This is a genomic window from Acetobacter sp. DsW_063 (assembly GCF_002153745.1).
Lineage (GTDB): Bacteria > Pseudomonadota > Alphaproteobacteria > Acetobacterales > Acetobacteraceae > Acetobacter.
On record NZ_JOPL01000091.1, the window covers coordinates 1 to 57671 of the forward strand.

50 protein-coding genes and 1 other RNA gene (1 of these 51 running past the window's edge) are annotated in these 57671 nt (G+C 60.0%); 31 read left to right on the plus strand and 20 right to left on the minus strand.

Translation table 11 applies throughout. The features are described from left to right. From ggt to folB, 7 genes are all read left to right on the plus strand, one after another. Positions 1–1543: gamma-glutamyltransferase (ggt, locus tag HK28_RS11425; protein ID WP_143217413.1), on the plus strand; the 1543-nt coding region annotated here is incomplete at its 5' end. Positions 1544–1594: 51 nt separating this feature from the next. Then, positions 1595–1692, plus strand: an RNA gene (gene ffs, locus HK28_RS11430) — signal recognition particle sRNA small type. Between the two features lie 91 nt (positions 1693–1783). Then, positions 1784–3916: a DNA polymerase III subunit gamma/tau gene (locus HK28_RS11435; RefSeq protein WP_086644693.1), complete on the plus strand. Its 2133-nt coding sequence runs from the start codon at positions 1784–1786 to the stop codon at positions 3914–3916. A gap of 49 nt (positions 3917–3965) precedes the next feature. Further along, positions 3966–4289 (plus strand): YbaB/EbfC family nucleoid-associated protein, encoded by a 324-nt coding sequence (locus HK28_RS11440; protein WP_026399346.1) that lies wholly within the window; start codon positions 3966–3968, stop codon positions 4287–4289. Between the two features lie 18 nt (positions 4290–4307). Further along, complete coding sequence (gene recR / locus HK28_RS11445) at positions 4308–4919, plus strand: recombination mediator RecR (protein ID WP_198945869.1); 612 nt, start codon at positions 4308–4310, stop codon at positions 4917–4919. 36 nt (positions 4920–4955) lie between these two features. Beyond that, entirely contained in the window at positions 4956–5774 is an 819-nt protein-coding gene (locus tag HK28_RS11450; RefSeq protein ID WP_233140505.1) for an SDR family oxidoreductase, read from the plus strand. A gap of 10 nt (positions 5775–5784) precedes the next feature. Continuing rightward, a complete protein-coding gene (gene folB, locus HK28_RS11455; RefSeq protein ID WP_086644694.1) occupies positions 5785–6192 on the plus strand; it encodes a dihydroneopterin aldolase in 408 nt (135 codons plus the stop codon). Positions 6193–6197: 5 nt separating this feature from the next. Here the strand turns inward: folB and HK28_RS11460 are convergent, their stop codons facing one another. Together HK28_RS11460 and HK28_RS11465 are read right to left on the minus strand one after the other, a co-directional pair. Continuing rightward, positions 6198–7961 (minus strand): bifunctional diguanylate cyclase/phosphodiesterase, encoded by a 1764-nt coding sequence (locus HK28_RS11460; protein ID WP_158093459.1) that lies wholly within the window; start codon positions 7959–7961, stop codon positions 6198–6200. Positions 7962–8609: 648 nt separating this feature from the next. Beyond that, a complete protein-coding gene (locus tag HK28_RS11465; RefSeq protein WP_026399350.1) occupies positions 8610–8942 on the minus strand; it encodes a TIGR02300 family protein in 333 nt (110 codons plus the stop codon). Between the two features lie 312 nt (positions 8943–9254). On the opposite strand from HK28_RS11465, the gene cmk reads away from it, so the two are divergent. Then, a complete protein-coding gene (gene cmk / locus HK28_RS11470; protein ID WP_086644696.1) occupies positions 9255–9908 on the plus strand; it encodes a (d)CMP kinase in 654 nt (217 codons plus the stop codon). Positions 9909–9917: 9 nt separating this feature from the next. Here the strand turns inward: cmk and HK28_RS11475 are convergent, their stop codons facing one another. Next, on the minus strand, positions 9918–10724 hold the full coding sequence (locus tag HK28_RS11475; RefSeq protein WP_026399352.1) for a transglutaminase family protein: 807 nt from the start codon (positions 10722–10724) through the stop codon (positions 9918–9920). Positions 10725–10897: 173 nt separating this feature from the next. Between HK28_RS11475 and HK28_RS11480 the strand changes: the two genes are divergently transcribed. The 5 genes from HK28_RS11480 (at position 10898) to HK28_RS11500 (ending at position 14691) form a co-directional block, all read left to right on the plus strand. Continuing rightward, positions 10898–11749: an N-formylglutamate amidohydrolase gene (locus tag HK28_RS11480; RefSeq protein ID WP_086644697.1), complete on the plus strand. Its 852-nt coding sequence runs from the start codon at positions 10898–10900 to the stop codon at positions 11747–11749. Further along, positions 11749–12642, plus strand: a complete 894-nt coding sequence (locus HK28_RS11485; protein WP_233140509.1) for a shikimate dehydrogenase — start codon at positions 11749–11751, stop codon at positions 12640–12642. Before HK28_RS11480 ends, HK28_RS11485 begins: the two co-directional genes overlap by 1 nt. A gap of 36 nt (positions 12643–12678) precedes the next feature. Then, entirely contained in the window at positions 12679–13287 is a 609-nt protein-coding gene (gene coaE, locus HK28_RS11490) for a dephospho-CoA kinase (protein ID WP_086644699.1), read from the plus strand. Beyond that, on the plus strand, positions 13284–13958 hold the full coding sequence (gene dnaQ / locus HK28_RS11495; RefSeq protein WP_086644700.1) for a DNA polymerase III subunit epsilon: 675 nt from the start codon (positions 13284–13286) through the stop codon (positions 13956–13958). Before coaE ends, dnaQ begins: the two co-directional genes overlap by 4 nt. A gap of 157 nt (positions 13959–14115) precedes the next feature. Beyond that, entirely contained in the window at positions 14116–14691 is a 576-nt protein-coding gene (locus HK28_RS11500) for a chalcone isomerase family protein (protein WP_158093460.1), read from the plus strand. Between the two features lie 77 nt (positions 14692–14768). Here HK28_RS11500 and HK28_RS11505 read toward each other — a convergent pair whose 3' ends face one another. Together HK28_RS11505 and HK28_RS11510 are read right to left on the minus strand one after the other, a co-directional pair. Next, positions 14769–16364: a cell wall metabolism sensor histidine kinase WalK gene (locus HK28_RS11505; RefSeq protein WP_086644736.1), complete on the minus strand. Its 1596-nt coding sequence runs from the start codon at positions 16362–16364 to the stop codon at positions 14769–14771. 88 nt (positions 16365–16452) lie between these two features. Next, positions 16453–17169 (minus strand): response regulator, encoded by a 717-nt coding sequence (locus tag HK28_RS11510; RefSeq protein WP_026399359.1) that lies wholly within the window; start codon positions 17167–17169, stop codon positions 16453–16455. Positions 17170–17389: 220 nt separating this feature from the next. On the opposite strand from HK28_RS11510, the gene HK28_RS11515 reads away from it, so the two are divergent. From HK28_RS11515 to HK28_RS11525, 3 genes are all read left to right on the plus strand, one after another. Then, positions 17390–18457: a PRC-barrel domain-containing protein gene (locus tag HK28_RS11515; RefSeq protein WP_158093461.1), complete on the plus strand. Its 1068-nt coding sequence runs from the start codon at positions 17390–17392 to the stop codon at positions 18455–18457. Positions 18458–18544: 87 nt separating this feature from the next. After that, entirely contained in the window at positions 18545–19840 is a 1296-nt protein-coding gene (locus tag HK28_RS11520; RefSeq protein WP_233140506.1) for an MFS transporter, read from the plus strand. Between the two features lie 384 nt (positions 19841–20224). After that, on the plus strand, positions 20225–20380 hold the full coding sequence (locus HK28_RS11525; protein WP_084440765.1) for a DUF3309 family protein: 156 nt from the start codon (positions 20225–20227) through the stop codon (positions 20378–20380). Positions 20381–20470: 90 nt separating this feature from the next. Here HK28_RS11525 and HK28_RS11530 read toward each other — a convergent pair whose 3' ends face one another. Further along, entirely contained in the window at positions 20471–21511 is a 1041-nt protein-coding gene (locus HK28_RS11530) for a cysteine synthase A (protein ID WP_086644703.1), read from the minus strand. A gap of 217 nt (positions 21512–21728) precedes the next feature. Here HK28_RS11530 and HK28_RS11535 point away from each other — a divergent pair, with 217 nt between their 5' ends. Further along, positions 21729–22136, plus strand: coding sequence for a rhodanese-like domain-containing protein (locus tag HK28_RS11535; RefSeq protein WP_086644704.1), 408 nt, complete (start codon positions 21729–21731; stop codon positions 22134–22136). Positions 22137–22666: 530 nt separating this feature from the next. Here HK28_RS11535 and HK28_RS11540 read toward each other — a convergent pair. The 3 genes from HK28_RS11540 to HK28_RS11555 form a co-directional block, all read right to left on the minus strand. Then, positions 22667–23566, minus strand: coding sequence for a DUF2272 domain-containing protein (locus tag HK28_RS11540; RefSeq protein ID WP_086644705.1), 900 nt, complete (start codon positions 23564–23566; stop codon positions 22667–22669). Positions 23567–23764: 198 nt separating this feature from the next. Then, on the minus strand, positions 23765–24868 hold the full coding sequence (mtnA, locus tag HK28_RS11545; RefSeq protein ID WP_086644706.1) for an S-methyl-5-thioribose-1-phosphate isomerase: 1104 nt from the start codon (positions 24866–24868) through the stop codon (positions 23765–23767). A gap of 1917 nt (positions 24869–26785) precedes the next feature. Further along, on the minus strand, positions 26786–27982 hold the full coding sequence (locus HK28_RS11555; RefSeq protein WP_233140507.1) for an MFS transporter: 1197 nt from the start codon (positions 27980–27982) through the stop codon (positions 26786–26788). 86 nt (positions 27983–28068) lie between these two features. Between HK28_RS11555 and HK28_RS11560 the strand changes: the two genes are divergently transcribed. Further along, positions 28069–28671: a TetR/AcrR family transcriptional regulator gene (locus HK28_RS11560; RefSeq protein ID WP_086644708.1), complete on the plus strand. Its 603-nt coding sequence runs from the start codon at positions 28069–28071 to the stop codon at positions 28669–28671. Positions 28672–28987: 316 nt separating this feature from the next. Here the strand turns inward: HK28_RS11560 and HK28_RS11565 are convergent, their stop codons facing one another. The 5 genes from HK28_RS11565 to HK28_RS11585 all read right to left on the minus strand — a co-directional run bounded on the left by HK28_RS11565 (position 28988) and on the right by HK28_RS11585 (position 34291). Next, complete coding sequence (locus tag HK28_RS11565) at positions 28988–29632, minus strand: cupin domain-containing protein (protein WP_086644709.1); 645 nt, start codon at positions 29630–29632, stop codon at positions 28988–28990. A gap of 52 nt (positions 29633–29684) precedes the next feature. Beyond that, a complete protein-coding gene (locus HK28_RS11570) occupies positions 29685–30263 on the minus strand; it encodes a YqaA family protein (protein WP_086644710.1) in 579 nt (192 codons plus the stop codon). Positions 30264–30383: 120 nt separating this feature from the next. After that, entirely contained in the window at positions 30384–31040 is a 657-nt protein-coding gene (locus HK28_RS11575) for a YitT family protein (protein ID WP_086644711.1), read from the minus strand. Positions 31041–31156: 116 nt separating this feature from the next. Further along, positions 31157–32857 carry a long-chain fatty acid--CoA ligase gene (locus HK28_RS11580; protein WP_198945871.1) on the minus strand — a complete coding sequence of 567 codons (1701 nt, stop codon included), beginning with the start codon at positions 32855–32857 and terminating at the stop codon, positions 31157–31159. Between the two features lie 138 nt (positions 32858–32995). Beyond that, the gene (locus HK28_RS11585) at positions 32996–34291 is read right to left on the minus strand and encodes an OmpP1/FadL family transporter (protein WP_158093462.1); all 1296 of its coding nucleotides are present in this window, start codon (positions 34289–34291) and stop codon (positions 32996–32998) included. A 338-nt stretch (positions 34292–34629) separates the two neighbouring features. Here HK28_RS11585 and HK28_RS11590 point away from each other — a divergent pair, with 338 nt between their 5' ends. The 6 genes from HK28_RS11590 to HK28_RS11615 all read left to right on the plus strand — a co-directional run bounded on the left by HK28_RS11590 (position 34630) and on the right by HK28_RS11615 (position 41948). Then, positions 34630–35766, plus strand: coding sequence for a thiolase family protein (locus HK28_RS11590; RefSeq protein ID WP_086644714.1), 1137 nt, complete (start codon positions 34630–34632; stop codon positions 35764–35766). Continuing rightward, positions 35766–38126, plus strand: coding sequence for a 3-hydroxyacyl-CoA dehydrogenase/enoyl-CoA hydratase family protein (locus tag HK28_RS11595; RefSeq protein WP_086644715.1), 2361 nt, complete (start codon positions 35766–35768; stop codon positions 38124–38126). Before HK28_RS11590 ends, HK28_RS11595 begins: the two co-directional genes overlap by 1 nt. A 19-nt stretch (positions 38127–38145) precedes the next feature. Continuing rightward, positions 38146–39939: an acyl-CoA dehydrogenase C-terminal domain-containing protein gene (locus HK28_RS11600; RefSeq protein WP_086644716.1), complete on the plus strand. Its 1794-nt coding sequence runs from the start codon at positions 38146–38148 to the stop codon at positions 39937–39939. Positions 39940–40021: 82 nt separating this feature from the next. Next, entirely contained in the window at positions 40022–40528 is a 507-nt protein-coding gene (locus HK28_RS11605; protein ID WP_086644717.1) for a PaaI family thioesterase, read from the plus strand. Between the two features lie 187 nt (positions 40529–40715). Beyond that, positions 40716–41123 (plus strand): MerR family DNA-binding transcriptional regulator, encoded by a 408-nt coding sequence (locus tag HK28_RS11610; protein WP_086644718.1) that lies wholly within the window; start codon positions 40716–40718, stop codon positions 41121–41123. A gap of 363 nt (positions 41124–41486) precedes the next feature. Beyond that, complete coding sequence (locus HK28_RS11615; protein ID WP_086644719.1) at positions 41487–41948, plus strand: MaoC family dehydratase; 462 nt, start codon at positions 41487–41489, stop codon at positions 41946–41948. 11 nt (positions 41949–41959) lie between these two features. Here HK28_RS11615 and HK28_RS11620 read toward each other — a convergent pair whose 3' ends face one another. Further along, on the minus strand, positions 41960–42748 hold the full coding sequence (locus HK28_RS11620) for an inositol monophosphatase family protein (RefSeq protein ID WP_086644720.1): 789 nt from the start codon (positions 42746–42748) through the stop codon (positions 41960–41962). A 388-nt stretch (positions 42749–43136) separates the two neighbouring features. On the opposite strand from HK28_RS11620, the gene sucC reads away from it, so the two are divergent. Continuing rightward, complete coding sequence (sucC, locus tag HK28_RS11625) at positions 43137–44336, plus strand: ADP-forming succinate--CoA ligase subunit beta (protein ID WP_086644721.1); 1200 nt, start codon at positions 43137–43139, stop codon at positions 44334–44336. Next, positions 44336–45211, plus strand: coding sequence for a succinate--CoA ligase subunit alpha (gene sucD / locus HK28_RS11630; RefSeq protein ID WP_086644722.1), 876 nt, complete (start codon positions 44336–44338; stop codon positions 45209–45211). The genes sucC and sucD overlap by 1 nt, the downstream gene beginning before the upstream one ends. Positions 45212–45349: 138 nt before the next feature. Here sucD and HK28_RS11635 read toward each other — a convergent pair whose 3' ends face one another. The 4 genes from HK28_RS11635 to pepT form a co-directional block, all read right to left on the minus strand. Further along, a complete protein-coding gene (locus HK28_RS11635) occupies positions 45350–46678 on the minus strand; it encodes an NtaA/DmoA family FMN-dependent monooxygenase (RefSeq protein WP_086644723.1) in 1329 nt (442 codons plus the stop codon). A gap of 12 nt (positions 46679–46690) precedes the next feature. Then, the gene (locus tag HK28_RS11640; protein WP_086644724.1) at positions 46691–47674 is read right to left on the minus strand and encodes an ABC transporter substrate-binding protein; all 984 of its coding nucleotides are present in this window, start codon (positions 47672–47674) and stop codon (positions 46691–46693) included. Continuing rightward, positions 47674–49932 carry a TonB-dependent siderophore receptor gene (locus HK28_RS11645; protein ID WP_086644739.1) on the minus strand — a complete coding sequence of 753 codons (2259 nt, stop codon included), beginning with the start codon at positions 49930–49932 and terminating at the stop codon, positions 47674–47676. The genes HK28_RS11640 and HK28_RS11645 overlap by 1 nt, the downstream gene beginning before the upstream one ends. 408 nt (positions 49933–50340) lie before the next feature. Continuing rightward, on the minus strand, positions 50341–51576 hold the full coding sequence (gene pepT, locus HK28_RS11650; RefSeq protein WP_086644725.1) for a peptidase T: 1236 nt from the start codon (positions 51574–51576) through the stop codon (positions 50341–50343). A gap of 131 nt (positions 51577–51707) precedes the next feature. Between pepT and HK28_RS11655 the strand changes: the two genes are divergently transcribed. From HK28_RS11655 to HK28_RS11670, 4 genes are all read left to right on the plus strand, one after another. Continuing rightward, the gene (locus HK28_RS11655; protein WP_233140508.1) at positions 51708–52511 is read left to right on the plus strand and encodes an MOSC domain-containing protein; all 804 of its coding nucleotides are present in this window, start codon (positions 51708–51710) and stop codon (positions 52509–52511) included. Between the two features lie 261 nt (positions 52512–52772). Then, positions 52773–54257, plus strand: coding sequence for a carbohydrate porin (locus HK28_RS11660; protein ID WP_086644727.1), 1485 nt, complete (start codon positions 52773–52775; stop codon positions 54255–54257). Positions 54258–54358: 101 nt separating this feature from the next. Then, positions 54359–55276, plus strand: coding sequence for a polyphosphate kinase 2 (gene ppk2 / locus HK28_RS11665; RefSeq protein WP_086644728.1), 918 nt, complete (start codon positions 54359–54361; stop codon positions 55274–55276). A 266-nt stretch (positions 55277–55542) separates the two neighbouring features. Then, on the plus strand, positions 55543–56088 hold the full coding sequence (locus HK28_RS11670; RefSeq protein WP_086644729.1) for a GNAT family N-acetyltransferase: 546 nt from the start codon (positions 55543–55545) through the stop codon (positions 56086–56088). Positions 56089–56112: 24 nt separating this feature from the next. Here HK28_RS11670 and HK28_RS11675 read toward each other — a convergent pair whose 3' ends face one another. After that, positions 56113–56655 (minus strand): TlpA disulfide reductase family protein, encoded by a 543-nt coding sequence (locus HK28_RS11675; RefSeq protein WP_086644730.1) that lies wholly within the window; start codon positions 56653–56655, stop codon positions 56113–56115. 66 nt (positions 56656–56721) lie between these two features. Here HK28_RS11675 and argH point away from each other — a divergent pair, with 66 nt between their 5' ends. Continuing rightward, on the plus strand, positions 56722–57671 hold the 5' portion of the coding sequence (gene argH / locus HK28_RS11680; RefSeq protein ID WP_086644731.1) for an argininosuccinate lyase. The gene runs 493 nt beyond the window's last position; 950 of the gene's 1443 nt are visible here — the first part of the coding sequence; its start codon is at positions 56722–56724; the stop codon falls past the right edge of the window.

The following is a 57671-nucleotide window of genomic DNA, read 5'->3' on the forward strand; positions in this document are numbered from 1 at the left end:
TGTCTATCCGGCTGCGGGCAATATTGGCGGCGGCGGTTTTATGGTGCTGCACCCCGCGACGGGCGCCGCCGTATTCATAGATTTTCGTGAGCACGCGCCGCTGAAGGCGACGCCGACAATGTATCAGGACGCAAATGGAACTGTCGTGCCGGGTTTATCCGTGCGCGGCTGGAAGTCCATAGGCGTTCCCGGAACGGTCGCGGGGCTTGAACTGGTGCGCCAGCGTTGGGGGCACATGTCGCGTGAGAAGTTGATGGCCCCGGCGATCAAACTGGCGCGTCTCGGGTTTGTTCTCGCCGACGGCGATGTGCAGCTTCTGCATACCAGCACCGACGTGTTCCGCGACGATCTCGCCGCCCGGAATATTTTCCTGCGCCCGGACGGTTCCCCGATGCAGGTGGGCGACCGGCTGGTCCAGATCGAACTGGCCGATACGCTGGACGCCATCGCGAAGGGGGGCACGGACGCCTTCTACAAAGGCTCGATTGCCCGGAAGGTCGTCGACGCGAGCAACGACAATGGCGGCATTTTGCAAATGGACGATTTTGCGAAATATGCGCCGCGAGTGATGCCGCCGCTGACCTGTAGCTACCGCGGTTATGTGATCGAGACGACGCCGCCTCCCAGCGGCGGGGGCGTAGCGCTGTGTGAGATGCTGAACATTCTGTCGGGGTACGACATGCACGCGCTCGGGCTGCATACCGCGCCTTCGGTTCAGCACGAGATCGAGGCGATGCGGCATACCTATTCTGACAGGCGCGACCTTGGCGACCCGGCGTTCGTGCAGAATCCGGTGTCTCACCTTATCGACCCTGCGTACGCAGTCGCGGTGCGGCAAGCAATACCGACAGATGTTGCGATCGATTCCAATACCTTGATCGGCGGTCAGGCCGCTCCGGGTTCAAATGTGGTTCCGACCGCAGAGGGGGCTACGGAGAAGCACGAGACGACGCAGTTCTCCGTGATGGATTCGTCCGGCTTCGCCGTGTCCACGACCTACACGCTGAATGGCTGGTTCGGTTCAGGCGTGATCGCGGGAAACACCGGGTTTTTCCTGAACGACGAAATGGATGATTTCACGGCAAAGCCGGGTTCGCCTAATATGTTTGGCATTGTCGGCGGCGTCGCGAATCAGGTGGAGCCAGGCAAGACGCCTCTGTCTTCGATGGCGCCGACGATCCTCACGCGCGACGGCAAGCCCGTGATGGTGATTGGAAGCCCTGGTGGTTCGCGTATTCCGACCATCATCCTTTCCGTGATTCTAGGCGCTGTCGATTATGGTCTCGACATCCAGCAGGCCATCGACCTGCCGCGCATCCATGAGCAATGGTTGCCGCAGGCGGTGGAGATCGAAAAAGGCGCGCTGTCCGATTCTGTGAAAGAGACGCTCTCCAGAGAAGGTTACGTGTTTCACGAACACGCCGCATGGGGCGTGCCGGAAGGGATTATCGCGGGCGGCCCGACCCTGTCTGGACCCCGCAAGCCCGGTTTCTTCGGCGCGCCCGATCGCCGTCATCCCGGTGGCGCGGCAGTCGGCGAATAGGGTGTAATTAGGGGTGGTCGAGGCTGAAGCCGCGTGATAGAGACCGTCCCCGGAAGGTCGGCGGCGGACGGGTGCCTTGCCAACCCGGTCAGGTCCGGAAGGAAGCAGCCGCAGTGAGTTTCGCCCGGGTCGTCGTTCGGCCTTCCACCGCATCTTCCTCGACATGCTGGCCTGATCCGACGATGTGTCGCCCCGTCGGGGCGTTATCGTGGTCTCCTACGGTTTTCAGGGCCTAACGCCATGTCAGACACCGAAAACGAAGACGACGGCCTGCCGCTTCCCGTGGAAGACGGCTCGGGTTTGTTCGGTGAGCCGGCTCCCGCCGCCCCGGTTTTGGCTGCCGAGCAGCCTGCATCTACGCCCGTCGCTGGCGCAAGTCAGCGCACGGTTCAGGCCGAGCCCTCTCGCTCGGGCGTGTCCTATCGCGTTCTCGCCCGGAAATACCGCCCGACCACGTTCGATGATCTGATCGGGCAGGAAGCGATGGTGCGCACTTTGCGCAACGCTTTCGCTGTTGGGCGCGTCGCCCATGCCTTCATGTTCAACGGCGTGCGCGGCGTAGGCAAGACGACGACGGCGCGAATCGTCGCGCGCGCGCTGAATTGCGTCGGGCCGGATGGTAAGGGCGGTCCGACGGCTGATCCCTGCGGCGTCTGCCCGAACTGCATCGCAATCCTTGGCGACAGGCACCCCGACGTTCTCGAGATGGATGCTGCGTCCCGCACCGGCGTTGATGACGTGCGCGAGATTATCGAAGCGACGCGCTTTCGCCCGATTCAGGGGCGGATGAAGGTCTTCATCATCGACGAGGTTCACATGCTCTCGCGCAACGCGTTCAACGCGTTGCTGAAGACGCTTGAGGAACCGCCGTCGCAGGTGACGTTCATATTCGCGACGACAGAGTTGAGGAAAGTGCCGGTGACGGTGCTTTCACGCTGCCAGCGTTTCGATCTGCGTCGCGTATCGCACGCGGCGTTGACTGAGTTTTTCGGAACCGTCGCCACCCGGGAAGGCGTGCGGATCGAACCGGAGGCGCTGGCCTTGATCGCGCGCGCGGCGGACGGTTCGGTGCGAGACGGGCTGTCTCTGTTGGATCAGGCGATCGCTCAGGGTGCGATCTACGAGGGGGACGCCGACGCGCCGATACCGGCCACTCTGGTCAGCGACATGTTGGGGTTGGCGGACCGGGGGCTTGTCTTCGATCTGTTTGAGGCGGTGATGAAGGGCCGCATCGAGGCTGTGCTTGCGCTGGCGGACGCTGCGTACAGCCGGGGCGGCGATCTCGGCGCACTACTCGGGGATCTTGCTGAACTCACGCACATGGTGACACGCCTAAAAACCGCGCCCGCGTTGCGCGATTCGGGGGAGTTGCCGGAGGCGGAGCGGGTGCGGGGTGCCGTGTTCGCCGATTCGCTGTCGATGGGCGACCTGTCGCGCGCCTGGCAGATTCTGCTCAAGGGGCTGGGTGAGGTCGAGACCGCGTCCCTGCGCCGGGAGGCGGCGGAGATGGTTCTGGTCCGCCTGTGTTACGCGGCGAGCGCGCCTTTGCCGGGCGATTTACTGAAGCGTCTTGAAGCGGCTGCCGGTCCGGCGGGGCAGGGGCGCCAACCCGAAGGGAGCTCTTCCGGCGGAGGCGGGTCTTCTGGGGGGGCGCAGGCTTTTGGCTCGGCGATAGCCGTTGGGCAGCAGTTTGACCCGGCGTCCGCGCCGACGGCTCTGGCGTCGTCAGGCGCCGTTGAGCGAAGCGTCGTTCGTCTGGTGACCAGCGAAGGAATGCTTCAGCCTGCCGAAGAGACACCCGCCGTCGCAGAACCTGAAGTCGCGGAGAGGCCTGCTCCGCGGACATGGCGTGAGTTGGTCGCCTATGTGCGTGATGACGCGACGGAGGCCGTGCTGCATGGCCATCTGTTGCATTCGGCGCATCTGGTGAATTTTGCGCCGCCGTTGGTCGAATTCCGCGTCGATCATCGCGGCCCCCGGGATCTGACGCAGCAGGTCCAGAAATTTCTGCGTGCCCGGCTTGGATCGCATTGGATGGTGCGCCGTTCGGAGGCGGAGGGCGAACCGACGCTGGAAGAGCAGAGTGCGCGCATCATTCAGTTCCAGCGAAAGGACGCCAAGGCGCACCCGCTCGTGCGCGCGATTCTCGACGCGTTTCCGGACGCTGAACTCGGGGAGTTGAAAGATTCCTCGCTCGACGAGTATTACGGCCTGCCTCCCGAGGACGATATTCCCGACGTGGGTTTGCTGGGCGGCGACCAGTTGGAATATCCTTGGGAAGCTGGTTATTCGGGCGACGCGGCCGAAAACTGGATTGATGCAGTCGCCGACGCCGGGCTGGACATGACGCTTGGCGCTTCCGACGACCGCTAGTGAATCTGGCGACGTGCGCCGCCGCCATGACGTGTAAGGATCGATTGACGTGAAAAATCTCGCCAGCCTCATGAAACAGGCCTCCGAAATGCAGGCGAAGATGGAAGCCATGCAGGCGACCCTCGAGAAAACGGTCATCGAAGGCAGCGCGGGCGCGGGCATGGTGTCCGTCACGCTCAGTGGCAAGGGCGACATGCGCGCCATCCGTATTGATCCGAAGCTCGCCGATCCGAACGAAATGGAAATGCTGCAGGATCTGATCCTTGCGGCCTGCGCGGACGCACGGGTGAAACTGGACGCCAAGGCTTCCGAGGAAATGCAGAAGGCGACCGGCGGACTGAACCTGCCGCCGGGGCTGAAGCTGCCGTTCTAAGCCGATAAGGCGTTCCGCATGGCCGGGGGCGTATTGGCGAATGGGGAGATCGGGCGTCTGATCGGGTTGGTGTCGCGCCTGCCCGGCCTGGGGCCGCGTTCCGCGCGACGGATCGTGCTGGCCCTGTTGCGCGACCCCAAAGGACGAATGGTCCCTCTGGCCCGCGCCATGCAGGAAGCCGCGACGTCAGTGCGGACATGCAGTCGCTGCGGAAACCTTGACGGTAAAGATCCCTGTCACATCTGTATGGACCCGTCGCGGCATCAGGACGTCGTCTGCGTGGTCGAGAGTGTGGCCGATCTGTGGGCGCTAGAGCGCGCGGGGACATATCACGGCGTTTATATGGTTCTGGGCGGGGTGTTGTCGGCTCTTTCCGGCGTCGGCCCGGAGGATCTCAATCTGCAGCCGCTGTTGGCGCGTCTCGATGAGGGAACCGTTCGGGAGGTTATTCTCGCCCTGAGCGCGACGGTCGATGGCGCTACGACCATGCACTGGCTGCAGGAACGGTTGAGCGGGTATAGCGTCAGCATCACGCGCGTCGCGCAGGGGGTGCCGGTCGGTGGCGCGCTGGAGGTGCTGGATGACGGCACTTTGGCGGCGGCGTTGAGCGCACGACGCCCAGTCGTCTGATCCGCGCTTCGTTCAATAAATCAAGGAAGCGGCCCAATGAGCGGCACTATGAGCGGTGGCCCCATAGGGGCGCTGATTTCCGAGACTATTCCACGTGCAGCTCTGGTGACGGGCGGGTCGCGACGCCTTGGCCGCGCCATCGCGCTTGCTCTTGCTGAGGCGGGTTTTTCCGTAGCGATCCATCATCGCGGCGATCAGACCGACGCAGCGAAGACCTTGCACGATGTTGAGGCGTTCGGCGTCAGGGGATGCCTGTTGCAGGCCGATCTTGCTTGCGAAGATGAGGTGACGTCGTTGACGTCGCGCGCTGCAGAGGAATTGGGGCCGCTGGGCGTGCTGGTGAACAACGCCTCGACGTTCGACCGGGATGAGTGGGACACCGCAACCCGGGCGAGTTGGGACGCACATATAGAGCCAAATCTGCGTGCGCCCTTCGTGCTTACGCAGGCGTTCGCCGCTGCGATGCCTGCGGATATGTCGGGCATGGTTCTGAACATGCTGGACGAACGAGTCTGGTCTCTGACCCCGCATTTCGTCACTTACACCGTGTCAAAGTCCGCGCTGTGGACGTTGACGCAGACGCTGGCTCTGGCGCTGGCGTCGAAGAACATTCGGGTGAATGCTATAGGTCCGGGGCCTGCGTTGCCGAGCCCACGGCAGACCGAGGCCGAATTCCGGCGACAATGCGCGTCTACGCCGCTGCGGTGCGGGACGTCGCCTGCGGAAGTCGCGCGCGCGGCACTGGCGCTGCTGGCCCTGCCATCCGTTACTGGGCAGATGCTGGCCCTTGATGGAGGTCAACACATGCAGTGGCATCCGGCGCCCACCAACCCTGCGGACGCCGTGACGGAATAGGACGCGCGACATGACGACGACCCTCGCTCCGTGGCCTGCGAATCTCGGGCTGCGGCGCTTGTTTCTCAAGGATATGATTGTCGATGCGCATATCGGCGTTTTTCCCCATGAAGAAGGGGTGTCGCAGAAGGTGCGCATCAACGTGTCGTTCGGTGTGGACGACCGACGCGACCTGGTGGAAGGAGCCGATGACCTGAGCCGTACGGTCTCTTACGAGCATGTTGTGTTGCTGGTGCGACGCATCGTGGCGGAGGGGCATATCCGTCTTGTTGAGACACTCGCCGAACGGATTGCAGCCGGCGTGATGCAGGAAAAACGTGTTCGGGTCGTACGGGTTATGATCGAGAAACTGGAGGTGTTTGCCGAACTGGATTCGGTTGGCGTCGAGATCGAACGCTGGTCTGAAGCGACGGCCTGAGCCGTTCAGCAGGGAGGAATGCGAAGCGCGGTTGCGGCGGGTTCCGGGGGAGAAAAATAGTAGCCTTGGCCTATCCTGCACCCCATGGCGGTGAGCATGTCGCTCTGCTCCTTGGTCTCTATGCCTTCGGCGACTATGGTCAGCGATAGACGTTCTCCAAGAGAAACGATCGTGTCGACGATGGCGTGGCTTGATGCGTCCAGCGTTATGTTTTTTACGAAGGCATGATCTATCTTCAGGCCGTCGAAAGGGTATTCCAGAAGTCTTGAAAAGGATGAGTATCCTTTACCGAAATCGTCCAAGGTGATCGAGATGCCTCGGTCTTTCAGCAGCCTGAGCGCACGCAAAGCGTAAGTCGGGCCTGGTTCGATCAGGCCTTGTTCGGTGACTTCCACGGCGATCGAGCCCGGAGGAAGGTCGAATTCATCCAGTTGCGCCAGAAATGTTTCGGCGAAGTCGTCCCGCATGAATTCCACGGGCGAGGCGTTGATCGAGATAGGGGGAAGGGATCCGCCTCTGGCCAGGCATTGCTTGGCATCCCGAAAGACCCATTTGCGCATCAGAAAAGCCAGCCTGGTGGCGAGGTGATAATCGTGAAATGCCTCGGCTATCGCGGCGGGAGATTTCAGAGCGCCGCCAACCGTGTCCGACCAGCGTAACAGAACTTCGTAGCTGACGGTCCTGCCGGTCAGGAGATCGACCTGACGTTGATAGGCGGGCTGAACCGTATCCTGGTCGACAATATCTCGTGCTACACGCAGGCCATGAAAGACGCGATCCACCGTCTGCGTCATAGGCTGATGAAATAACCTGAAACCACCTCGGCCGTGGGACTTTATTTCCTGCAAGGCAAGGCTGGCGTTTTTTAAAAGGGTTGCAGCCTTTTCATCCTGCTGGCGGTCGGAATCGCTCCGAGATAGTGCGCCACCGATGCTGATGCTGATCTTTATGGCGTGCTCATCCTGAAGAAACGGATGTGCGGCCACAGCCGATAATTTGTCGGCAAGCGCCTTCAGGCTCGCTTCGCCAGCGGCTGCATTGACGGCGATAGCGAATTCATCTCCGCATATGCGGGCGACGAAGGCGGACCCTTGCAATTCGGCTTTCAGGCGATCAGCAAGTTCACGCAGAAGGAGGTCGCTAGCTTCGTGACCGAATAGATGATTGATCTGCTTGAAATAATCGAGATCGATGACCAGCAGGCCGATTTGGTCGTCGGGGCAGCTTCGCCCTTTCAGCATGCGCTGAAGTGTGCGCAGAAAATTTTTGCGGTTGGGAAGACCTGTCAGCGCGTCATGAGCAGCGCTGATTTTCAGCTTCTTTTCGACCTCCCGCAGGGCCGTGACATTGCGTGATACGCACAGAACAGCGTTCACGCCGCCGTCGAGGCTGATGACGGGGGTAAGAACGTTTTCCCAGTGCTCTACGCCGCGCCCGGGAAGCGCACTCTTGACGGTAAAACGCGCTCTTCTGCCTGTTGTGGCTGCTTGCAACGCCCGGCGTCCCCGCCCGCGAATCTCTCTAGGCAGCAAATCGAGCCAATGCTGGCCAACAAAACTTTCCCCTTTTTCCACGCCGAAGGCTCTTTGGCCGGAAAGATTGAGATGACGCAGGGTGCCGTCGCATTCGATGATCTTGATACAGTCGACGCTCGCGTCAAGCACATGATGCAGGGCTTCTGAGTGGGCCCCGAACGTTTTCCCGGCCGCCGTCACTGCAGGCTTCAGGTCACACGGAAGCTCGACAGCCTTATCAAGCCATTGGGTCATGATTCTGCGTTTTCCGGTGAAAAAAGCCGCTGACGGCGAAGTGGGGGGTAAGGGGGCCGAATACGAATATCGGCGCATGCGCGCTTACAGTGTCTTCGGTTGGTCGCTATATCGCGTCGGAGGCTCGTTCGAGCCGCCGTGCCTCTTGGTATCTTGTGACGTTCAGGATGTCACACGTTTGGTTATGGAACCGATTGAGAACCACCATCAAGTTCTGTTATTTTTGTATTGCTCAGAAGATGCGTGGCAAAAAATTATACAGCGTCTCGCGTAAGTCGACGACAGCTTTCGCATTACGTCAAGTGAAAACAGCTTAGACGCATTCAATATGGCGATAATTCGGCGCAACTAATGCAGATCGATGGTTTTTCACGGCTTCGCCAGGATCGGGGTGGATTCCCGCGAAAATCCTACGCCGTAGACCGCATAAGCTTCTGACAGGGGTGTTCTTGCGGGATAATCATAGTGTTATCGCAATACGTCGTTGCACGCGGATGCACGAAACACATAGTGCTTTACGAGGAGAAATACGGCACGTACAAAAAACGCGCCATCCGGCGAGGAACGGCGCGGAGATATGTAGCCGTACGCCACGGCGCTGCGTCCAACTGGTGGTCGGATCGCAGCATCGCGTGTCGAATACGGTTCTTACGAGTCGTGTTCGTCCTGTTCCGGATTGACGTCTATATCGTTGCCGATATCGTCGGCGTCGTCATCGAGATCCTCGCTGTCTTCGATCACGCCGTCGTCTTCCGCATCGTCATCGGTGTCGAGATCGATATCGTCGCCAGCCTCGTCATCTTTCGCGATCGGCTTCACCGGAGCGCTGGGGACGCCGTCATTGGCGCGACGCAGGCGCGGCGCTTCGAACGGCTGTTCCGCGCCGCATTTCGGGCAGACTGCGGGGCTCGCATTGAGGTCGTAGAAACGCGTGCCGCACGACACGCAAACGCGTTTTGTTCCGAGTTCGGGCTGAGCCATCGTGAGCCTGTGGATCCTACTGTGGTGTGGATACTGAGCGAAGCACCCGCCCTTACGTTGTGTCGACGGGGGGTATCGATCCGACTTAGGGCGCTGGCAAATGCCAGCTTGCGGGCTCCATGTCAAATAAACCGTGCATTGCGGCGGGCTGAATTGCCTGAAGTTTTGCCCGAAGGAGGACTGAGCGGGGAGAATGCGCATCGGCCAGCCGGGCGCAACACGTTATCGCATGGACTTGGCCAACGTCGGCAATTAGAGACCGGCGAGGCGACGTTGTGCCGCCATCGAATCGGTTGAGGAGACAGAAAAGCCATGCTGAGACAGCCGTTCGTCGTCGCCGTCGATGGGCCTGCCGCCGCAGGGAAAGGCACGTTGGCCAAAAGATTGGCCGATGAAATCGGCCTGCCGTACCTCGACACAGGCTTGTTGTATCGCGCCGTGGCGCGGCGGATGCTCGACGTGTCTGAGGACCCGGCGCATACGTCCGGTCTTGAGCAGGCGGAGGGATTGTCGCCCGAGGACCTGCTTAGGGGCGACTTGAGAGTTCCGGAGGTTGACCGTGCGGCCAGCCTTGTGGCGCGCCAGCCGGAGGTGCGGCATGCGCTGGTGGGCGTCCAGCGCCGCTTCGCTGACGAACGTGGCGCAGTGCTTGATGGCCGCGACATCGGCACAGTCATCTTTCCCGACGCGTTGGTGAAGCTGTACGTGACGGCCTCGCCTGCGGCGCGCGCCTTGCGCCGCTATCTGCAGACCGGCGGCGATACGACGCGCCCGGGATGGGAGGAGGAACTCCGCGAGATCGAGACGTCAATTCGCGCGCGCGACGAGGCTGATTCCGCGCGCGAGACGGCGCCCCTGCGTATCGCGGAGGACGCTGTAATGATCGTCACCGATGATATGGATGCGAATGCTGTCCTCGCGGAGGCCATACGGATCGTCAAGGACCGTCTGGCCGCAGCGGATTGAACGCGGCGGTTAAAATTCCTCGTAAGTCGTGACCGAGAAATTCCGCAGTATATGCGGTCCGAACGACGTAGAGATTGCGACGTCGGATGCGTCCCGACCGCGCGCAATGACGATACGTCCGATGCGCGGCTCGTTGTGGCGGGCGTCAAACGTGTACCAGCCCCCGTCCAGCCAGACTTCGAACCACGCGGAAAAATCCATCGGATCTGGAAGTTGCGGCACGCCGATGTCCCCGAGATATCCGGTGCAGTAGCGCGCGGGGATGTTCATGCATCGGCATAGAGTCACCGCAAGATGTGCGAAGTCCCGGCAAACTCCGACGCGCTCATTCCACGCGTCGTAGGCGGAGCGGGTGTTGCGAGCCAGTCCGTAATTGAACTTGAGGTGGTTGTGCACATAGTCGACGATCGCCTGCACGCGAGCCCCGCCCATGGGCGTGTGACCGAAGAGGGACCATGCCAACCCGGACATAAGATCGGTTTCGCAGTAGCGGCTGCCAAGCAGAAAGACGAGCACGTCGGGCGGCAGATCCTGCACCGGCGTCTGCCACGCGTCGACCGCCTGCCTCTCATGGCGTCCGCTATCTGAGACGGTGAATTCAGCCCACGTGCGCATGACGCCTGCGGGCGCAAGAAGCCGCGTGCAACGGTTGCCAAAACCATCGACATACCGTTGCGCTGGAACCTGCGGTTCGAAGTAAGCTCGCTGAGGCGTGACCAGGTCGGTTTCGCGTTCAGGGCGAATGTCGAGCATCAGGACGACGGGCGTGGGCGCAGGGAATTCAATCGAAATATCGTAACCGGCGCGAATCCGCATTTGGGCCTGCCTTTTTCTGATGACGCAGGCCGACGGGTAAGCGGGCTGCGGCGCGTCACGTGTTGGACGCCGTGCGGTCCGTTTCGAATCGCCAGTTTCGCGCTATGGTATGGTCATAACACTGTCGGACACAATTGGTTCGATTCCAGATTGGTTTGGATGACTGGCAAACGATGACGCGTCTTTATAACCCTTTGACGGCGCCTGACGCAGCAGATGTGAACGATCATGCGCCCAAGCCGGGCGGATTGCTGGGCGGGCAAGACCCCGCGCCTGTGGCCGTTCATGGGGGGGCGGACGCCCGGTCGCCATTCCTGCTTGTCAGCGATCACGCCGGGCAAGCAATTCCGGGCGACCTGGATGACCTTGGTGTGACGGAAGCGGATCGCCGTCGTCACATCGGCTGGGACATCGGTATTGATGGCGTCGGGCGGAAACTGGCGCGGATTCTGGGTTCGCTCCTGATTGAGCAGGTTTATTCGCGGCTTGTGATCGACTGCAATCGTGCGCCGGGTCACCCGACGGCCATCGTTTCGATCAGCGACGGCACTGAGGTTCCTGCCAATATCGGGCTGTCGGCGGCGGACGCCTCCCTGCGTACGGCGGAGATATTCGATCCCTATCACGCCCGGATCGGGGCGGAACTGGACAGGCGCAGCGCGGTGGGGCTCGAGACCTTTCTGATCGCGCTGCACAGCTTTACTCCGAAAATGGGCGGTGTGGAGCGTCCCTGGCAGGCTGGCGTGCTGCACAATCACGATCCCCGTTTCGGTCGCATAGTGCTCGACGCGTTGCGGGCTGACGGGCTGACGGTCGGCGACAACGAGCCTTACGTTCTGACCGACACCAGCGACTATACGGTGCCGATGCACGGGGAGAAGCGAGGAGTTCCACATATCGAACTGGAAATTCGTCAGGACCTGATCGAGAGCGAGGCAGGGCAGGGCGAATGGGCGGAAAGGCTCGCGCGTATTCTGCCCGCCGCACGTGCACGCTACCACGCGCAATATGGAGCCCATGCGTGATCGGGCGCATTACTGGCGCGGCCAGACTGGCGGGCGTGATCGGACGTCCGGTCAGTCACTCGCTTTCGCCAATCCTGCATAACTACTGGCTGGCGCGCCTCGGGATAGACGGCGCCTATGTGCCTTTGCCTGTCGCAGCCGGTCGCTTTGCGGACGCGGTGCGCGGCATGCAGGCGGCTGGATTCCGGGGCGCCAACGTCACCATTCCGTACAAGGAAGAGGCGTTCGCTCTGGCGGACAGTCTCGATCCGCTCGCGCGGGTTGCGGGGTCGGTGAATACGCTGGTTTTCCGCGATGACGGCGGCGTGCATGGCGCATCGACCGACGGTTTCGGGTTTCTGGCTTCCCTTGAGGACGCAGGTGTCGATGTAACGACGTTGCCCGCAAGAGGTCCGGCGCTGCTGCTGGGCGCGGGCGGCGCTGCGCGTTCTGTCGCCCTCGCGTTGCTGGAGCGTGGGGTTGCGGTGTTTGTCTCCAACCGAACGGACGAACGGGCCCGGGCTCTGGTCGAGGAACTTGGTGCGACGTGGAGGGAGCACGTCGGCGCGGCGTGTCCTGAACTGTCCGTGATGCCATGGGATGCGTGGCAGTCTGAGTTGAACGGTTTTTCCCTTCTTGTGAACTCTACATCCCTTGGCATGCATGGGGGGCCGGATGAGGCGTTCGCGCCTGATCTCGGAGCGGCGGGCGACGATCTGGCCGTGTCGGACATCGTCTATGTTCCGCTTGAAACCGGGCTGCTCCGTGCGGCGCGGGCTAGAGGTCTTCGCGGAGTGGGCGGCCTCGGCATGTTGCTGCATCAGGCGCGGCCCGGCTTTCGCGCGTGGTTCGGCGCGGAGGCGACGGTCGACGCCGCCACGTTGGCCCATGTCATGGCCGCGCTGAAGCGTTGAAGCGACGCGACCAGACGTCCGGGTGAGGAAGCGTTCATGAAGATCATCGGCCTGACCGGCGGAATGGGCATGGGGAAAACCACGGTCGCCGGGATGTTTCGTAGAGCCGGGTTCCCCGTGTTCGATTCGGACCGGGAGGTGCATCGTTTGCAGGGACCCGGTGGGCGGGCTGTCGGCGCCATAGCGCGGCTGGTCCCCAATGCGCTTCGCCCCGGAGCGCCGGGCGGAAAGGGAGACTCCATCGATCGGTCGGCGCTCAGGCGGGCGGTCATCGGCGATGGCTCCCTGATCGCGAAGCTGGAGGCGATCCTTCACCCCATGGTTTTCGCCTCCAGAAAAAAATTCCTCGGGGCGTGCAGGCGGGCGCGCTTTCCGTGGGTCGTGATTGATGTGCCGCTGCTGTTCGAGACTGGCGCTGATCGCGCCTGTGACGTGACGGTCGTGGTGTCTGCCCCCCGCACGACGCAGATCCGCCGGATTGCGCGCAGGCGCGGTATGAGCCTTGCGGATGCTGAGCGTCTGATTGCCCGCCAGATGCCGGATCGCGAGAAACGGCGTCGGGCTGACAGGGTGATACGAAGCGGCCTTTCAAAGACGGACACGGCGCTGCAGGTAAGGCGTCTGGTCAGGGAGTTATGTGGATGAAGCGGGCGGTTCTCTTCGATACTGAAACCACCGGGCTGGAGCCCCTTAAGGGTGATCGGGTGATCGAAATCGCGGCTCTGGAGCTGGTGGGTGACTTGCCGACCGGGCGCCAGTTTCACGTGCTTATAGATCCGGAACGGGATGTCCCTGCCGAGGCGACGCGTGTCCACGGATTTTCACGCGCGGATCTGGATGGAAAGCCTAAATTCGCCGAAGTGTTTGAGGAATTTCTCGAATTTATCGCTGGTGACGACCTGATCGCGCATAACGCGCGCTTCGACTTCGGCTTCCTCAACGCGGAACTGGCCCGTGTCGATCGCCCGCCGCTTGCGGAGACGCGGATGATTGACACGCTCGATCTCGCACGTGAGCGCTTCCCCGGCATGCCCAACAGCCTCGATGCGTTGTGCCGTCGCTACAACATCGACCTTTCAGCTCGAACCACCCATAACGCGCTGCTCGACTGCCAACTGCTGGCTGACGTTTACGTCGAGCTTATGGGAGGACGGCAGCACGGGCTCGGCCTTGGCGTGGAGAGCGGCGAAGCGCCATCTGCGCGCTATGTAGGCCCCGAGTCGCGGCGTCCGGTTTTGGTTCAGCCAGATGCGGAAGTTCTGGCTGCACATGACGCTTTCGTCACCTCCATGCCTGAACCGGTATGGAAGACGTAGCGGCGCCCACGAATTCTGTACTGCGATAATCGGGGACCTAATGCCGATGTATGCGCGCTGCGCTGAACTCGCGGCGCTTTTTTTTCATTCGTTCGCCATTCGCCACGCCGTGCGTTTATGCATTCAGGCAAGAAAAACAGAAGAGAAGGGCGAATTAATGCTGCGAGCGATGTTGGCGGGGGTATGTCTGGCGGGCGCGATCATGGCTTCGACGCCTGCGCGTGCAGACGTGACAGCAGGCGGGGTCACCTTCCCGGATACGTTTAACGTTTACGGCAAGACGCTGCATCTGAATGGCGTAGGCGTACGTGTATTCTATCATTTGGTCGATGGCTACGCGACGGCGCTTTACCTGCCGGAGGTCGCCCGCACTACCGAAGCCATCGAAAGCGCGCCGAACCCGAAGGTGATCTATTCCGTCTTTCTGCACGGCGCGTCGGCCGAACGCATGCGATCCGAATATGATACGATTCACACAGCTTTCTGCGCCAAAGAGACGTGCCATCCCGAGCAGGAAGAAAGCTACAAGAAGTTTCTCGGTTACCTGACTGCCGCTGACTCCCATGCAACGCAGACGATCGTCATCGACGATACGGGAGTCCTGCTGCTTCGTAATAATGTTCGGATCGGCAACGTAAACGACCCGCTGTTTGGGCAGGCGCTGATCAAGTCTCTGGTCGGACCAGCGTCGCCGACCGAAAGCTATCGCAACGCGATCATCGGCGGGGGTTGAACTTCCGCGCGCATCTTCTGCTGATGTGATCCTCCGGCCCTGCTTCTCCCCGTCAGTCTGTCCGACCGGACGGGGAGTCAGGCGGCGAGGGTAACGATAGCGGCAAGGCCATGGGGCGAGCGGTTGCGTAGGACAATGTCGCCGCCTTGGCCGCGTACGATAGTCCGGGCTATTGACAGTCCCAGTCCAGTTCCGCCGGTTTCGCGATTGCGGCTTTCTTCGGCGCGGACGAAGGGTTCGAACATGCGTTCAAGCTCGCATTCCGGCAGCCCCGGCCCGTCATCCTCGATCCTGACGACGATTTCTCCGTCCGGCTTCTTGCCCAGCATCACGCGCGCACCGCCGCCATACGCGATCGCATTGCCGATCAGGTTCGTCAGCGCCCGCTTCAAAGAGAGGGGTCTGGCTCTGATGATAATCGGTGGCGGATCTCCGACAAGTTCTATCTTGTCGGAAATGTCGAGGTGCGCTTCGGTAAAGTCGTCGACGATGGTTTGGGCAAGGGCGGTGAGGTTGAGCGACGACACCGGTTCATGACTTGAACTGTCGCGGCCGAAGGCGAGCGTCGCCTCGACCATGGCGGAAAGCTCGTTCAGGTCGGCGAGAAATTTCTGACGCATTTCATCGTCGTCGATGAACTCTGCCCTCAGTTTCAGGCGAGTGATTGGCGTGCGCAGATCATGTCCGATCGCGGTGAGCAGAAGCGTCCTGTCGGATACGAAACGCCGGATGCGCGCAGCCATGGCGTTGAAGGCGGCCGCGGCGCGAGCGATCTCCAGCGGGCCGTTCTCTGGCAGCGGCGGCCCGCTGTCGTCCGGCGCCAGCGCTTCCGCCGCAGCCGCCAAGGTGCCCACCGGTGCGATCAATCGTCGCACGCCCCACACGATCAGCAACCCGCCGGCGGCAGTCATCAGGCCGAAGGCGAGAGGAAACAGGGGTGAACTGAAAGGGGTCGCCACTGGAATGCGGAACCGGGCAATCAGCCATCGTGTGTCGTCGGGAAGTTGGAACGCCAATCCGCGCGCACGCCCCGAGGGATTACCTAACGCCATGATGTGCTGTGGCCGCCAGCGCAGGGGGATGCCCAGAGCGCGCCGGGGAGCGGGGCGAGACGAATCGATATCGGGGCGGATTCCGCCGGGATCGCCGAACGAGGAACCTTCGACCTGAGGCATGTGGGGTGGGGGGCCGTTACGGGAAAACGGCCCGTTGGGGTCATCTGGCCCGTGGAAGGGATGGAAGGCCGGGTCCATCTCCATGGGAGGCGGAGGCCGGGCCATATCGTCGCCCGGTCGTCCGTCCGGGGTTCGCCGTGGCCCCAGCGGCTCTTCGCCGAGCATGAAAAGCACGCCCTGCGACTCACGGGTCGTGATCTCGCGGGACATATCCGCGTCCGGCTGGCTGGCGAGACGTATCTGGAGCATGTCGGAAGCCAGACGGTCGACGATGGCGCTTCGGTCATCGGGCTCAGCTTCGGCCACGGTTCTGTAGACCATGACCGTCCTGGCGATCGCCTGATGCTCGGCCAGACGTTCGTCGAAGGCTATGCGGTCGAGTGTCTCAATCGTCAGACCCACGATCTCGATGACCGCGAGACCGACGATAAGCAGCAGGCTGGTCCGCGCGGCGAGGGATGACGGCAAGAAGGGCAACTTGAACGATTTAGGGGTCATGCCGGTTTGAAATCCGGACGCAGGGCAGTCCACCGAAGTGGCTGACCCCACGTCGTTCGAGGCGGGAGCGACGTCCGTTGGCGGAGTTTCAGATGCGTTCGACGTCTGTCGCGAGGACGTAACCGCCGCCACGGACCGTTTTAATCAACTGCGCGTTCCGGCCGTCGTCCTCAAGCTTCCGGCGCAGACGGCTGACGGCGACGTCGATGGCGCGGTCGAATGGGCCAGCCTGACGGCCGCGCAACAGGTCGAGCAGCATATCACGGGTCAACACGCGGTTGGCGCGTTCCAGCAGCGCCAGCAACAGATCGTATTCGCCCCCCGTGAGCGGCACTTCCGCGCCGTCGGGGTTTAGCAGGCGGCGACGGGGGATCTCGAGGGTCCATCCAGCGAAATTGATCTGCCGCACCTCGCCGGAGCCCTGCTCCTGCGTCTCCGAGGCGCGCCGCAGCACGGCGCGGATCCGTGCGAGCAGTTCGCGCGGATTGAAGGGCTTGGGGACGTAATCGTCTGCGCCGAGTTCGAGGCCGATGATCCGATCCGTCTCGTCGCCCATCGCTGTCAGCATGATAATGGGAACGTTCGCCTGCGAACGCAGCCACCGTGCGATATCCAGACCGGATTCGCCCGGAAGCATCAGGTCGAGCACCACCATCTGGTAATGCCCGCTGTTCCACGCCCTACGGGCCTCACGGCCATCGCGGGCGGCTGTGACCCGCATCTGATTGCGCTCGAGGAATCTCGACAGCAAATCACGAATTTCACGATCATCATCTACGACAAGGATATGTGGCGACTGTTCCATGCTCCAAGTATAGGCGAAGTTACCGAGCAAAGGCAGATGGTGTTTCACTATGTTGCACTTATACATCCAGATACATCAAACGTGTGGACTTGGTCGTTTCTCCGACTGTGGCGCCTGTTTTGAGAACGGGCTCGTAGGACCGAAAACGTTGTTCGACGTGACAGACCGGGGTCGTTCATGCTGTTGACTGGGTATGAGAAGCGCATCGCGGGAGACACGCGTGAAATATGACGCCGGGCGCATGCCCGACACCTTGACGGCGGTCGCGCGCGCCGCGCTTCTCGGGAGCGCGCTGGGGTTTGCGCAACTCGTCGCTTGCGGCGCAGCACGCGCTGACGAGCGACCCACGTCGCAAACGCCGTCCAGCGGCACGGGAGCGTCGACCGAAACTACCACACCGAGCGCTACGGCGCATGTGGCTTCGTCAGGATCCACGTCGCCTGCTCCAGAGTCCCCGGCCACCGCGACGCCCGCTCCGGCTCCTTTGCCCGCGGCGCCCTCGACCGCCGCAGTTTCTCCTGCACCTGGTGCCTCTTCCGCTGTTGCGGCGCAACCTGCGCGGGACATCGCGACAGGGGATGACCCGGAGCAGCATCGCGATATACCGCCTCAGCCAACCTTGGCGGTTTCGAATGGTGGCGCCGGAAGTCAGGCCCCTGCCGTCGAGCTTGCTCAACTTCGACTGGGCAGGCTGATCGATAGAGAGTTGAGGGGGGCCGATCACAGTCAACTCGGCCGGATTGTCGACGTTCTTGTGGGAACGGATGGCAAGGTGGCGGCTGTGGTGGCGGATATTGGCGGGTTTATGGGCGTTGGGAACCGGCGTGTCGCGATTGCGTGGTCGCTTCTCGCTCTGGATCACGCGGACCCGAAAGGCGCTGTCGTCGCAATGGCGTCCTCTTCGGCGGTCAGATCCGCGCCGGAGTTCAATCCTGACGCCGAACAGGTTCAGGTTGTGAACGGCCCGCGCGTCGCGCCGGCTCAAGACTCTACGTCAGCCCCTGATGGTCATGACGGAGATGCAAAAAAGGCTGCTGAGCATCAGGGACCGGTTGTCGATGTATCGCTAGCGCCGGTGGCGTCTGCGCCGGCGGGCTCCACGCCAGCAACGGGGGCGAGTGCTCCTCCGACTGCTACTTCTGTCGTTCAGCCGGAACAGCCTTCAGCAGGAACGCCAGCAACCTCTTCCAGCGGCGACGCGTCTGGATCTGGCGGGCCGTCGCCTTCGGAGGGCGCGCGGGACAACGCGACGAGACGCGGCGGCTCTCCGCACGCGAACGCGAAGTAGGTTCTGCGTGTGCGATAAGGGCTGGTACGCCGCCAGGATCACTTTTACGACGTCTGTCTTCTCCTGGAGTTCGGAGAGGCGCGCCCCGTGCTGAAGAGGCTGCCTCTCAACAGCGCCTGGGGGTTGGACGGCGTCAGTTTTTTCGTCGCCAATCTTCAGGCGGCGTTCGGGCCCTTCGTCTCGGTGTACCTGACGGGCGAGCACTGGACGCAGGGCGAAATTGGCGTTGCGCTTAGTATTGGCACGATCACCGCGATGGTCAGTCAGGTGCCTGCGGGCGCGCTGGTGGATTCACTCGTCAACAAGCAGCGTGTGGCGACGTGGTCGATCGCCGCCATCATCGCTTCCTGTCTGATTATGGCTCTGGCGCCGCTACGGCTTCCGGTCGCGGTGGCTGAGGTTCTGCATGGGCTGGCCAGTTGCACGCTGAACCCGGCCATCAGCGCGATCACGCTCGGCGTCGTGGCCACATATATAGCGAAAAATCCCGACAAGGCGATGGGTGCTCTCGGGGCGCGGTTTGGCCGCAACGCCAGTTTCGCCGCCGTCGGCAACGCCTTGTCCGCCGGGCTGATGGGGGCGGCCGGTTATTTCGTGTCGGCGCGGGCAACGTTCTTTCTGGGCGCTGCGATGGCTGCTCCGGGCATTCTGGCGCTCCGCATGATCGAGCCGCCCCGGATCGCTCCGTCCGAGAACGTTGCGGCGCTCGCGGAAGGCGAGCCGCCGCAACGCGCACGTGGCGCGTCGTTGATGAAGCTGCTGCGGGAACCCGGTTTGTTCGCTTTCGCGCTGTGTGTCGTTTTTTTTCATCTGTCCAGCGCGGCCATGCTGTCGCTGGCGGCAGGGCAAGTGACGCAGCAGGCCGGGCGTTCTGCGGAACTCGTGATCGCAGCGTGTATTCTGGCGCCGCAGTTGCTGGGTGCGGCGCTGTCGCCATGGATCGGCCGCTGGGCTGAAACTATTGGCAGACGTCCGATCATGGTCGTCACTTTTGCTGCGTTGCCCCTGCGTGGTGCGCTATTGAGCATCACCACAAATCCTTGGGCAGTCGTGCCCATCCAGATGCTCGACGGTATCAGTTCGGCCGCGTTCGGGGTGATGTTGCCGCTGGTCGCCGCCGATCTGACTCGCAGGAGCGGTCACTTCAACCTCTGTATGGGATTGCTCGGGTTGGCCATGGGGCTGGGGGCGAGTTTCAGCACGACCCTTGCTGGGCTTGTGGCGGATCGTTCCTTGCCGGAAGCTTTCCTTTTGCTCGCCGGGGCCGGCTTCGTCTGTGTGCTTCTTGCTGCTCTGCTGATGGGCGAGACAAAGTTAAAGACATCCGAAAAGGATGCGGATGTGTCCGATCAACAAGGCGGGCGGGTTTCAGAATCACTCTGACGCCAGCCTTTGTTGTCCTGCGTTCGTGTCCGTGGCGATAACCTTACTGCGGCTTGAAAATCACACAGGTCTCAAAAAAGCGATGATCTCTGCGGTGGCTAGGTGATCCAACTTTGCCTGGACAGGTGATGGGCGAAGCTCGTGTATAGCAGAAATGGGGCGCTATCATTTCGAAAAAAATATTTTTCAGTCTTTAGGTATTTGATTTTGATTCGAAAGGATGCCGTCTGCGAGCCATCCTGATTTGTCGCCGCTTGTGAATGAAGAAACACGAAAATCGCATCCTCAACACAATGCAACTACGCAATCAGTATTGCGTTTGCGCTTCACCGGAGAGCGAGAACGTTCGCTATCCGTTACTCAAATCCCGATGGGATACCTGCAATGTTAGGCACCATACTTATTATCGTGATTTTGCTCGTACTGGTCGGCGCGCTTCCGTCGTGGCCATACAGTTCGGGCTGGGGATACTACCCTTCGGGCACACTGGGCACGATCCTGATCATTGTGGTCATTCTGATTTTGCTTGGGCGATTGTAGTCGCCAGGACCGTTTGGGCGCGGGTTTGTTTGCAGCTGTAGCTATGTGCAAACAAACCTGCGTGTCCTGCGCAGGAGTTTTTGGTCTCGATTATTTGTCGAGCCAGTAGGGAACCGGAAGATTCTTCGCGCGCAGGAACTCCGGGTTAAAGAGTTTCGACTGATACCGCGCGCCGCCGTCGCACAGGATTGTCACGATCCGATGCCCCGGACCGAGCCGTCGCGCCACGCGTATGGCTGCGGCGACGTTGATTCCCGATGAGCCGCCGACAGAAAGCCCTTCGTTGATCAGCAAACTGTAGACCTGTTCCAGCGCATCCGGGTCGCCGATGCGCTCTGCGTCGTCGATCGGCGCCTTTTCGAGGTTGGCTGTGACTCTCGACTGGCCGATGCCTTCGGTTATGGAAGAGCCGCTAACGGACAGGTCGTTTGACTTGATCCAGCCGAACAGGCCCGAGCCTTCCGGATCAGCGAGTACGATCTGTGGGCGGGACACGCCAGCGGCTTTTGCTGCGTCGTCGAGTCCGAGTGCGACCCCCGCCAGAGTGCCTCCGGTCCCGCAAGCGCAGGTAAAGGCGTCCACATGGCCGCCGGTCTGCCTCCATATTTCCTGCGCTGTCGTGTGACGGTGACCTTCCCGGTTGGCGACGTTGTCGAACTGGTTGGCCCAGAGATATCCGCCTTCCTCCGCGATGCGCCGGGAGACATGGACGTAGTTGCCGGGATCCTTGAACGGTTTGGCGGGAACAAGCCGGAGATCTGCGCCGATCATGCGCAGAAAGTCGATCTTCTCCTGACTCTGGGTCTCGGGCATCACGATGATGCTCTTGTAACCCCGTGCATTGGCGACGAGGGTCAACCCGATGCCCGTGTTGCCAGCCGTGCCCTCGACGATCGTGCCGCCGGGAGGCAGAACGCCACGAGCTTCGGCGTCGTTAATGATGGCGAGCGCCGCCCGGTCTTTCACCGACCCGCCGGGGTTCATAAACTCGGCCTTGCCAAAGATATCGCACCCGGTCTCTTCGGAGGCCCGAGTCAGACGGATCAGGGGCGTGCCGCCGATCGACCCGAGCATGTCCCGTGACGGGGCGGCCCAGCCGTAATGTGAGGTCGGGGAGAGGTCCGTGGTCATCGGGGGCCGCCTTTCGTCAATTTCTTCTTTTCCGGCTAGCGCGAGCGGCGACGGCGCGCAATGCAGAACGGGGGCGTTTGCAAGGCTGGCGCCTGTTTCGTGCCGACGTTCGCTGCGATAGGTTGCGTGATGTCCTGCACGCGCTTACATGCGCGGCGTCTCGTTCCGCGTCGTGTCAGGCAACGGGCGTGTTTGGGCGAGGAGTGAGGGACGAACCATGATCGACAACATTTCCCCCGAAGCGACGTGGCAAGCCATGCAGGACCAGTCGGAGGCGCAACTCATCGACGTGCGCACTCCGGCAGAATGGCACTTTGTAGGAGTGCCAAACGTGGCTGCGCTTGGTCGCCGCTTGTTCGCGATAAGCTGGCAGTTACCTGACGGGCGCCAGAACACGAACTTTGTTGAGGACTTGCGGGATGCAGGGATTGCCCCTGGCGCACCGTTATATTTCATCTGTCGGTCAGGCGCGCGCAGTTATGCTGCGGCCGCCGCGGCTGCGGCAGCGGGATTCGGGCCGGTGTTCAATGTCGCGGACGGGTTCGAAGGACCTCTGGATAACGAGCGTCACCGTGGCGCTATCGCCGGATGGAAGGCTTCCGGCCTGCCGTGGGGACAGAACTGAGGTCCACGTCAGGCGCTGCCTGACGAAATATCGCATTTTCACGGTCGCCGAGTTAGGCGGCGGCCAGTTCATCGTGAATTGAGCGCCCGTGAGACGGGTAGTCGAATTCATGAGTGATGATGGGATGCCGCATTTCTGAATGAAGCGGTGCGGCGTGCATTATACGTGATGCGCCCCTTACGCTGCTGCCCGCCGGGCGCGACGTGAATCGCTGCTGATAGCAAAGCCAAGCATGCGGTGGCGGCCAAATTCGGTCTCATTTCGTTTTGTGCGATGAATCCGGACCTCGCTTGGGGCATGACCAAAGATGATGCCATCCACTCATGAGGCGAAAGCCTTCGGGATATAAGGCGTCATCTGGATATCAAGCTAGAACACGTCATCGCCCACATGGATTATTGTGAACAGAAGGGGCGACGGTTGTTGTAGTTGTGAAATTGCAGCGCTTTACCTGCTTCGACTTCGGTAAAAGGCTCTGGGGCTTTAACTGTAAAGTCGAAGAGATGCTTCGAAGGGCGGGCCGCGTCGAATTATTGGCCCGCGTCGGGTTCGGCGTCGGCGTCATATCGAACCTGCAGAACCGCGCACCAATCGTAACGACTGTCGTAACTTTTGCCGTTTGAGTCGGTCAGCGCGCCATTCGCGTCGGTCGGCACGTGCGTGAGGGTGACGGCGTCGTCGATGTTGCCGCCGATGATGCTGATTTCGTGCCCGAACGGGGGAGCATTCTGCCCGGTCGCGACAACGAAGCCGCAGTGGGCGGGGAAACCTCTTGGCGTCGGAAGGTTGGAGAAGCGCACGTTGCGGCTGGCGCCACGCCCGACGCAGAGCAGATCCCCCAGCTTGGGGATGTAGTTCGCGGGGTCTTGCGCCTGCAACCCGCTCGATTGTCCTGAGGCGGCGGCGTTGATGTAAGTTGCGTGATTCGGGGAGTACGGGAACCGGTCGTTGGCGCCGGCGATGCGCATTACATAAGAGATGAACGCCGCCGACCATGCGTAGTGACCGTCATGGACGAAGTTGGTGAGGGCGCCGCTGGCGTCATGCTTGCCTGTCCAGGAGGCCTCGGTCTCGTCGGGGTCCTGTCCGATCCACCAGTATTCGCCGACACGCTGCCAAAGTCCCGGCGCGCGCTCAGGTTTCAGGCTGGGTTGATCCGGCTCGAGACGTTGCAACGGGTCATCGTCGTTGACTGGCATACCGAACAGGCGCCATTCGCGCAGAGCAATCGCTGCGACGTCCTGTCTGTTGAAGGGCACGAAGTTTCGGGTGGCGAAATCCGGCACGTGAGGATCGATAGCCAATTGCCCGGCTGCATTCCTGTACTGAGCGACCGGCGTAGGGGTGGGGGCGGTGCGAACTGATGACTGGTTGGCGCATGCGGCCAAGCCAAGCGCAAGGGTCAAGCCGACTGGTCTTGTGAACTTCATCTCGCTTCTTCATCCGCCCGGCTCTCGCCGCACGCTCCCGCGCCAGTTCAGGGCCTCGTCTCTCGAAACACAACGCCCAATAATCTGGTTCTACAGGCATGATCCTGGCTTCGAAAGGGTCTGCTCAACGGTCGGGGCGTGGGAGCGCGGGCCGTTGCCGGAATGCAACTTGGCCGTGCTCCCCCGCGGACGCTGCTTTTACTGACGCTCCTGCTCCGGGAAGAGGGAGTTGAGGCCATCTGCGCTCGCTGCACACAGGCCGCGTTCGGTGATGAGGCCGGTCACGAGGCGGGCTGGCGTCACGTCGAACGCGGGGTTGGCGGCGTTGACGCCTGACGGCGTGACGCGAACTGACTCGATGCGACCGTCGCTGGTTTGTCCGGTCACTGTGGTCACTTCGGATGCCGCCCGCTCCTCAATGGGAATGTCGCGGATTCCGTCAGCTACGCGCCAGTCGATCGTCGTGGACGGGAGCGCGACCCAGAATGGAACGTTATTGTCTTTTGCCGCCAACGCCTTGAGATATGTGCCGATCTTGTTGGCGACGTCGCCGCGCGACGTGACGCGGTCGGTGCCGACAATGACAATGTCCACCTGGCCATGTTGCATGAAGTGTCCGCCCGCATTGTCCACGATCACCGTGTGCGGCACACCATGGCTTGCCAGCTCCCAGGCGGTCAGAGCCGCGCCCTGATTGCGGGGACGTGTTTCGTCGACCCAGACGTGCACGTCATAACCCGCGTCGTGCGCCATATATATAGGCGCCAGAGCTGTCCCCCAGTCGACGGTCGCGATCCAGCCTGCGTTACAGTGGGTCAGGATGTTGATCTTTTCGCCGGGTGCTTTCCGTTTTGCGATTTCCTCCAACAGTCCCAGCCCGTGCCGTCCGATTGACTCGTTCTGGGCGGCGTCTTCGTCGCAGATGCGTCCTGCCTCTGCGTAGGCGACCGCCAGTCGATCCTCCGGTGAAACAGGGCGGAGTTTCGCAAGCATGCGCTCGATCGCCCAGCGCAGGTTGATGGCTGTGGGCCGTGTTTCCGCGAGCATGGCGGCATTCTGTTCGAGAGATTCGTTGCTTGCGTCGCCCCTGAGCGCGAGCGCAAGCCCATAGGCGGCGACGGCGCCGATGAGCGGTGCGCCGCGCACCTGCATGGTGACGATGGCCTGGGCGACTGCCTCGACCGTCTCGAGTTTCAGGGTGACTATCGAAAAAGGTAGTTTGGTCTGGTCGAAAATACGAACTGAGCGTCCGTCTGTACTGTCGACCCATACGCTTCGATAGGCGGCGCCGTTAATCTTCATGTGCTGATGTCCTGTCGGAAACGGTTTATTGACGGACGATTTAGCGGATAGCGCGCGAAATCGCCAACGAAGTCTTTTCGATTTTCGGGTTGTTTGGCGGACGTGCACGTCGTGCGATGGTGGGGGCTCGCTTAGGCTGTGGCGTAAATTATTATTCAGCAATGAACGCAACCCTGAAGGGCGATCGACGCATCGTTTGCGGCGGCGACATTTTTTTGAAATGTAAATATTCAAATTTATTAAGAAATAAAAGTAAATTTTTTCATTCCTGGGCCGGGTGTGGGTTGCGCGGACTATGCCGTTGGCGACGAAAAAATCGAGTTTCAGAGGTCGAATATTGATATTGCAAATAAGAATGTAAATCTATATTGAGTGCGGTTAGAGAGACGTGGTCTCTGTGTTCTTTCCGGGACGCCGCCGCCGAAAAATGCTCAGGCGCACCGGGCGATGATGGATACTGCGTTGGAAATGTATCGCGTGGGCCGGTTGATTTTGAACTCGCCGCACGTCATGCGATTTGAAAGGTAACCGGAAGATGGCAAGAAAATCAGCTAAAGATACAGCTCAGGCGGCTTTGGCCCTGTCCAAGCTTGTTTCTGCAAATACCACCACGAAAAAAGCTGCGCCTGCGTCCAAGACCCGCGCGAAGGTTGCGTCCAGCAAAACAAAAGTCGCCGAGCCAGCGCCTGCTGCTAAAACGGCTCGTAAGCCGCGTGTGGTTGCTGAAGTTAAGGCCGCGCCCGCTCCGAAGCGTCGCGTTGCAGCTAAGGTGGCGGTTGAAGCGCCCGCTCCGAAGAGGGGTCGCGCTGCCGCTCCTGCTGCTGAGACGAAGGTAAAGGCAACTCGCGCAAAGCCTGTTGTGGCGGCAACAAAGGTCAAGGCCAAGCCCGTCGCGAAAGCTCCGGCTAAGGCGGTCTCGAAAGCAGTTGCGGCGAAGCCGTCGGCCCTTGATCGTCTGCGAGTTACGCAAGAGGCGCGTCGCCAGAAACGTATCACGCGTCTGGCAGCCGAGAAGGCCGCTGCGGCAGAAACGCCGAAGCGTGGGGCGCGTGCGAAATTTGCTCGCGCTAAATAAAAACAGATCGAGGCAGAGGCTGATTTTCGTAAACGTGTTTCGTTTTGTGGCTTAGCCGATCTGATTGTGATTTTTACATCCGAACCTGTAAAAGGGTTCGGATTTTTTTACTTATCAAGTGGCTAATGGGACCGTGAAAAAAGGGACTGCTTGGTGATCGGGCTCTCCGTCGGAAGACCGAGGGAGGCGCTTCTTTGATGCGAGGCGATGATGATGCGAGATAGGCTGAGCCGTTGTGGAAGAGTTTTCCCTGGATCGCATTGATACGAGTTCTGATCCCGAACGTAACCTTCGGTCTCTACCGTCGTGTGCTGATTCGTCTGTATTGCGGCGGGCATGAATGGGAGTCGTGCGATCAAATGAGTGAATTTCGCCATGGCCTATGAGCGTTGCCGTAGCTTGCACAGAGTCAAAGATTTGTTTTCGAATTATAGGTCGACGTGCAAGCGAGGGGAGCTGTAGACTCCATTGACGCGCCACATTTGCCTCATGTGTTCGTAGAGTTTTCGACTCTAGGAAATTTGCGTTCCAATGTGATGATGCTCGGACGGTGACGGATCAGTTTGCGGTGCGTGCTTTCGTGGTGAGATAAAAAGCGTATATCCACAGAGCTAATGTAGCTATGTGTCTCTGTCCTCATGGAGGAACGAGCTGGAGCTCTGACTTTGCCACACAAAGGGCGTATGCAGACGCGGCGAACTCGTCAGTTCGGAGCCACAACAGATTTTCTCCAATTTCGACGGGTGAGGTTTGGCATGTTTCGAGCCGCGCAGCCACGCCACGGTCTTCGCGAACTCGGTGACACGTCGCTGTGATATGTTTTTTGAACGGATTCTTCTCGATCAATGTGAGGGAGCAGGCCGGACGGTAGCGGTCCCATGTTGGTTCAGGGAGCGTAGGGTCAGTGTCGTCAGGATCAGAAGGATGACGACATAAACATCGGTCGTTTCACGCAGGCCTATCACGTTCACTGCGAAGCTGGCGGCGAAGGCAGGAGCGCTGAAAGCGAGATAGCTCATGACGAAATAGCCAGCGGCCAGTCCTGCGCGTTCATGTGATTCTGCGAGCGGCACGATGGTGCGCAACGAGCCCTGAACAGTCAGGCCAAGCCCCGCGCCAGCTATGGAAGCCCCCAGAAGAAAAACAGGCAAACTGACGACGTGCAGACTGATCAACACCAGCGGAAGTCCTGCAAGCACAGCGACGGCTCCTCTGCGTAGCAGGGACACTCCGGAACCGGCTAGATGCGCCACCATTGCAACCAGAGCGGATGTCATCACGACGGCGACGACGGAGCCGCCGAGTAAAGCGCCGCCACTGCTGTGGTTGGCGATACGTGCAATCGTCGGACCAAGCGAGAGCAGCAGACCAGCCAAAGCCCATACGGCTACGCTGGCGGGAGCGATCCGCCACATTGCCGCGCGCGCAGCATGAGGGACGTGGACACGAGGCCAGAGGGAGGCGAGCGCGCCGGGTACGCGCGAGACGGTCTCTGGGACAATGAAAAGCAGGCAGGCGGCGGTGATCATTGCCGCTGTTAGAATGTAGAATACAAAATGCAGTGGTTGAGGGGCAAATTTCGCAAGAAGCGCCGACCCCAGAGCCAGTGCGGCCATTGAGCCCATTGGGATCATGCCGCTTATCAATCCGCCTCGTTCGCGATGTGCATCCTGAAGTCCAGCGCTCAGCGCGCTGGTCGCGATTCCGGTTGCAAGGCCTTGCAGGGCGCGTCCGCGGATAACTTCAGCAATGCTTTCCGCGATCGAAAACTGCAACATAGCACTGATTTCAATCGCGATTGCGAGCCAGACGACGGGTCGACGTCCGAGATAATCCGATAGGGAGCCGAAGCAGAGCAGTGCGAGCAGCAATGCGAGTGCGTAAACCGCGAAGGCTGCCTGCAGCATTGGCAAAGTGGCCTGCCACTGCTCATGATACAGCAGATAGAGCGGTGTGATCGCAGCCGAGGCGCCCAGGAAGAGAAACAGGATAACGCTGTAGATCCATAAGATTTTGGTTCGGATCGGGGGAGGCATCATGTGCTCCTATCTAACGCAAAAATTGTGCGTTAAGCTGATAACGAGACAAATCGTCTAAAGCAAATATTTTGCGTTAGAGAGGAGCAATGTCTGAGATTCGTAGTCCCTTAAGATCGGGACCGCGTCCCGGTGGTCGTAGTCTGAGGGTGCAAGAGGCTGTGCACGCTGCGGTGGTGGCGCTGATCGAGGAATTCGGTCGAGAGGGGTTAACCGTTCCGCAAGTAGCGGCGCGCGCAGGAGTCACGCCATCCACGATCTACCGCCGGTGGAGCGATATCGCGACGTTGGTAAGCGACGTAGCCCAACGCAATTTGCGTATAGACTGTCCATTGAAACCATGCGGTCGTCTATCGGACGATCTGCCGGCTTGGGCGGAGATGTATCAGGATGAAATGGACTCCACGCCTGGCCGGGCGATGGTGCGCGACGTATTGCGAGGTTGGGACGGAATGCAGAAAGCGTGTCCGCTGCTTGATGCGGTGCGGCCGTCGATTGCAATGATTTGTGACGCTTCAAGTGAGCCTGTGAATTTTGATGTCGAGGCGGTGATTGACGCTGTGGTGGCACCGCTTCTGACTCGCATGATTTTCACGGATGCTCCGTTGGCCTCTACATTGGCGCGCGATGCAGCGGTAGCATTTGTCGAGCGGCATTCGCCGAACGCAAGCGGTTCTGGTCGCGGCCAATAGTCCGCCCCAAGAAAATAACTATACGTTTTTGGGTGATTGATATTTTATTAAATTATAGTATCTTCAAGAATATTCATATTTATATAATGATTATATCTCATCTGTATTGATAGATTGACGATTTTTGTTCGACCTATGCCGCGTCTATGCAGAATTTTACAAGAGGTGGCTGCGTCCCGCGTAGTAAGTCGTGCATTCGCCGCTTCGAAGGATGGTTTGTAAGATTTATTGAGTATATTCAAGGATATTTTTAATTATTTTGATTTTTATGCAGTAAGGCGTCGATCTCGTATCGAAGGCTCTGTCGGATTGCATTTCAGCGAGTTGTTCTGGTCAGAAGATTGATCTCGTTCCTGGCTGCTGGGTACAGCCTTTCCAGATTCCGGCGGTTGCCGATTGCAAAGTCGTCCGGGATGAAGCCCGGCGCCATCGTTGTGCCGGCAAAGCTCCAGTCCGGACCGTCACCTTGAGGTCGGGAGCCTTGCCACACGCCGCCCGGGGCTGTCAGCGTCGGATGCGCTGAATCCAGCGTGGGTCTCTTTATCGACCCGTCAGGGAAAAGCAGCAGAAACTCAATTGGCGTCCCCCCGTAGAAATGCCAGATCTCGTCGGTGGGCAGTCTGTGCAGCGCCGAGAACCCACGCGTTGTCTCAACGACTTCGATCGCAGTTCCTGCCGGATGGGCGCGCCCCGAGTAGCGCGCCGGAAGTGCTGAGCCAGTGATTATATCAGGTGAAAGCCACGTCTGAACATACCATCCGCCTTCAGCGGGAATGGGGCTCATTTTTTCACGCTCTATAATCGCTGCGGCGTCAGGCGGGAGTGGAATCTGGTCGGCGCGCGCAAATCCTGAAATGCTGGCTGCAGGTGAGATGATAATCGCAAGTCTCAGGACGTGGATCGTTCGCGATCGCCGGGTGAAAGCGAAGGCCTGAAGTAGACTCTTGAAGCCAAAGCGCATCGGCCATGTCCTGCAAGTGGTTTTGCCTTCGCGTTGACTTCCTTCGACGCGCTCAGAGATATCGCAGAGCCAGCGCTCCGCCCACAAGGAGGACGGCGAACGCGCCTGCAACGAGCGGCAGCCGCTTTTCAATGAACGCTTCTATTGGCGCGCCATAGCGGCGGAGAAGGGCGGCGACGAGAAAAAATCGTACGCCGCGTGTCACAAGACTGGCGAGAATAAACGGTGCGATTGGGAAATGCGCGGCGCCGCTGGCAATCGTAACGAATTTGTAAGGAACTGGCGTCAAGCCTTTGATAAGAATAATCCAGACGCCCCATTTTCTGAATTTTTCCTGCAACGCGGCGAGTGTAGCCTCGGCGTGGTAGAAGTGAACGATTGGTTTCGCCACATGATCGAGCAAGACCGCGCCGATATACCAGCCAAGCAGCCCACCGATGGCGCTGGCGACAGTGGCGATCAGGGCGAACAGCCATGCCCGGTTGCGGTTAGCGATTACCATCGGGATAAGCAGTGTTTCCGGCGGGAGCGGGAAAAAGCTGGCCTCCGAGAAGGCAAGGGCGCCGAGCCAGAATGGCGCCTGCGGACCAGCCGCATGGTTGCGTACTCTGGCGTAAAGACGATCGAGCATTACGGCGTCGTTCCTTCACTCGTCAGGTCTGCGGTGACGTGCCCGCGGCTGCCGGACTTGTGGCGCAGCACTTCTCACACGCAGTCAATGCCATTGGAGTTACCGCCGCCGCAAGGGGGCTCAATAGCCGATGTAGCGGCCGGGACGGTGAAAGGCGATCAGAACGACGCTGAGCGCCACAGCGCTCACCGCTGAGAGAAGGACGCGCTCCACAGGCAGAACCAGCAACGAGCAAAGCAGGATAATTGCATCGAGTGTGAGTTGTGATCGACCGGCATTCAGTCCGCGTGTTTTTTGGAGCCAAAGCGTCACGACGCCTGTTCCGCCGACGCCTGCCTGATGGCGCGCAAGCGACAGCACGCCCATGCCCAGCATGGTGCCCCCGAAGGCGGCGGCAAAAAGCGGTTGAATGAAGCTGAGGCCGATGACCTTGGTGAAGCCGAAGGCGATCAACGTGATCGAGCATGAGACGATCGCCGTTTTCACGGCGAACGCCACGCCCATGGCGCGGATGGCGAAGAGGATAAAGGGTATGTTTATGAGCGTGAAAAGCTCGCCCGGCGACAGTGGCGCAACGTAGGAGATCAGAAGCGCTACGCCCGCGACGCCTCCTGTAACGAGCCCGGCCTGATGCAGGCATAGCAGGCCAAGGGTGATCAGCGACGTGCCGATCAGAAGCGCATACACGTCTTCAGCAAGTGTGTGCCGGAGGGGAAGATGAACCGCCGGGTCCTGTGTGATCGTAGGGGACGTATCTGAGGGCGGGCGGTCGGGCATCGATCGGTTCCATATGGAGCGACCGTAACGATCAAGCCGCCTCGCCCCCCTCCTAGCTAATTGATCAGGAACTCGAAAGGGGGGGTAGAGACCTGCCCCGTGGGTTGCGCCGGGGGTTAGGATGCTTTCCTGGCCGCGACCTGCGATTGCTGCGTCTGCAGATTCTCCTGAATGATCAGGTCCTTCTTGGAAAGCTTGCCGATCAACGTCTTGGGCAACGAATCACGGAAAGCGATCTCGCGCGGGCGCTCGATCTTGGAGACGTATTGCGATACGTGGTCGAGAAGTTCCTTTTCCGTCACGGTGAACCCCTCCCGGACAGTTACGAACGCCTTCGGCGCCTGTCCGCGATAGCTATCGGGAACCCCGAGCACGATTGTTTCCAACACGGCGGGGTGGCGATACAGCGCTTCCTCGATGACGTGAGGATAGACATTGTATCCGCCGCACAAGATGATATCCTTCAACCGATCCACGAGAAACAGGTAGCCGTCTCGATCAAGGTAGCCAACGTCGCCGGTTTTGAAGAAGCCGTCCTCGGTGAATGGATTTTCGCGGCTGTTGTCGACGCCCCAGTAACCGAGCATCACCTGCGGACCGCGCACGCAAACCTCTCCGGGCTGACCAAGGGGAAGTCGCTCATGGGGAGGATCGATATCTCGTATTTCGATTTCTGTGCCCTGCACAGCCGTGCCGCATGAGCCGTCGCGCACAGCGTTCAGAGGGTTGAAGGTCAGGACCGGCGATGTTTCGCTCAAACCATAACCTTCGATCACGGGGCAGTTCGCCATCTCCTCGAACTGTCGCCGCAGCGCGCTTGGCAGCGGCGCGCCACCGGATATGACGGCGACGATTTTCGAAAAACTTTCCTTGTTAACTTCTTTTTCCCGCAGCAGGGCGGTCAGGATCGTCGGGACGGCCGGGAGTAGGGTCGTCTTCGTGCGAAGCAGGGTGTCCAGCGTGGTCTTTGCGTCGAAGCGTGGCAGAAGAACCATAGTCGCGCCTCTCTCCACACCGAGAAGCATGACGGTCATCAACGCGAATACGTGGAATAGCGGCAGGACGCCAAGAATAACCTGCTGCCCAGTAACCGTGGCGGCGATATGGTGATCGATCTGCTTCAGGTTGGAGAGGAGGTTGGCGTGGGTCAACATCGCCGCCTTGGGAACGCCGGTCGTTCCGCCAGTGAACTGAAACACGGCGACGTCGCGCTCTGCTTCAATTTTCACGAACGGGGCGCGATGTTTGTCCGCAATCAGCTCACTGTAACGAATTAATCGCTTGTCCGCCGCCAGATGAAGTAATTCTTTTGACTTCAACGCCCGAAACAATACCGATTTCATCCAAGGCAACACATCGGCGAAGGGGCAGACGACAATCCGTTCGACGTTCGACGCTTTGGCTGCGGCGATAGCGCTCTTCGCCACAAGCGCAAGGTCGGTCACAACCAGCACCTTAACGCCGGAGGTTCCGAGCACCTGTTTGATTTCATGCTCCACATAGAGCGGATTGATGTTAACGGCGATGGCGCCAAGACGCTGGATAGCGAAGAACAGTTTCACGCTGTAAGGGGTGTTGGGCAGGCATAGCCCTACGCGATCACCCTTGCGCACGCCCAGCGCGTAAAGCCCGGTGGCGGCGCTCTCCGCTGCGTCAAGAAGCTCGCGATAGGTGCAGGTCTTGCCCATGAAGTCGATGGCAACCACGTTGGGCGAGCGTTTGACGGTCGCGTCAAGCATGTCGAAGAGAGAACCATCGCTCATACCCGCCATCGCTTTGCTCCTTACTTCCCGATCCAGTTCCAAGACTGCTTCCATGACGGGATTTTCCAAATTGCTTCGACCCCGAGGTTCGGGGCGAATGGTTCAGTCTGGCGATCCGTCAGGCCGGACATTGCTTCAGGCTGTCGAAATCCGCCCCTGGTCGGGGGCGGTCCGATATGACGGGTTCGCTTTTTAAAAATGCGTTCTCATGCCAAAGCCGACGACGTTGGCGTGAGTGGAGTAGTTGCCGACCAATTGACCGGCGTTATTTCCGGCGTCGCTGTTGATGGAGCCGCCCGGAGCAAACAGATGGGCGTAGGACAGATCCAGCGACACCATCTTGATCGGGCTGTATTCGATGCCGGCTGACAGATTGAAGCGATCGGAGTCAGGCGTCCGGGTCTGACGGTTTTTTGCATTCACGGGTGACTGATCATAACTGAAGCCCGATCGCAAAAGTATGTTTTTACGGAGCGCGTAATTGACGGCGATGCCGCCGAACCATGTATTGCGCCAGTTGATCGGAATGGACGTGTTCAATCCGCCGTGATCGGAAATCGCGTTCAATTGCTGCAGTAGCGACCAGTGCGTCCATTCACCCTGCATCATGACTGTTAACTTCGGCGTCACACGATGTGTGAAACCAAACCCGACTGAGTCTGGCAAAGTCACCTGCAGCTTGCCGTGACCGCTTTCCGCCACCAGTAGTCCTTGCACAAATGGATTGGCGGCAAGAGACCAAGGCGGTGCGAATTTTGTCTTGATAGCCACGGGGATTGAAACGCGTGAACGGTAGGTTATTCCGATCTGCGTCCTGTCATCGAACTTGTATATCAGGCCAGCGCTGTATCCGAAGCCGAAGCCGTTTCCCGAAAGATCGGCGGTGGTGGTCCCGTACTGATTCAACGCTCCCAGATTGGCAGCCTGCGTAAAACGTCCGCTCAGAAAATCAAGACGTGGCCCAAGCCCAATCGAGAGCTTCTTGGTCACGCGATAAGAGGCGGCCAGAGACAGCTCGTAATCTGTGATCGTCGTAACCAAACTCTGATAACGACCCACCCAGTTTTGTGGATAATCCATGCGCAGGCCATAGGGCGCGGTGAAACCGTAACCCACCGCGAGCCTGTTGTTGATTTTCCAGACGCCGAAGCTGGATGCCGTCGCGGCGCTGTTGATGTTTTTCCCTCCCTGATTACCGGAAGTTTTCACGCCGGGAGCCAGATAGTTCTGACCGGAAAACCGGGCGGACGGGCCTACGTAAAACACGTTTCCGTACAGCTCGCTCGACTCCAGCAGAGACATGCCCGCCGGGTTAAGAACCACGGTGGCGCCGTCAGAGGCGCGGCTTACTCCGCCTACATAAGCGTTTCCCAAGGAAATCGCGTCGGTCTCTCTGAGCGCCAGACCCGAGGCGTAAGTCGGAGCCGGGGACACCAGTATCAATGTCACCGCAGCGCCCGCCGCCGCCGTCGTAGTTAGATGTTTCATCTTTTTTGCCCCTCCCTCCGAACGCCTCTTTGCCCTGATGCGTTTGGAGCGAATTTTCACCTTCTTTTGGGTGACGTTTGCGGAATTACTATGGCCTCCATCCACACAACGCGCAACCCCACAATGCCGTTCAAACGAACATCTGTTATTCACTAAAAAGAGAAGTATCCCCGGAATTTGGCGCTTTGAAGAGAGTGTCAACGAATCGTGTGTCGCTGTTTTTTTCATATATTCAAAACCGATCTTTGTGTTATGCGTATAGAGGTTGACGTTTACGTCATCACCTTAACCAATAAGCGCAACACCGTGATGACATCGGACGCAAGGGAGTCGCAGACATGAATTCAGTCGTGATCGCAGGGTATGTGAGGTCGCCGTTCCATTTGGCGCGCAAGGGCGACCTCACGCGGACACGCCCCGACGACCTTGCCGCGCAGGTCGTGCAAGGACTGCTGGAAAGAACGGGCGTAGCGCCAGGCGACATAGAAGACCTCATACTCGGCTGCGCGTTTCCCGAAGGTGAACAGGGCATCAATCTGGGCCGTATCGTCGGTCTGATCGCAGATCTGCCGATCTCGGTTGGAGGAGTAACGGTCAACCGCTTCTGTGGATCCTCCATGCAATCCGTACATAATGCGGCGGGCGCAATTAGCCTGGGCGCTGGTGACGCGTTCATCTGCGCCGGCGTTGAAAGCATGACCCGTGTCCCAATGGGTGGATACAACCCCATGCCCAATCCGGCGCTCTATAAGCGCAGGCCTGGCGTCTATATGGATATGGGCATAACTGCCGAGAATGTCGCAAAAAAATACGAAATAAGCCGCGAACAGCAGGAGGCGTTCGCCCTGCGCAGCCAGCGGAAAGCGCGCGAGGCTATAGAAGCCGGGCGTCTGTCTGATGAGATCGTGCCGATTCTGACGCCCAACGGGGCCGTCTCCAAAGACGGTTGCCCGCGTCCTGACACGACCGCTGAGGGACTCGCCGGGCTGAAGCTGGCCTTTGATCAGAAAGGCACTGTCACGGCAGGCACGTCCTCGCCGCTGACCGACGGCGCCAGCGCCGTTCTGGTTTGCTCGGAAAAATATGCAGACGAGAAGGGGCTGAAGAAGATGGCCCGGATCCGTTCGATCGCCGTTTCGGGTTGCGAGCCCGAAATCATGGGGATCGGACCGGTTCAGGCGACTCGCAAGGCTCTGGCGCGGGCAGGGATCAGCGTTGAGGATCTGGGGGTCGTCGAGCTGAACGAAGCCTTCGCCAGTCAGTCTCTGGCGTGCATCCGTGACCTCGGCCTCAAGGAAGACATCATCAACATCGACGGCGGCGCAATTGCGCTGGGCCACCCTCTCGGGGCTACGGGCGCGCGCATCGTCGGCAAGGCGGCGCAACTGCTGCAGCGTGAGAACGCTCGGTATGCTCTTGCGACACAGTGCATTGGCGGTGGTCAGGGCATCGCCACGATCATGGAGCGGATCTGATGAACCAGACCGTCAAATCGACTGACAGACCAGAGGCGACTCTGGGCGACGCTTCCGGCCTCTCACGCGTCTGCGTGGTCGGTGCGGGGGTCATGGGGGCGAGCATTGCGGCTCATATCGCCAACGCAGGCGTCCCGGTGTTGCTGCTAGACCGCGCGGTCGGCGATGACCGCAGCAGCTTGGCGAAGGGCGCCATCGCGAAGATGCTCAAGACCGAACCGGCGCCGTTCATGGACCCGTCGGCGGCGAAGCTGATCCAGCCAGGTAACGTCGAAGACGATATCGAGGCCGTCGCATCCTGTGACTGGATTGTCGAAGCCATCATCGAACGGGTGGACCTCAAGCAAGATCTGTACCGCAAGCTCGAGGCGGTGCGTAAGCCCGGCGCGCCAATTAGCTCCAACACATCGACCATTCCGTTGAAGGATCTGACGGAGGGGCTGCCCGAAAGCTTTAAACGCGACTTTCTGATCACCCATTTCTTCAATCCTCCACGTTACATGAGGCTTCTGGAGATTGTCGGCGGAGAGGCGACCAACCCGGACCACATCCAGAAGCTGGGTGATTTCTGCGACCGGCAGCTCGGCAAGACCGTTGTGAAGGCGAAGGACACTCCCGGCTTCATCGCCAACCGCATCGGGACGTTCTGGATGTTGGTGGCGGTCCGCGCCGCGATCGAAATGGGCGTCAGCGTCGAGCAGGTCGATGCGATTATCGGACGGCCGTTTGGCATTCCGAAGACCGGCGTCTTTGGCCTGATCGACCTGGTTGGCGTTGACCTGATGCCGCATATCAACGCCAGCATGAAGGCCACGCTGCCTGCCGGAGATCGCTACATCAGCAAGGCGGATGATCTACCGCTGATCGCGAAAATGATCGCAGACGGCTATACCGGGCGGAAAGGGAAGGGCGGTTTCTATCGCATCAACCGCGAAGGCGGTGGAAAGACAAAGGAATCCATCAACCTCAAAACCGGCGAGTATGCGCGCTCGGAGCGGTTCTCTCTTCCTCCTTCCGCGAAGACCGCTGCGGATTTGCTGACCTCTCCCGATAAGTTTGGCGCATACGCCCGTGTCGTGATGGGGGAGACCCTCGCCTACGCCGCTTCGCTTGTGCCGGAAATATCGGACGACATCGCTGGCGTGGACGCAGCCATGACGCTGGGCTTCAACTGGAAAGTTGGACCGTTCGCCCTGATCGATCAGATCGGGCCGGCAAAGTTCGCAGCGCTGCTCAAGCAGTTGGATATCCCGGTCCCGGCGCTCGTTGAAGCCGTCGGTTCGGGAAAATTCTACGAAGAGCGTGACGGCGTCACGCAGGCTTTTGGTGTTGATGGCGCATATCATCCGGTTGAAAAACCGGAGGGCGTGCTGCTGCTTTCCGATATCCGCAAGAAAGGAAAGGCCGTTCTTTCCAACAAGTCGGCGTCCTTGTGGGACATCGGCGACGGTGTCGCATGTTTCGAGATCACCACGAAGATGAACACGTTTGACGACGGCGTTCTGGGACTTTTGGAGAAATCCATCGATCATGTGAAGACCAACTTCAAGGCGATGGTTCTGTATACGGACGCCTCCAATTTTTCGGCGGGCGCAAACCTCGGACTGGCGCTTTTCGCGGTCAACATGGCGGCATGGGGCGAAATCCAGAAACTCATCGACAAGGGGCAAAGCACCCTCAAGGCATTGAAATACGCGCCTTTCCCGGTCGTCGCCGCTCCGGCCGGCCTGGCGCTGGGCGGTGGATGCGAGATCATTCTGCATTGCGACGCGATTCAGGCGCACGCCGAACTCTATACGGGACTCGTCGAATGCGGCGTCGGCTTGATCCCCGGGTGGGGTGGTTGCGGGGAGATGCTCCTGCGTAATCAGGCCGACCCGAAAACGCCTCGCGGGCCGATGCCGGCGCCGCGCGGCGCGTTTGAGATGATCGCTGTTGCGAGAGTCTCAAAATCGGCCGCCGAAGCCAAGCGTATGCATATTCTCCGTAAGGCGGACGGCGTCACGATGAATCGCGATCGTGTTCTGGCGGACGCGAAGGCTCGGGCGCTTTCTCTGGTCGATGGTTACGTCGCGCCCGAGAAACCCGAATTTCGCGTCGCAGGCGCTGCGGGACGCACGGCGTTCGACATGGCGGTCGCTGGCATGGCCTCACAGGGTGTCGCAACCCCATATGACATCACCGTAGCTGGCGAGCTTGCGAACATTCTGACGGGCGGCGATCACGACACTACGGAGATCGTCACCGAAGAACAAATGCTGGAACTGGAGCGGAAAGGCTTCATGAGCCTGCTGCATAACACGGGCACGCTGGACCGCATCGAGCATATGCTCGAAACCGGCAAACCCTTGAGAAACTGAGCGACGGGGATACAAGAAAATGCAAACATACAACGCCCCCCTCCGCGACATGAAGTTTGTGCTGAACGAACTTCATGATTTCTCCAAGTTGACCAGTATCCCGGCGTTCTCCGGCGTCGACGCCGATCTGGTCGAGACGGTGCTTGAAGAAGCGGCGAAATTCACCACCCGCGTGTTGCTGCCGCTCAATCCGGTAGGCGACACGGAGGGATGCAGGCTCGAAAACGGCGTGGTGCACACGCCGACGGGTTTCAAGGAGGCCTACAAGCAGTTCTGTGACGGCGGCTGGTCGTCCGTTTCCGCGCCGCCGGAATACGGCGGGCAGGGTCTGCCGGAAAGCGTCGGCATGCTCATCTCCGAGATGATCTGCTCGACCAACCTGTCGTTCGGTCTCTATCCGGGCCTGACGGCGGGCGCGATGACGGCGCTACGCAAATACGGTTCGGAGGAGTTGAAATCCTTCTACCTGCCGAAGATGATTGACGGCACCTGGTCGGCGAGCATGTGCCTGACCGAGGCGCAGTGCGGCACTGATCTTGGTCTTGTGCGCACAAAAGCCATCCCGCAGGGCGACGACTCCTACGCAGTCACGGGCTCGAAGATATTCATATCCGCAGGTGAGCATGACCTGACCGAGAACATCATTCATCTGGTGCTGGCGCGGCTTCCCGATGCGCCTGAAGGCATCAAGGGTATCAGCCTGTTCCTCGTTCCAAAATTTCTTCCCAATGAGGACGGCAGTCTTGGCGCACGCAATCCCATCGTTTGCACCGCGCTCGAGCACAAGATGGGCATCAAGGGCTCCGCGACTTGTCAGATCAGTTTTGACGAAGCCAAAGGTTGGCTGGTAGGCGCGCCTCACAAAGGCATGCAGGCCATGTTCGCGATGATGAACGCCGAACGTCTCGGCGTCGGCATTCAAGGTCTTGGCATCACTGAAGTTTCCTACCAGAGCGCAGTTTCGTATGCGAAGGAGCGCCTGCAGGGCCGCGCGCTTTCCGGCGCCAAGTATCCGAAGCTCGCGGCGGACCCGATTATCGTCCATCCGGACGTGCGCCGGATGCTGATGACCATGCGCGTCAACGCGGAAGGGTGCCGGGCGCTCGGGACCTGGGTGGCGAACGCCCTGGATATCGCTGAGCACACGGAAGACGAAGTCCAGCGTCGAGACGCCGAAGACTTCGTCGCGTTGCTGACTCCGGTAGTCAAGGCGATGTTCACTGACATGGGCTCGGAATCCGCCAATCTCGCCGTGCAGACTTATGGCGGTCATGGCTACATCCATGATCACGGCGTGGAGCAGTTCGCTCGCGACGCACGGATCACCATGATCTACGAAGGCACCAACGGGGTGCAGGCGCTCGACCTCGTCGGCCGCAAGCTGCCAGCGCATATGGGCAGGAGTCTTCGGGGTCTATTCCATCCGATCGCGGACTTCGTCGCCGAACACAAAGAACATCCGCTGTTTTCCAAGATGATCGAGGGTCTGGAGCGCGCGCTTGGCGCATTGCAGCTTTCGACCGCGCACGTCGCTCAGAAAGGCATGGCGGACCCGGAGGAGGCAGGAGCTGCGGCGACGGATTATCTGCGGCTGATGGGCCTTGTCTCGCTCGCTTATCTCTGGGCGCGTACGGTGACCATCGCCGTGTCCAAACTTGGAGCGGCGGAGGGGCCGGATAAAGCCTTCTACACGGCGAAGCTGAGTTCGGCCCGCTTCTTTTACGATCGTATTCTGCCAGAGTCGGCTGCGCTGTATCTGAAGATCAAGTCGGGCAAGAAGTCGCTGATGGAACTGCCTGAAGACCTGTTCTAACTGCAGGGCGTGCTACACTCCCGGCGACGGTCTGACCGAGCGCCGGGAACGCTGCGGAAGATCAATCTTACGGAGTTGCCTGATGACGACACAGGACAACAAACACGCAGAGCTTCCCGTCGGGTTCGTTCCTATTCCGATCCTGAACCCGGATGGTTTCGACGCCCTGACCGGCGGGTTCGCGATCAAGGATGATGATGGTCATCTGGTCGCAGGCTTTCGGGTGGAGGCCTGTCACTGTAACCACGCGAAAATCTGCCACGGCGGTATGCTGGCGACTGTGTGCGACGGTTACCTTGCGCTGGCTGCGATGTACCGGAATGACTTTCAGCTCGCGATATTGCCGACCATGTCTCTGACCGTTGACTATCTCGCGCCGTCGGAATTGAACGACTGGGTCGAAATCCGGGCGGAGGTTCTGCGTGTCACGCGCAACGCCGTTTTCGTTCAGGGACTGGCGCGCGTGAACGGAGCTCCGGTCGTGCGGGCGAGCGGGGTCTTCAAACGTGGTTCGCCGAAGCCCGATGGAATTGACGCCGGAAAGGCGTTGAGGGGGTTTTTGAAAGCGCCGATGTCGGCGAAGGCGTAGCGATCTGACGGGGGGGGGCAGGCCGACTTTTCCAACTTAATAAGCTTGACCATGGCGAGATTCGAGAATGCAGCGCCGCCAAACCGCATCGAGTTTGCAACGACACGGCATCATGGCCGACACTGTTGGCACATAAGAGGCTCATGTCGCCCACGGTGCGGCAGCAAGACGAAAGGGACAGATCAATATGAGCGTCGATGCGGAAGACCCGAAAGAAAACCGGCTGTACTCTGTGAGCGAACTTTCTCGTGAACTGGCGATTACGCCACGCTCCATGCGCTTTTACGAGGATAAGGGCCTGATCTCGCCGTCCCGCGTCGGCACGACGCGCGTGTACTCAATCCGTGATCGGGCGCGGATGAAGCTGATCATTCGCGGCAAGCAGCTTGGTTTCACGCTACGCGATATCAAACAGTACCTGGATCTGTATGACGCCGACCCGAAGCATAGCGCACAAAAAATGCTGCTCCTGAAGCAAATTCAGAAAAAGATGCGTGATCTCAACGCCATGGGTGCGGCGATTTCAGCTACACTTTCTGATCTTGAAAACATTCAGCAGTCGCTGTTGAATTCCTTCACCGTCGACGCTGCGTGACATGAGGGCGTTCGCATCAGGACACCCTCGCTTCGAACCGCCAAAGTCACATTGTGGGCATGCGGGGGCAGGCGAGCGGCGCCTCTCCTCGTGGCGCACGCCGTTTGGGTTACTAAAATAGCCTCCCGATGAGGGGAGTTTTTGAATGACGCGATCATGCCTGACATCACCAGGCGGGATACCCACAGGTCCCGAAATTCCGCATCCCGGGCGCGTCCCGCCCTTGCCTCCTCCTGCATTGGACGAGCCTCCGGCACGCGAAGAGCCTGAGCGGCCGGAGCCTTTGAAAGATCCGCCGCTACAGTGAAGCGTGTGCGGGATTGTTGATCGTGCTCTGCTCGCGTCTGAATCAAGGGAATTCTCATGCCGCCAAATAACACCTCGGGGCCATGGTATCTGGACGATCTCAAGACGGGCGATCTGTTTCGAAGCGGCGAATACGAAATGGACGCAAATCAGATTGTAGCCTTTGCGCAGCAGTTCGATCCGCAGCCTTTCCATATCGACCACGAAGCCGCTAAAGCGTCGATGTTCGGTCAACTCGCAGCAAGTGGATGGCACACCGCTGCTATCACCATGCGTCTTCTGGTTGAAATCCTTCCATTTTACAAAGGGTTGATCGGTCTTTCGACCGACATCCAGTGGCCGCGTCCCACGTATCCGGGCGACAGGCTGCGCGTGGAGTGCCGTGTCTTGGAGATCGCGCCGTCTCGATCTCGCCCTGAGCAGGGGGTGGTGACTGTCGAAACACTGACGCTTGGGCAGGAGGGAGAGCCGCGCCAACGTCAGATCACAAAAGTGCTGGCGTTCAGAAAACCGGAGTGAACGTCCAACGCTCAGGCGAGGGCAATTCCTGTTGCCTGCGACAGGGCTTCAGCCACGCCCGGAGCTGCAGCGAGAATCGTGGCCCCACCTGTCAAGCCGCCTTCCCGCAGGAACGGCGAGACGCGGGCGCCCGCTTCCTCAAGGATGATCAGCGCGGCGGCGACGTCCCACAGATTGATGACAATTTCAATATAACCGTCCAGCCGCCCGCATGCGACGTCAGCCAGCGCGAGCGCTCCGGAACCGCCCGAACGCGGCATCGCGCCGAGATCGAGAATCGCCCCGATTTTTTCCATGAAAACTGGTTTCGGAACGCGGTTGCTCCATCCCATCTCGATCATCGCGCTGCGCGTATCGGTGACGGGGGAAGCATGAATGGGCTTCCCGTTCATGAATGCGCCGCCGCCCAGCCGCGCGGTGTAAATCTCGCCCAGCGCGGGGGCGTTGATCACACCCGCCACCGGGCGATCGCCGTCCAGCAGCCCAAGCGACACGCACCAGCGATTGCGACCGCGCGCAAAATTCGACGTGCCGTCGATGGGGTCAATCACCCACCGCAAGCTTCCTTGCCTGACGCTGCCACCTTCCTCGCCTTGAAACCCGTCTTCAGGGAACAGTTCTTGCATACGGCGAGCGACGAATGCTTCGACGGCGCCGTCCGCTTCGGTCAGCCAGTCCTGGGCGGATTTCTGACTGCCGCTGGGGCCACCGGATGGCGGGCGCATTGCAAGGGCCAGGCGAGAGGCGTCCTCGACCACTGCGCGAGCGGCTTCAAGACGGCGATCTATTGCGACGGACATGATGCGTTCCAGCCGGAGCCGGCCTCTTCTGGCCGGCTGGACCGGCTGGTTATGGTTCCGGCGACGGTTATGCCGCTGACGCTCGGTGTAGTCGAGCGGCTGGAAGGACGTAGGAGTAGTCCTCTGACGCCAAGGCGTGCGCGTATGAGGCGCCGATGATACGAAGAACGTGTTTTGACAGATAGCCTTCGGCGTCGAACACTCGTCGTTACGAACGGGAGAGCGGGTTGAACGTATTTCCCAATCAAACGTTTGCTACAACGCCGGAGCAAAAATAAACAACAGCCGAGGCGGGCGAGGTTTGAACCACGATAACTGGGGACACGCGGAGTCCGCATAACGGCCACAAGACATCCCCCCGCGAACGGGTGGGACTCAGGATGAAGCAATGAACATTCATGAGTATCAGGCTAAGGCTCTTCTTAAACGTTACGGAATGAACGTACCGCCGGGAGTGGTCGTGCATTCGCCGGGCGAAGCGCGAGATGCGGCCAAGACGCTTCCGGGGAGCGTTTTCGTCGTTAAGGCGCAAATCCATGCAGGCGGTCGCGGTGCCGGACATTTTCTGGGGGAGTCTTCTGGCGGTGGCGTCCGCTTGGTGAAAACCCCGGAGGAGGCGAAAGCCGCGGCTTACGATATGCTCGACCGCACGCTCGTCACCCGACAGACCGGCCCTGCCGGACGCGTTGTTCGTCGCCTGTATGTCGAGGCAGGATGCGCAATCGACCGCGAGCTTTATCTGTCGCTTCTCATAGATCGCGTGGCGCGACGCATCACTGTCGTCGCATCGGACGCCGGCGGCATGAGCATTGAAGATGTGGCGGAGAAAACGCCCGAACGCATTTACAAGGTTCCCGTAGATCCCGCGCTTGGCCTCAGCGATTATCAATCCCGCGACATCGCAGTGAAAATCGGTCTCACGGGGCAACTGATTCGCGAGTTCGTGCAGGTCATGCGGGCGGCATACACGGCGTTCACCACGCTCGACGCCGCATTGGTCGAGATCAATCCGCTTGTCGTCACAAAAGAGGGAACGCTGCTCGCGCTCGACGCCAAGATGGGCTTCGACGACAACGGCCTGTTCCGTCACAAGGAGATCGAAGAACTCCGCGATCCGAATGAAGAAGATCCTCGCGAGCGGGAGGCTGCGCGATTTGGTCTTTCATATGTTGGGCTGGAAGGCACGATCGGATGCATGGTTAACGGCGCGGGCCTTGCCATGGCGACGATGGACATCATCCATTCCGAAGGCGAATCTCCTGCCAATTTTCTGGACGTGGGCGGCGGCGCCTCGCGCGAGCGCGTGGGCGCCGCGTTCCGCATTCTGCTGGGCGATCCGAGCGTTGAAGGCGTCCTGGTCAATATTTTTGGCGGCATCATGCGCTGCGACATCATTGCGGAGGCTGTCATTTCCGCTTGCCGGGAGGTCGGCCTGAAAACGCCGCTTGTCGTGCGTCTGGCTGGCACGAAGGTCGAGGAGGGGTTGAAGATGATCGAAGAATCCGGTCTCGACGCGATCGTCGCTGAGGATTTGGGGGACGCAGCCCGGAAGATTGTGGCCGCCGTCCGCAGCCGGAGGGCAGCCTGATGTCTATTCTCGTCGATAAAGACACAAAAGTTCTTGTGCAGGGGTTCACCGGCGCGCACGGAACGTTCCATTCCGAGCAGGCGATCGCCTACGGCACGAAGGTCGTTGGCGGCGTGACGCCGGGTCGCGGCGGAGATACGCATCTCGGCCTTCCGGTATTCGACACGATGGAGCAGGCGCGCGCCGCGACGCATGCCGACGCCACGGTCATTTACGTTCCGCCGCCTGGCGCGGCCGACGCCATTATTGAGGCGATCGCCGCCGAAACTCCGTTGATCATATGCATCACCGAAGGCATTCCTGTGCAGGACATGCTGCGCGTTCGGGTGGCGCTCGATCGTTCAAAAAGCCTGCTGGTGGGGCCGAACTGTCCTGGCGTTATCACGCCCGACGCCTGCAAGATCGGTATCATGCCAGGACAGATTCATCGGCGCGGCGGCGTCGGCATTGTCTCGCGGTCCGGGACTCTGACTTATGAAGCGGTTGCTCAGACGTCCGACCTTGGGCTCGGGCAAAGCACATGCGTGGGCATCGGTGGCGATCCAATCAAGGGCATGGATTTCATCGACGTTCTCGAACGCTTTGTCGCCGACCCTGAAACCGATTCCATGATCATTATCGGAGAAATCGGCGGCGTTTCCGAAATCGAAGCGGCGCAGTTCCTGCGCGACAGCCGGACGAAAAAGCCGGTCGTGGGACTCGTCGCAGGCATCACAGCGCCGCCGGGCCGCCGTATGGGGCATGCCGGAGCTGTTATTTCCGGCGGTGAAGAAACGGCGGAGGCGAAGATCGAGGCCATGCGCGCAGCGGGCATTCATATCGCGCCCAGTCCGGCCGAGATGGGCAGAACGTTGTTGTCTCTGCTCAAGGGCTGAAGCTAATTCCAGCGCCGCCTGATGGCGGCGCTGGCCTTTGGTGACCACCGAATCTCGGAGTTTTCCCAAGAATGGCGCCTGCGAACGCTGTTCCGCAGTGTTAGACGCCTACGCCACTGAGTTTGAGTCCTTTATGCGTCAGCCGCGCGACAAACCGAGGTTTTCTCGCAAAGTCGCGCCTTCATACTCCGTTCTGACGATTCCCTGCTCGCGCAGGATCGGTAAAACCTCTGCGACGAAACGCCTGAACTGGGCCGGATGCTCAAGGTAGATATTAAGGCCATCCAATGCGCCATTCTCGAACCACTCAGCAATGCTGCTCGCGACAGTTACAGGCGAGCCAACGAACGGCTTCCCCCGGCCGACCGAGGCGACGCGCCCGCGATTTTGGGTGGCTTCCACGACCTGCCGGAGCGACAGTTTCTCCGCCACTGCGCGTTCAGTGACCGCCTTCGCCGCCGTATACCAGCTCTTTTCCGCAAGTTTCAGGACTTCTGCGGGGAAGGGGGCGTCCAGATCGTATGTGGTAAAGTCATGCCAGCCAAAAAGTCGGCCAAATTCCCTTAAGGCCCAATCGAAGCTGTGATCATGTTCGGCGTAATGCCGCTCCAGTTCAACTGCATCTGCATCCGTGTCGCCGACTACAAACTTGATGCCGGGGGAGATCAGCACACTGTCAGGGTCACGACCGAACGACGCGGCGCGTTTACGCATGTCGTCGCGAAACGCCCGCGTTGCTTCGAGCGTCGAACCGTGAGTGAACACCGCATCAGCGAAGCGCGCGCCAAGGTCGCGGCCGGGATTTGAGTCGCCTGCCTGAAAAATGATTGGTTCGCCTTGCGGTGACCGCTCGATATTCAGCGGCCCGGCGACGCTGAAGTGTCGCCCCTTGTGGTTCAGGGAATGCAGCTTCGACGGGTCGAGAAAGAGCTTCCTTTCCCTGTCGCGGGGAAGCGCGCCATCCTCATACGAACGCCATAGGCCTCGTGCGACCTCAATAGATTCCTCGGCGCGGCTGTGCCGTTCTTCGTAATCGAAATGCTCTTCGCGGCTGAAATTGCTTGCGGTTCCGGCGTCACCGGTTGTCACGACGTTCCAGCCTGCTCGGCCGCCGCTGATCAGGTCGAGGGAGGCGAGACGGCGGGCGATGTTGAACGGGTCATTGTAGGACGTGCTCAGGGTTCCAACGAGACCGATATGGCGCGTGACCATCGCCAGAGCCGAGAGCAGTGTCAACGGTTCAAGTCGGCTAAGGTAATGGGGTGGTGAATTCGGTGTGATGAACTGGCTGTCCACGATAAAAAGCCAGTCGAATTTTGCGTCTTCAGCCTGTCGCGCAACGTCTGCGAACCAGTTGACGTCAACGCTTGCGTTGGCCGGAATTTCGGGATCCAGCCACCGGTTGTAGTTTCCTGGTCCGCCGACGCCCGTTGGGACAAGGCCGAGCTTCAGTTGTCTTTTGCTCATTGTCGGATTTTCCTATGCAATGATTTTTGTGGCCTTGAAATCGCGCCCCGGTGGGACCAGCCCCTGCGCGGCGTAACGGTCATTGATCGCCTGAAGCGTATCGAGATCGCTTGCATCCGGGCTACGAATTGAAAAAGTCCTGTGCTGCAAAACGGATGTGACGGTATCGATCGACATATTTTCCCACTGTCGGGACAGAAGAGACGCGGCCGCGCTTTTGTTGTCGCGGACCCACGCCGCTGCATCGTTCAGGACCGAGCGGAACGTCGTAACGGTCTCCGGATGAGCCTGTACAAAGGCAGAGTCAGCCAGATAGTAGCGATTGTAACGCATTTTGACGGCAGAACCATCGCCCAGAAGATGAGCCTCTGGCAGCGCCGTCGCGAAACTGAAGAACGGATCAAAGGTCGCCCAGGCGTCGATGGCGCCGGTTCGAAATGCCTGGAGACATGCTGACTCGGGCACATAAATCGGGTGAATGTCCGACAGTTTAAGATTGACGGACGCAAGAGCTTGAACAAGAAAATCGAATGCGCTTCCGGTCTTCCCTACCGCGACGCGGCGTCCTCTCAGGTCAGAGAAACTGGTGATTCCTCGGTCTTTTCTCGCGACAATGCCAAGCGCGCTCGGGCTTGGCCCTTCGACCGCGTAAATGGCCAGCGACGGGAACAGCGGCAGAACGACGACGGGCACGGCTTCAGCGACGTCACTGACGTAATCGACCTGCCCGATCTGGGCGGCTGAGGTGCTCAATATGCTCCACACTGGACTGAAGCCGATTTTCTCAAGCCGCGGGTTGATGAGATTGTTTGCGCGCGCGACCTGAAACAGTATGGAGGACTGTTGGTAGCTCACAGTCAGTTCCCGATCAGACGCAGCTCGCGCGCGTGGGGAGCATGTCCCGGTCAGCGCCAGAGCGGTTGCGCCAGAAAGGAAGGAGCGTCGCTTTATTACGGGCATATCCGACATCGACGTGGCCCTTTGCTGCTCGTCCATCAGAATGAATATCCCACTCGCCCGTACCAGTAGGAGCCGGTGATCGGAATTCCGGATGATGACGTGTCGTAAATAGAGTTTCCGTTGTATCTCAGAATGAGAGGCAGTTTTCGTGGCCTTACATTGAAGAGATTGTTTACGCCGATCGTCGCCCTCAGCCGGTCCGACATAAAGCGTCTCGTGACCTCGAGATCAGTCATCCAGCGCGGGGAATTTTCGAACTGCGCAAATTGCTGGATCGAGTAACGAAGCGCTGCAGGGGCGGCGACCTGATACGTGAGATTTCCCGTCGTCTGACCGTAACGTGTCTGGCGCACGTTCACGTCCCACGCCCCGATAGTCCACCGCGCATTCAGAATGATCTTGCTGCGGGGCGTTGCTGTGGTGATCCAGCCGATCGCCTGCGCATTCAGCAGCGGCGTCCCGTTCGCATCGTTCGACAGGTGGTGCAGGCGTGTTCTGTTCAGGTCGATACCGACCGTCCAGTCGACTACGCCATAGCGCCCGAAGCGAGTCACATAGTCGGCGTTGATGTCGACGCCCTGGGTCCGTGTGCTTGCCGCGTTTGAAAAGTAATTGGCCGTGACATTGCTTGGATCCAGCCCCGGTGGGAGCGCGATGCCGGTGAGGCCAATAGCCTCTTCCGCCAACGCGCCGTTGTAATTGCCTCCGCCGAGAATGCGGTCGCGGATGGTGATCTGATAAGCGTCGGCGGTGACGTGCAGTCGCGGGAAGGGCTCAAACACGACGCCACCGCTGATATTGGTGGAACGTTCAGGCTTCAATTTTGTCGCGCCGAGCAGCTCGGCGGCCGCCGAATTGACGGCGAGGCTTCCAGAGGCCCCGGTCGGCGTCACGCTCAGGCTGCTGAAATGTTGCTCCGCCAAAGAAGGTGCGCGAAACCCGTTGCTGATCGTGGCCCGAAACGCCAGACGCTTTGAAACCTCATATCGCGCGGAAACTTTACCACTCTCGGCATTGCCGAAATCCGTGTAGTGCTCGAACCGACCGGCGAAATCGAGATCGAGCTTCCTGACAGGAGAAATCCCGACATCGGCGTATCCAGCCCAGATATCACGGCTCCACGACCCCGCGGATTGCGGAGTAAGTCCGGGCGCTCCCTGCAATCCTCCAAGAAGGTATGTGGGCGCGTTGCCAGATACGATGTCGTATGTCTCAAGGCGGTGTTCCGCCCCGAAAGCCAGTTTCAGAGGTCGCCCGAGAACCACAAAGCCTCGACTCAGATCGAGATTATTGGTCCATTGTGCGTTTCTGTATGCCTCCGCGAACCCCTTGGTGGGTGTCCAGCCATAAGCCGCGTAATAGGAGGTGTTTGCGGAATTGATGGTGGACAGCCGACTTTCGTCTGCGCCGTATGTCGTGCTCAAATCCCAATGAAAACCGCCGAGGAAATGATCCCCTGTGAGGCCGAGCGTGGCGGCGTAGTCATTCTCCTCGTTTACACTGGAAGGGTTGAATCCCCATGGGTAGACACTGGGCAATATACTGGGCAGTCGGTTCGTTTCGTAGAGCTGAATATGCCGGTGCATATAGGTGACGTTGGCGTAGAACTTTACGTTTTCAGTGATGTTCTTTCCCAGTTCTATCGCGAGGGATTCACGTGTCTCTTCCGGTGTGGCGAAATTATAGTCCTCGGGGCGATAATGCGTGCCCGTCACGAAATGGTCAGCGTGATAGACCTGTCCGCTAAGGTGTAAATAACCGTCATTCCCCAGCTTCAGGCCGCCGTCGGCGTTAAGCTGATAATCCCAGCCAGGCGAGCCATAGAGATAGTTGAATGGATGAGCGCCACTTTGGAACGACGTGTTGAGCCCATGATCCGTCTTTTTGAGGATGATATTGACTACGCCGGCGATGGCGTCCGATCCGTACATGGCGGCCGCGCCGTCTCGCAGAACTTCAATATGATCGATCGCCGAAAGAGGAATTGCGTTCAGGTCTACCGGCGTCGTGCCGTGCTCGGGGCCTGAGTAGGTGGCGACTACGCCTGTCGTGTGTCGTCTCTTGCCATCGACAAGAACCAGAACTTCATTGGGTGTCAGCCCCCTCATGCGTATGCCGGCGACCTGCCCGGAACCGGCGAGTAAACTGCTGTTAATCGACGGATCAGTACGCGCCAGAGCATCTGCAATATTGAGCGCGCCGGTTCGCGCAAGTTCCGCGCCGGTGATGATATCGATCGGGCTGGCGCTGCTTCTCGCCGTGCGATGAGAGTCACGCGTGCCAGTGACGATCATCTGTTCAGACTCTTGGGAAGGTAAAGTTTTGGGAGCGGCGAGCACACTCGAGCGCACTGGCGTTTTCGTGCTACGCGTCGTCGTTCGGGCCGCCTGCGTCGTGTGAACGAATTTCCGGCTGTCATGTTTGGCGTGGGCCGAAGAAACCGACGCCACGCCCTCTGCCCACGCGGCGTTACATCCAAAGGCAAGAGACGCTGCGAGGAAAGTTCTTTGAGATGAAAAGAAAATCGACATTCCGGAAAATTAGTCCTGACGCTGGGAAAGCGCGTCAGGCTTTAAAGGCGGGGTGTCGACGTCACAAACGAGATATCTAAAGGTTACGGTTGAGGCATATTTTAACAAATCATGTCATGCGGATTGATCTGACAGTTTGCCTTTCTGACAAAAGCGCGCGCATGCTTCCATTCAAGCCTGCACCGCCAGCGTCACCAGACGCAACGTCACCTCGCTTGCCTGAGCGAAGGCTGGAAGCGGAAGACATTCGTAAATGGAGTGAAAGTTCAGGCCGCCGGTGAAATAGTTCGGTGTTGGTATTCCTCGCGCCGACAGGGCCGAGCCGTCCGTTCCGCCCCTCATGGGAATGACATTTGGCGTGATCCCACAAGCGGCGAACGCTTCCTCCAGCAACGCAATGCAGCGGCGATCATTACCCATCGCCGACGCGATGTTCGAGTAAACGTCGGCGATCACGCAGGAAATTGCGGCTCGCGGAAATGCGGCAAGAGTCGCGGCAACTTTCTTCTGCAGATCAACTTTTCGTTTTTCGAAATTCGTCCGGTCGAAATCACGGATCGAGACGGAAAGGCGCGCGGTCGCCTGATCCCCTGAAAATCCATTCACCCAGCAATAACCTTCCCGCCCTTCGGTATGTTCCGGCGTATCGTGCGGATCGAACCGTGCGATCAGGTCAGTCGCCACCAGTATAGGATTGACGAGAACGCCCTTCGCCGCCATCGGATGGGCTGTTACTCCATCTATCGTGATCTTGGCCTGTGCTGCGTTGAATGTTTCGTAAACAAATTCTCCGGATGCGCACGCGTCCACCGTATAGGCGAACTCCGCCGGAAAACGCTCCAGGTTCATGATTTTTGCACCGCGCAGGCCGATCTCTTCGTCGGGGACGAACGCGACGAACACGTCTCCATGCGGTGTTCCGCTCGCGATGACGGTTTCGAGCATGTCCATGACGATCGCGACAGCCGCCTTGTTGTCCGCGCCAAGAACGCTCGTCCCGTCGGTGAAGACGACGTCCTGTCCGATATGGGGCGTGAGTTCCGGATGCTCGTCAGCCAGCAGCCATATGTCGCGTTCCGGATTCAGGCAGATGTCCTGCCCATCGTAACGCAGGATTTGCGGGTGCATTTCTGGCGACAAACCTACGTCTACAGTATCGAGATGCGCACAGAACCCGATACGCGGCGCGGTGGCGGGGCCGTTCGCCGGGAGGTGCGCTGTGAGCACGCAATGCTCATCGAGATGGACGTCCTTCAGGCCAAGTTCGTTCAGTTCGTCGCGGAGGAGCGACGCCAGAGTCCACTGCCCGTCGGAAGACGGAACCACTGTGGCCTGCGCGGAACTCTGGCTCGGGATCGCGACATAACGAAGAAAGCGATCGAGCAGGCGGGAGCCGGAATGTGGCATCGGGCTTTGTTCCTTGGCCGGTAAGGGGTTGCCTGAGCCGGACAATAGAATACAGACTGCCGGGCGAAACTCTGCTGTTCGCCTGCATGCAGGCAAGAGCGTCACCCGGATATAGGGAATTTGGATCGTCAGTGAAAGTTTCGTCCCTTCATATTTATCCGGTGAAAAGCCTGCGCGGCTTGTTGCTGACTCAAGTGGACATGGATCCCTGGGGGCCACGTGGCGACCGCCGATGGGTCGTGGTTGACGTGGAAGGCGTCTTCATTACCCAAAGAACCGACGCCGCGATGGCGCGAATTTCCGTGACGCCGACGCCAGACGGATTGACGCTTCAACGTGACGGCGACGTGTCTTTGACGATTTCGTGCCCGTCGGGCGGCGCGAGGCGCGTGCGCGTCTGGCGCAGTGACGTGACAGGAAATGACGCGGGCGACGAAGCCGCTGCTTGGCTTGAAGCCGCGTTGGGGCGGGCGTCGCGACTGGTTTACATGGATGCGCCGGACAGCGCGCGGCCCGGAGAGCACGACGGGCAGGAGTTTCAGGTCTCCTTCGCGGACGCCTTTCCTGGCCTACTCTGCACGGAGGCGTCGCTGGACGATCTGAACGCCCGTCTGGATCGCGCCGTGCCGATGACGCGTTTTCGCCCGAACGTTGTCGTGGAGGGCGCGTCGGCCTGGGCGGAGGACGAGTGGACACGCATAAGGATAGGGCAGGTCGAGTTGGCTTTGGTGAAGCCCTGTTCCCGCTGCGTCGTCACGACGATTGATCAGGAAAGCGGCTCCATCGTTGTTCCGGGACAACCGCTGAAGACGCTCGCCGGATTTCGCCGGACGCCCGAGGGTATTATGTTTGGTCAAAATTTTCTTGTTGAAAAAGCGGGAACTATTCGAAAAGGCGACACTGTCGAAATTCTCGAACGGGGTGCGGCGACATAATCGACGTTCGCCGATCCGCGCTTTGTCGGCCACATTGCAACAGAGTTCGGAGTGAAGCCAGACAGGTACGGGATACGGTTCTTCATGGTGCTGGAAGTCATGATAACTTAACTTTCGCCGTCGCCTCTCCCGGAGGAAACTCCCGTAGCCTCCGCTGTTGATCCGAGGAAACCATTGCCGGACGCCAGTCGACCTCCCGAACCTCTGTGTGGCGATGACCTGTTGGCGTCCTGGACCCTCTCGACAAGTTCAAAATCGCCGATGATAGCGGCGCTCCAGGCGAGTAATCCTTCACGCAAAATTGGCGCACGTCTTAGCCGCATTCTGATCGTTGCGGCGCTCGGTTTTGTCGCGCCAATGGCGCACGCGGTTGCAGCCAGTACGCCTCTGGTCACCGATGTTCTGCCATCGGGCGTACCGCTTCCGGCGCCGGCGCCGGATTTCGCGCCTGCGGTCAGCGACGCCAGCACGGAACTGCTCGGAAATGCCGGGGGAGTCAGGCCATGGCTTGATCGTCACGGCGTGCAGATCAATCTGCAAGACGTGGAGGAATTGTGGGGATTGGCGTCGGGCGGCGTGCGCCCCGGCCCGACGTATGACGGGATCACCGCCGTCACGCTCCAGTTGAACACGCAGCAGGCCTTTGGGTGGCATGACGGGCTGTTTAACATCAGCGCGCTGCAGATACGTGGCCGGTCGTTAACCAACGAGCGCCTGCAATCGCTGAATGCGGTCAGCGGCTACGACGCCGGGCGCTCGACGCGCCTCTTCGAACTCTGGTACGGGCAGGGCTTTTTAGGAAATCGTCTTGACGTCCGTGTTGGATCGATCGACCTCGACACCGAATTTCTGGTTAGCCAAAACGCGTCGCTTTTCCTGAACGCCAGTTTTGGGTGGCCGCTTTCCACGTCGAGCAACCTCTATTCGGGCGGCCCGTCATGGCCATATTCTGCTGTCGGCGTCCGTGTAAAATGGGCGCCTGCTCATCCGCTGGTGCTGATGGGTGCGGTGACAGACGACAATCCGACCCACGGCCCGTTCTATAGCTCCGTCGCGGCCAATCAGCGCGACCCATCGGGAACCCAATTCTCGACCAAAGGCGGGGCCCTCTTTATTGGCGAAGCTCAGCTCTGGGTCGACGCGGCGCGGAGGCTCGCCACCCGAGACAACGCCGCCTTGCCCGGCACATGGAAAATAGGCGCGCTGTTCGACACCGGCCGTTTTCCTGATCAACGTTATGATGATCGTGGCGGCTTGCTGGGTAGTCCTGACAGTGATGGGAGGCCGTTTTACCATCGCGGAAACTGGATGGCCTATACGGTCATTGACCAGATGCTGTGGCGCGCGGCGAAGGGGCGGCAGAAAGCCGTCAGCGTCTTCATCCGCGCCACCGCCAATGGCGGTGTACGAAACCGTTTCGCGTCGGAAGTTGAAGCGGGTCTGACATTCGACGGGCTGGTTCCGGGGCGTATCGACGATACGATCGGTATCGCTTGGGGGACGACGCTCTATGGGCGGCGGGCTCTGGAAAGCGCGCGCGACGCGATACGGCTTGGCGGCTCCGGCGCCGCCGACCTGAAACCTGAGAATCACCTCGAACTGACGTGGCAGATTGCGGTGACGCCTTACCTCAACCTTCAGCCAGATTTGCAGTATTTTTGGAATGTCGGCGGAATGGCCCAGGGCAGTTCGGGTGGGATCGCCAATGGCTTCGTGGCGGGCCTGAACATGACGACGACCTTCTGACGCCTTGCGAGTTTCATCTAAGTTTCAAATCGCCGTCGTCTCAAAACCGGTATCCTGAGCCACGCGACGAATAACGTCGCGAAAGCAGGGATGCGCGCACGATGGACGAGTGGGAACAGATCGAGCTGTCAGCCGAGGAACGTGAGCGCGTGCAGATGCGCCGCGAGATCATCGATGACCTCGATGAGGAATTCGAGCTGTCGCCGGAAGAGGAAGCGGTCGGAGGCCCGCTCGACGCTGAAGATCGCGCGTTCCGCCGTATCTATTTTCGCGAATTGATCCGCCTGCAGGGCGAGCTGATCAAGCTCCAGGATTGGGTGAAAAGCACAGGTCATCGTCTGGTCGTTCTGTTCGAGGGCCGCGACGCGGCGGGGAAGGGCGGGGCGATCAAGCGTATTACGCAGCGGCTGAACCCGCGCATCTGCCGCGTCGCAGCGCTGCCCGCGCCGAACGACCGGGAGCGCACCCAGTGGTATTTTCAGCGGTACGTCGCGCATCTGCCCGCAGCGGGCGAGATCGTGTTGTTCGACCGCAGCTGGTACAACCGCGCTGGCGTCGAACGGGTCATGGGGTTCTGCTCCGACGCTGAATATGAAGAGTTTTACCGCTCTGTCCCCGAGTTCGAACGGATGCTGGTCCGTAGCGGCGTCCAGATTGTGAAGTTCTGGTTCTCGATAACCGACGACGAACAGGAAGCCCGTTTTCGCGCCCGTATCGAAGATCCCCTGAAGCAATGGAAGCTCAGCCCGATGGATCTGGAGAGCCGTCGTCGCTGGGAGGACTACACCCACGTGAAGGAGACCATGCTCGAGCGCTCCAGCATTGAGGAGGCGCCGTGGTGGGTCGTGCAGGCGGTCGACAAGAAGCGTGCGCGCCTCAACTGCATCTCACATCTTTTGTCGCTGGTTCCGTATCAGGCCCTGCCGCATCCTGAAGTCGTGTTGCCCGCGCGTGTTCATCACCCGGACTACGAGCGCCAGCCAACGCCGGCTTCGATGATCGTTCCTGAGTTGTATTAATCGGCTTTCGCCCTGCGTCGTCCTTCGGAGCGCTCAACCCGCTTCGAAGGGCCGCTCAGAATAAACAGCAGGAAATACACAGGGCGCTTTTTGTCGGATGCTGCATGCCTTGAGGCGTCCATATCTGGTCCGGTGAGAAATTTACATTTCGCCCTTCTTCTGAAATCCTCCGCCTGACTCAGCCTGCGTCCCGCCGAACAGGCGAAACATCAGGATCTGGCGACGACCGCGCTCGCTTCAGAACAGCGCGCTATACAGGATTTCAGATGCTTGCCACTCCGAACGAGCCGGTCCCTCAATTAACTCTGGTCCCCTTCGCAGAGGAGCACTTTGCGACGCTATCCAGTTGGTTTCAAAGTCAGAAAGACGTCGTCCAATGGGGCGGCCCGGGACTGCTTTATCCGCTCGACAGCACGCAGATGGCTCCAATGGCGATTGAGAATGCGAAAGCGTCATGCTGGATGGTTGAAGACGAGAGCGGAAAGATGATCGGTCACGTTCAGCTCGCTTTTGACTGGCTCAACGGGGTGGCGAAGCTGTGTCGGGTGGCTATGGCCCCGAGCGAGCGAGGCAGGGGGCTTGCGCGCCACATGGTGCGGGAGGCCGTCGCCCGGGCGTTCTCCCACCCACAGATCGAACGCGTCGAACTGAACGTGTACAGTTGGAACGTCGCTGCGATACGCGCCTATGTTAGGCAGAATTTCGTAAAAGAGGGCGTTCGGCGATCGTCGGTGCTGATCGACGGGGAACGCTGGGACACCGTGATGATGGCGATGCTTCGGCAGGAGTGGGATGGCGCGGACGCCACATAGCCCGAAGCGTGATGGCGCGCGAACTCACCCCAGCAGGTGGCGCAATGCCTCTTCGGCTCCAGGAGCCTCCCACAGGACTGGCCCCGATCGGCGCGCGACTTCACGCCCCTGCCGATCAATGAGGACGGTAACCGGCAAGGCTTCCTCATCCAGCGCCTTCGCCGTAGCCGCCGTCGGATCGTAGTAAGGCGGCAGCGTCGTCACGCCGGTACGCGTCAGGAATGGCGCGACTTTCGCTGCGCCGCCGCGATCGAGCGACACGGCGAGAACGACGACGCCGTCCTTTTCAAGCTGTGGCGCAAGACGCGCCAACGTGGGCAGTTCCGTCACACACGGAGGGCACCATGTCGCCCAGAGATGAAGAATGACCGGTTTACCGACATAGTCCGCGAGCGCGTGAGCCATCCCGCCCGCATCCGTGAAGGAGAGCGCTGGAACTGGTTTCGGTGGGTGCGCCGTAAGCCTGTCGGGCGCGACTGGCGCGCCGTTGGCGGCATCGTCTTCAGCGGACGCCGGTTTGCGCCTGATAGCGCCTGCGATTAGGCTGCCGCCCGCGATCAGGACCATGCGCCGTGCCAGGCGCGTATCCGGACGAAAAAAGCATCGTGAAAGACTATCAGGCATGAGGCGAGCATGACGGAGCGGAGCGTGACGGGCAAGGGGCCGACGGGACAGACGGGCGTCGGCGCCAACGTTCAATGGGGCGGCCGTTTCGCAAGCGGACCATCCGCGATCATGCGCGAAATCAACGCCTCGATCAGTTTTGACAAGGCCCTGTGGCGTCAGGACATCGCCGGGTCTCTGGCTCACGCCGCCATGCTCACCAAAGTCGGCGTCATTTCCGCTGAGGACGAAGCCGCTATCCGCGACGGCCTGAACGGCATCGCGAAGGAAATCGAGGCGGGAACGTTCTCCTTCGATGAGGCCCTTGAAGACATTCACATGAACATCGAGGCGCGGCTGAGCGAACGGATTGGCGAGGCGGGTAAGCGCCTGCACACCGCGCGTTCGCGAAACGATCAGGTGGCCACCGATTTCCGCCTGTGGGTGCGCGACGCGATCGATGGCGTCTCCGGGCAGACGGCGTCGTTGATGCGCTCCCTCGCCACACGCGCTCTGGAATACGCTGACACGGCCATGCCGGGCTTCACGCACCTGCAAACCGCGCAACCCGTCACCTTCGGCCATCACCTGCTCGCCTATGTCGAGATGCTGTCGCGCGACGCCGGGCGACTGGCTGACGCACGCAAGCGCCTGAACGAATGCCCCCTCGGCTCGGCCGCTCTGGCCGGGACATCCTTTCCCATCGACCGTCGCATGACCGCCGCCACGCTCGGCTTCGACAGGCCGACGGCGAACTCTCTCGACGCGGTGTCGGATCGCGACTTCGCGCTCGAATACCTTTCGGCGCTGTCCATCATGGCCATGCACTTGTCGCGGCTGGCGGAGGAGATCGTCATCTGGTGCTCGGCGCCGTTCGGCTTCATCCGCCTGTCCGACGCCTTCACCACCGGCTCCTCCATCATGCCGCAAAAGCGCAATCCGGATGCGGCGGAACTGGCGCGCGCGAAGGTCGGGAGGGT

Coding starts and splice junctions, on each gene's coding strand:
- HK28_RS11435 (WP_086644693.1), top strand. CDS start 1,784: ATGTCAGACACCGAAAACGAAGACGACGGCCTGCCGCTTCCCGTGGAA.
- recR (WP_198945869.1), top strand. CDS start 4,308: ATGGCCGGGGGCGTATTGGCGAATGGGGAGATCGGGCGTCTGATCGGG.
- HK28_RS11450 (WP_233140505.1), top strand. CDS start 4,956: ATGAGCGGCACTATGAGCGGTGGCCCCATAGGGGCGCTGATTTCCGAG.
- folB (WP_086644694.1), top strand. CDS start 5,785: ATGACGACGACCCTCGCTCCGTGGCCTGCGAATCTCGGGCTGCGGCGC.
- HK28_RS11460 (WP_158093459.1), bottom strand. CDS start 7,961: ATGACCCAATGGCTTGATAAGGCTGTCGAGCTTCCGTGTGACCTGAAG.
- HK28_RS11465 (WP_026399350.1), bottom strand. CDS start 8,942: ATGGCTCAGCCCGAACTCGGAACAAAACGCGTTTGCGTGTCGTGCGGC.
- cmk (WP_086644696.1), top strand. CDS start 9,255: ATGCTGAGACAGCCGTTCGTCGTCGCCGTCGATGGGCCTGCCGCCGCA.
- HK28_RS11475 (WP_026399352.1), bottom strand. CDS start 10,724: ATGCGGATTCGCGCCGGTTACGATATTTCGATTGAATTCCCTGCGCCC.
- HK28_RS11480 (WP_086644697.1), top strand. CDS start 10,898: ATGACGCGTCTTTATAACCCTTTGACGGCGCCTGACGCAGCAGATGTG.
- coaE (WP_086644699.1), top strand. CDS start 12,679: ATGAAGATCATCGGCCTGACCGGCGGAATGGGCATGGGGAAAACCACG.
- dnaQ (WP_086644700.1), top strand. CDS start 13,284: ATGAAGCGGGCGGTTCTCTTCGATACTGAAACCACCGGGCTGGAGCCC.
- HK28_RS11500 (WP_158093460.1), top strand. CDS start 14,116: ATGCTGCGAGCGATGTTGGCGGGGGTATGTCTGGCGGGCGCGATCATG.
- HK28_RS11505 (WP_086644736.1), bottom strand. CDS start 16,364: ATGACCCCTAAATCGTTCAAGTTGCCCTTCTTGCCGTCATCCCTCGCC.
- HK28_RS11510 (WP_026399359.1), bottom strand. CDS start 17,169: ATGGAACAGTCGCCACATATCCTTGTCGTAGATGATGATCGTGAAATT.
- HK28_RS11525 (WP_084440765.1), top strand. CDS start 20,225: ATGTTAGGCACCATACTTATTATCGTGATTTTGCTCGTACTGGTCGGC.
- HK28_RS11530 (WP_086644703.1), bottom strand. CDS start 21,511: ATGACCACGGACCTCTCCCCGACCTCACATTACGGCTGGGCCGCCCCG.
- HK28_RS11535 (WP_086644704.1), top strand. CDS start 21,729: ATGATCGACAACATTTCCCCCGAAGCGACGTGGCAAGCCATGCAGGAC.
- HK28_RS11540 (WP_086644705.1), bottom strand. CDS start 23,566: ATGAAGTTCACAAGACCAGTCGGCTTGACCCTTGCGCTTGGCTTGGCC.
- mtnA (WP_086644706.1), bottom strand. CDS start 24,868: ATGAAGATTAACGGCGCCGCCTATCGAAGCGTATGGGTCGACAGTACA.
- HK28_RS11555 (WP_233140507.1), bottom strand. CDS start 27,982: ATGATGCCTCCCCCGATCCGAACCAAAATCTTATGGATCTACAGCGTT.
- HK28_RS11560 (WP_086644708.1), top strand. CDS start 28,069: ATGTCTGAGATTCGTAGTCCCTTAAGATCGGGACCGCGTCCCGGTGGT.
- HK28_RS11565 (WP_086644709.1), bottom strand. CDS start 29,632: ATGCGCTTTGGCTTCAAGAGTCTACTTCAGGCCTTCGCTTTCACCCGG.
- HK28_RS11570 (WP_086644710.1), bottom strand. CDS start 30,263: ATGCTCGATCGTCTTTACGCCAGAGTACGCAACCATGCGGCTGGTCCG.
- HK28_RS11575 (WP_086644711.1), bottom strand. CDS start 31,040: ATGCCCGACCGCCCGCCCTCAGATACGTCCCCTACGATCACACAGGAC.
- HK28_RS11580 (WP_198945871.1), bottom strand. CDS start 32,857: ATGGAAGCAGTCTTGGAACTGGATCGGGAAGTAAGGAGCAAAGCGATG.
- HK28_RS11585 (WP_158093462.1), bottom strand. CDS start 34,291: ATGAAACATCTAACTACGACGGCGGCGGCGGGCGCTGCGGTGACATTG.
- HK28_RS11590 (WP_086644714.1), top strand. CDS start 34,630: ATGAATTCAGTCGTGATCGCAGGGTATGTGAGGTCGCCGTTCCATTTG.
- HK28_RS11595 (WP_086644715.1), top strand. CDS start 35,766: ATGAACCAGACCGTCAAATCGACTGACAGACCAGAGGCGACTCTGGGC.
- HK28_RS11600 (WP_086644716.1), top strand. CDS start 38,146: ATGCAAACATACAACGCCCCCCTCCGCGACATGAAGTTTGTGCTGAAC.
- HK28_RS11605 (WP_086644717.1), top strand. CDS start 40,022: ATGACGACACAGGACAACAAACACGCAGAGCTTCCCGTCGGGTTCGTT.
- HK28_RS11610 (WP_086644718.1), top strand. CDS start 40,716: ATGAGCGTCGATGCGGAAGACCCGAAAGAAAACCGGCTGTACTCTGTG.
- HK28_RS11615 (WP_086644719.1), top strand. CDS start 41,487: ATGCCGCCAAATAACACCTCGGGGCCATGGTATCTGGACGATCTCAAG.
- HK28_RS11620 (WP_086644720.1), bottom strand. CDS start 42,748: ATGTCCGTCGCAATAGATCGCCGTCTTGAAGCCGCTCGCGCAGTGGTC.
- sucC (WP_086644721.1), top strand. CDS start 43,137: ATGAACATTCATGAGTATCAGGCTAAGGCTCTTCTTAAACGTTACGGA.
- sucD (WP_086644722.1), top strand. CDS start 44,336: ATGTCTATTCTCGTCGATAAAGACACAAAAGTTCTTGTGCAGGGGTTC.
- HK28_RS11635 (WP_086644723.1), bottom strand. CDS start 46,678: ATGAGCAAAAGACAACTGAAGCTCGGCCTTGTCCCAACGGGCGTCGGC.
- HK28_RS11640 (WP_086644724.1), bottom strand. CDS start 47,674: ATGGACGAGCAGCAAAGGGCCACGTCGATGTCGGATATGCCCGTAATA.
- HK28_RS11645 (WP_086644739.1), bottom strand. CDS start 49,932: ATGATCGTCACTGGCACGCGTGACTCTCATCGCACGGCGAGAAGCAGC.
- pepT (WP_086644725.1), bottom strand. CDS start 51,576: ATGCCACATTCCGGCTCCCGCCTGCTCGATCGCTTTCTTCGTTATGTC.
- HK28_RS11660 (WP_086644727.1), top strand. CDS start 52,773: ATGATAGCGGCGCTCCAGGCGAGTAATCCTTCACGCAAAATTGGCGCA.
- ppk2 (WP_086644728.1), top strand. CDS start 54,359: ATGGACGAGTGGGAACAGATCGAGCTGTCAGCCGAGGAACGTGAGCGC.
- HK28_RS11670 (WP_086644729.1), top strand. CDS start 55,543: ATGCTTGCCACTCCGAACGAGCCGGTCCCTCAATTAACTCTGGTCCCC.
- HK28_RS11675 (WP_086644730.1), bottom strand. CDS start 56,655: ATGGTCCTGATCGCGGGCGGCAGCCTAATCGCAGGCGCTATCAGGCGC.